51 protein-coding genes, 1 tRNA gene and 1 pseudogene (2 of these 53 cut by a window edge) are annotated in these 56913 nt (G+C 51.4%); 33 read left to right on the top strand and 20 right to left on the bottom strand.

Annotation, left to right across the window (positions count from 1 at the left end; translation table 11 throughout):
- Positions 1-375, top strand: the end of a protein-coding gene (locus ACO0LL_RS09120) for a propionate--CoA ligase (protein WP_422950536.1). It extends 1515 nt beyond the left edge of the window; the window shows 375 of its 1890 coding nt (coding positions 1516-1890); the start codon falls outside the window, past its left edge; the stop codon is at positions 373-375.
- Positions 376-489: 114 nt separating this feature from the next.
- Here ACO0LL_RS09120 and ACO0LL_RS09115 read toward each other — a convergent pair whose 3' ends face one another.
- On the bottom strand, positions 490-1374 hold the full coding sequence (locus tag ACO0LL_RS09115; protein ID WP_422950535.1) for an HDOD domain-containing protein: 885 nt from the start codon (positions 1372-1374) through the stop codon (positions 490-492).
- 228 nt (positions 1375-1602) lie between these two features.
- Entirely contained in the window at positions 1603-3465 is a 1863-nt protein-coding gene (locus ACO0LL_RS09110) for a DUF885 domain-containing protein (protein WP_422950534.1), read from the bottom strand.
- A gap of 420 nt (positions 3466-3885) precedes the next feature.
- Here ACO0LL_RS09110 and ACO0LL_RS09105 point away from each other — a divergent pair, with 420 nt between their 5' ends.
- Positions 3886-4995 carry a hypothetical protein gene (locus ACO0LL_RS09105; protein ID WP_422950533.1) on the top strand — a complete coding sequence of 370 codons (1110 nt, stop codon included), beginning with the start codon at positions 3886-3888 and terminating at the stop codon, positions 4993-4995.
- Between the two features lie 110 nt (positions 4996-5105).
- Here the strand turns inward: ACO0LL_RS09105 and ACO0LL_RS09100 are convergent, their stop codons facing one another.
- Complete coding sequence (locus tag ACO0LL_RS09100) at positions 5106-6830, bottom strand: methyl-accepting chemotaxis protein (protein WP_422950532.1); 1725 nt, start codon at positions 6828-6830, stop codon at positions 5106-5108.
- Between the two features lie 187 nt (positions 6831-7017).
- Between ACO0LL_RS09100 and ACO0LL_RS09095 the strand changes: the two genes are divergently transcribed.
- Together ACO0LL_RS09095 and ACO0LL_RS09090 are read left to right on the top strand one after the other, a co-directional pair.
- Entirely contained in the window at positions 7018-8004 is a 987-nt protein-coding gene (locus ACO0LL_RS09095; RefSeq protein WP_422950531.1) for a fumarylacetoacetate hydrolase family protein, read from the top strand.
- A gap of 81 nt (positions 8005-8085) precedes the next feature.
- Entirely contained in the window at positions 8086-9246 is a 1161-nt protein-coding gene (locus tag ACO0LL_RS09090) for an ABC transporter substrate-binding protein (protein WP_422950649.1), read from the top strand.
- Positions 9247-9251: 5 nt separating this feature from the next.
- Here the strand turns inward: ACO0LL_RS09090 and ACO0LL_RS09085 are convergent, their stop codons facing one another.
- On the bottom strand, positions 9252-11513 hold the full coding sequence (locus ACO0LL_RS09085; protein WP_422950530.1) for a patatin-like phospholipase family protein: 2262 nt from the start codon (positions 11511-11513) through the stop codon (positions 9252-9254).
- Positions 11514-11638: 125 nt separating this feature from the next.
- Here ACO0LL_RS09085 and ACO0LL_RS09080 point away from each other — a divergent pair, with 125 nt between their 5' ends.
- The 4 genes from ACO0LL_RS09080 to ACO0LL_RS09065 all read left to right on the top strand — a co-directional run bounded on the left by ACO0LL_RS09080 (position 11639) and on the right by ACO0LL_RS09065 (position 14418).
- A complete protein-coding gene (locus tag ACO0LL_RS09080) occupies positions 11639-12580 on the top strand; it encodes a CysB family HTH-type transcriptional regulator (protein ID WP_422950529.1) in 942 nt (313 codons plus the stop codon).
- Positions 12577-13380, top strand: coding sequence for an HAD family hydrolase (locus tag ACO0LL_RS09075; RefSeq protein WP_422950528.1), 804 nt, complete (start codon positions 12577-12579; stop codon positions 13378-13380). The genes ACO0LL_RS09080 and ACO0LL_RS09075 overlap by 4 nt, the downstream gene beginning before the upstream one ends.
- Positions 13373-14026: a class I SAM-dependent methyltransferase gene (locus tag ACO0LL_RS09070; RefSeq protein ID WP_422950527.1), complete on the top strand. Its 654-nt coding sequence runs from the start codon at positions 13373-13375 to the stop codon at positions 14024-14026. Before ACO0LL_RS09075 ends, ACO0LL_RS09070 begins: the two co-directional genes overlap by 8 nt.
- Positions 14027-14121: 95 nt before the next feature.
- The gene (locus tag ACO0LL_RS09065; protein ID WP_422950526.1) at positions 14122-14418 is read left to right on the top strand and encodes an SCP2 sterol-binding domain-containing protein; all 297 of its coding nucleotides are present in this window, start codon (positions 14122-14124) and stop codon (positions 14416-14418) included.
- Between the two features lie 111 nt (positions 14419-14529).
- Here ACO0LL_RS09065 and ACO0LL_RS09060 read toward each other — a convergent pair whose 3' ends face one another.
- Positions 14530-14868 carry a hypothetical protein gene (locus tag ACO0LL_RS09060; RefSeq protein ID WP_422950525.1) on the bottom strand — a complete coding sequence of 113 codons (339 nt, stop codon included), beginning with the start codon at positions 14866-14868 and terminating at the stop codon, positions 14530-14532.
- Between the two features lie 103 nt (positions 14869-14971).
- Here ACO0LL_RS09060 and ACO0LL_RS09055 point away from each other — a divergent pair, with 103 nt between their 5' ends.
- Entirely contained in the window at positions 14972-15283 is a 312-nt protein-coding gene (locus ACO0LL_RS09055) for a 2Fe-2S iron-sulfur cluster-binding protein (protein ID WP_422950524.1), read from the top strand.
- A gap of 15 nt (positions 15284-15298) precedes the next feature.
- Here ACO0LL_RS09055 and ACO0LL_RS09050 read toward each other — a convergent pair whose 3' ends face one another.
- The 4 genes from ACO0LL_RS09050 to ACO0LL_RS09035 all read right to left on the bottom strand — a co-directional run bounded on the left by ACO0LL_RS09050 (position 15299) and on the right by ACO0LL_RS09035 (position 20203).
- On the bottom strand, positions 15299-16291 hold the full coding sequence (locus tag ACO0LL_RS09050) for a CapA family protein (RefSeq protein WP_422950523.1): 993 nt from the start codon (positions 16289-16291) through the stop codon (positions 15299-15301).
- Complete coding sequence (locus ACO0LL_RS09045) at positions 16291-16650, bottom strand: hypothetical protein (protein WP_422950522.1); 360 nt, start codon at positions 16648-16650, stop codon at positions 16291-16293. The genes ACO0LL_RS09050 and ACO0LL_RS09045 overlap by 1 nt, the downstream gene beginning before the upstream one ends.
- Before the next feature lie 196 nt (positions 16651-16846).
- Positions 16847-18979, bottom strand: coding sequence for a 3-hydroxyacyl-CoA dehydrogenase NAD-binding domain-containing protein (locus ACO0LL_RS09040; RefSeq protein WP_422950521.1), 2133 nt, complete (start codon positions 18977-18979; stop codon positions 16847-16849).
- Between the two features lie 21 nt (positions 18980-19000).
- Complete coding sequence (locus ACO0LL_RS09035; protein ID WP_422950520.1) at positions 19001-20203, bottom strand: acetyl-CoA C-acetyltransferase; 1203 nt, start codon at positions 20201-20203, stop codon at positions 19001-19003.
- 155 nt (positions 20204-20358) lie between these two features.
- Between ACO0LL_RS09035 and ACO0LL_RS09030 the strand changes: the two genes are divergently transcribed.
- The 4 genes from ACO0LL_RS09030 (at position 20359) to ACO0LL_RS09015 (ending at position 24101) form a co-directional block, all read left to right on the top strand.
- Positions 20359-20838 (top strand): thioesterase family protein, encoded by a 480-nt coding sequence (locus ACO0LL_RS09030; RefSeq protein ID WP_422950519.1) that lies wholly within the window; start codon positions 20359-20361, stop codon positions 20836-20838.
- Between the two features lie 59 nt (positions 20839-20897).
- Entirely contained in the window at positions 20898-21683 is a 786-nt protein-coding gene (locus ACO0LL_RS09025; RefSeq protein ID WP_422950518.1) for an enoyl-CoA hydratase/isomerase family protein, read from the top strand.
- A gap of 255 nt (positions 21684-21938) precedes the next feature.
- Positions 21939-22142: a cold-shock protein gene (locus tag ACO0LL_RS09020; protein WP_007878889.1), complete on the top strand. Its 204-nt coding sequence runs from the start codon at positions 21939-21941 to the stop codon at positions 22140-22142.
- 234 nt (positions 22143-22376) lie between these two features.
- Positions 22377-24101 carry a methyl-accepting chemotaxis protein gene (locus ACO0LL_RS09015; RefSeq protein WP_422950517.1) on the top strand — a complete coding sequence of 575 codons (1725 nt, stop codon included), beginning with the start codon at positions 22377-22379 and terminating at the stop codon, positions 24099-24101.
- Positions 24102-24144: 43 nt separating this feature from the next.
- Here the strand turns inward: ACO0LL_RS09015 and ACO0LL_RS09010 are convergent, their stop codons facing one another.
- Entirely contained in the window at positions 24145-25050 is a 906-nt protein-coding gene (locus ACO0LL_RS09010) for a LysR family transcriptional regulator (protein WP_422950516.1), read from the bottom strand.
- A 164-nt stretch (positions 25051-25214) separates the two neighbouring features.
- On the opposite strand from ACO0LL_RS09010, the gene ACO0LL_RS09005 reads away from it, so the two are divergent.
- The 6 genes from ACO0LL_RS09005 (at position 25215) to ACO0LL_RS08980 (ending at position 31191) form a co-directional block, all read left to right on the top strand.
- A complete protein-coding gene (locus tag ACO0LL_RS09005) occupies positions 25215-25895 on the top strand; it encodes a haloacid dehalogenase type II (RefSeq protein WP_422950515.1) in 681 nt (226 codons plus the stop codon).
- Between the two features lie 30 nt (positions 25896-25925).
- Positions 25926-27512 (top strand): malate synthase A, encoded by a 1587-nt coding sequence (aceB, locus tag ACO0LL_RS09000; RefSeq protein WP_422950514.1) that lies wholly within the window; start codon positions 25926-25928, stop codon positions 27510-27512.
- Positions 27513-27885: 373 nt separating this feature from the next.
- Entirely contained in the window at positions 27886-28575 is a 690-nt protein-coding gene (aqpZ, locus tag ACO0LL_RS08995) for an aquaporin Z (protein WP_422950513.1), read from the top strand.
- Between the two features lie 142 nt (positions 28576-28717).
- Positions 28718-29284 (top strand): DUF1415 domain-containing protein, encoded by a 567-nt coding sequence (locus ACO0LL_RS08990; RefSeq protein ID WP_422950512.1) that lies wholly within the window; start codon positions 28718-28720, stop codon positions 29282-29284.
- A 471-nt stretch (positions 29285-29755) separates the two neighbouring features.
- A complete protein-coding gene (locus ACO0LL_RS08985; RefSeq protein ID WP_422950511.1) occupies positions 29756-31006 on the top strand; it encodes an aspartate kinase in 1251 nt (416 codons plus the stop codon).
- A gap of 93 nt (positions 31007-31099) precedes the next feature.
- Positions 31100-31191 (top strand) — tRNA-Ser (locus ACO0LL_RS08980).
- A gap of 198 nt (positions 31192-31389) precedes the next feature.
- Here ACO0LL_RS08980 and ACO0LL_RS08975 read toward each other — a convergent pair.
- The 4 genes and pseudogenes from ACO0LL_RS08975 to ACO0LL_RS08960 form a co-directional block, all read right to left on the bottom strand.
- Complete coding sequence (locus ACO0LL_RS08975) at positions 31390-31791, bottom strand: hypothetical protein (RefSeq protein ID WP_422950510.1); 402 nt, start codon at positions 31789-31791, stop codon at positions 31390-31392.
- 145 nt (positions 31792-31936) lie between these two features.
- A complete protein-coding gene (locus ACO0LL_RS08970) occupies positions 31937-32239 on the bottom strand; it encodes a hypothetical protein (RefSeq protein ID WP_422950509.1) in 303 nt (100 codons plus the stop codon).
- Between the two features lie 5 nt (positions 32240-32244).
- Positions 32245-32745, bottom strand: a pseudogene (locus tag ACO0LL_RS08965) (DUF1804 family protein).
- A 3-nt stretch (positions 32746-32748) separates the two neighbouring features.
- Positions 32749-32952, bottom strand: coding sequence for a hypothetical protein (locus ACO0LL_RS08960; protein ID WP_422950508.1), 204 nt, complete (start codon positions 32950-32952; stop codon positions 32749-32751).
- Positions 32953-33619: 667 nt separating this feature from the next.
- Between ACO0LL_RS08960 and ACO0LL_RS08955 the strand changes: the two genes are divergently transcribed.
- The 4 genes from ACO0LL_RS08955 to ACO0LL_RS08940 are packed head-to-tail and all read left to right on the top strand — an operon-like array spanning position 33620 to position 43295.
- Positions 33620-38962 carry a hypothetical protein gene (locus ACO0LL_RS08955; RefSeq protein ID WP_422950507.1) on the top strand — a complete coding sequence of 1781 codons (5343 nt, stop codon included), beginning with the start codon at positions 33620-33622 and terminating at the stop codon, positions 38960-38962.
- A complete protein-coding gene (locus ACO0LL_RS08950; protein WP_422950506.1) occupies positions 38962-40887 on the top strand; it encodes a YncE family protein in 1926 nt (641 codons plus the stop codon). Before ACO0LL_RS08955 ends, ACO0LL_RS08950 begins: the two co-directional genes overlap by 1 nt.
- Before the next feature lie 21 nt (positions 40888-40908).
- A complete protein-coding gene (locus ACO0LL_RS08945) occupies positions 40909-41982 on the top strand; it encodes an SCO family protein (RefSeq protein WP_422950505.1) in 1074 nt (357 codons plus the stop codon).
- A complete protein-coding gene (locus ACO0LL_RS08940) occupies positions 41979-43295 on the top strand; it encodes a hypothetical protein (protein WP_422950504.1) in 1317 nt (438 codons plus the stop codon). Before ACO0LL_RS08945 ends, ACO0LL_RS08940 begins: the two co-directional genes overlap by 4 nt.
- Positions 43296-43445: 150 nt before the next feature.
- Here ACO0LL_RS08940 and ACO0LL_RS08935 read toward each other — a convergent pair whose 3' ends face one another.
- The 3 genes from ACO0LL_RS08935 to ACO0LL_RS08925 all read right to left on the bottom strand — a co-directional run bounded on the left by ACO0LL_RS08935 (position 43446) and on the right by ACO0LL_RS08925 (position 45029).
- Complete coding sequence (locus ACO0LL_RS08935) at positions 43446-43910, bottom strand: MarR family winged helix-turn-helix transcriptional regulator (RefSeq protein WP_422950503.1); 465 nt, start codon at positions 43908-43910, stop codon at positions 43446-43448.
- Positions 43911-44010: 100 nt separating this feature from the next.
- Positions 44011-44424, bottom strand: coding sequence for an ester cyclase (locus tag ACO0LL_RS08930; RefSeq protein WP_422950502.1), 414 nt, complete (start codon positions 44422-44424; stop codon positions 44011-44013).
- A gap of 200 nt (positions 44425-44624) precedes the next feature.
- Positions 44625-45029 carry a DUF4260 domain-containing protein gene (locus ACO0LL_RS08925; RefSeq protein ID WP_422950501.1) on the bottom strand — a complete coding sequence of 135 codons (405 nt, stop codon included), beginning with the start codon at positions 45027-45029 and terminating at the stop codon, positions 44625-44627.
- A 279-nt stretch (positions 45030-45308) separates the two neighbouring features.
- Here ACO0LL_RS08925 and ACO0LL_RS08920 point away from each other — a divergent pair, with 279 nt between their 5' ends.
- From ACO0LL_RS08920 to ACO0LL_RS08905, 4 genes are all read left to right on the top strand, one after another.
- Entirely contained in the window at positions 45309-46523 is a 1215-nt protein-coding gene (locus ACO0LL_RS08920; protein ID WP_422950500.1) for an FAD-dependent monooxygenase, read from the top strand.
- Positions 46520-47263: a siderophore-interacting protein gene (locus ACO0LL_RS08915; RefSeq protein WP_422950499.1), complete on the top strand. Its 744-nt coding sequence runs from the start codon at positions 46520-46522 to the stop codon at positions 47261-47263. The genes ACO0LL_RS08920 and ACO0LL_RS08915 overlap by 4 nt, the downstream gene beginning before the upstream one ends.
- Positions 47264-47614: 351 nt before the next feature.
- Entirely contained in the window at positions 47615-47755 is a 141-nt protein-coding gene (locus ACO0LL_RS08910) for a hypothetical protein (protein WP_422950498.1), read from the top strand.
- A 167-nt stretch (positions 47756-47922) separates the two neighbouring features.
- On the top strand, positions 47923-48867 hold the full coding sequence (locus ACO0LL_RS08905; protein WP_422950497.1) for an exopolyphosphatase: 945 nt from the start codon (positions 47923-47925) through the stop codon (positions 48865-48867).
- A gap of 16 nt (positions 48868-48883) precedes the next feature.
- Here the strand turns inward: ACO0LL_RS08905 and ACO0LL_RS08900 are convergent, their stop codons facing one another.
- Entirely contained in the window at positions 48884-49561 is a 678-nt protein-coding gene (locus ACO0LL_RS08900; protein ID WP_422950496.1) for a GNAT family N-acetyltransferase, read from the bottom strand.
- A gap of 82 nt (positions 49562-49643) precedes the next feature.
- Positions 49644-50360: a hypothetical protein gene (locus tag ACO0LL_RS08895; RefSeq protein ID WP_422950495.1), complete on the bottom strand. Its 717-nt coding sequence runs from the start codon at positions 50358-50360 to the stop codon at positions 49644-49646.
- 249 nt (positions 50361-50609) lie between these two features.
- On the opposite strand from ACO0LL_RS08895, the gene ACO0LL_RS08890 reads away from it, so the two are divergent.
- From ACO0LL_RS08890 to ACO0LL_RS08870, 5 genes are all read left to right on the top strand, one after another.
- Positions 50610-51296, top strand: a complete 687-nt coding sequence (locus ACO0LL_RS08890; protein WP_304941433.1) for a response regulator transcription factor — start codon at positions 50610-50612, stop codon at positions 51294-51296.
- A gap of 3 nt (positions 51297-51299) precedes the next feature.
- Complete coding sequence (locus tag ACO0LL_RS08885; protein ID WP_422950494.1) at positions 51300-52658, top strand: ATP-binding protein; 1359 nt, start codon at positions 51300-51302, stop codon at positions 52656-52658.
- Between the two features lie 107 nt (positions 52659-52765).
- Positions 52766-53893, top strand: coding sequence for a glycosyltransferase family 4 protein (locus ACO0LL_RS08880; protein WP_422950493.1), 1128 nt, complete (start codon positions 52766-52768; stop codon positions 53891-53893).
- A 148-nt stretch (positions 53894-54041) separates the two neighbouring features.
- On the top strand, positions 54042-54881 hold the full coding sequence (locus ACO0LL_RS08875; RefSeq protein WP_422950492.1) for a MipA/OmpV family protein: 840 nt from the start codon (positions 54042-54044) through the stop codon (positions 54879-54881).
- 23 nt (positions 54882-54904) lie between these two features.
- Entirely contained in the window at positions 54905-55660 is a 756-nt protein-coding gene (locus ACO0LL_RS08870; protein WP_422950491.1) for a hypothetical protein, read from the top strand.
- Between the two features lie 35 nt (positions 55661-55695).
- Here ACO0LL_RS08870 and ACO0LL_RS08865 read toward each other — a convergent pair whose 3' ends face one another.
- Positions 55696-55893 carry a hypothetical protein gene (locus ACO0LL_RS08865; RefSeq protein WP_422950490.1) on the bottom strand — a complete coding sequence of 66 codons (198 nt, stop codon included), beginning with the start codon at positions 55891-55893 and terminating at the stop codon, positions 55696-55698.
- Between the two features lie 248 nt (positions 55894-56141).
- Between ACO0LL_RS08865 and ACO0LL_RS08860 the strand changes: the two genes are divergently transcribed.
- Positions 56142-56913 carry the beginning of a TonB-dependent receptor plug domain-containing protein gene (locus ACO0LL_RS08860; protein ID WP_422950489.1) on the top strand. It continues 1532 nt past the right edge of the window, so the window shows 772 of its 2304 coding nt (coding positions 1-772); the start codon lies at positions 56142-56144; its stop codon lies beyond the right edge, outside the window.

Raw genomic sequence — 56913 nt, 5'->3', positions numbered from 1 at the left:
CTGGGTACGCGCGAGATAGAAGAAAGCATTTCCAGTCACCCACAAATTTCTGAGGTGGCCGTGGTGGGTGTTGAAGACAAGCTCAAAGGTCAGGTGGCAGTCGCGTTTGCAATACTCAAAAACCCTGAACTGGTTGAAACGCCGGAGCAGAAGCGAACACTGGAAGGTGAGGTCATGGCCGTGGTGGATAAGCAATTGGGTGCAGTCGCCAGGCCTTCACGCGTGCATTTTGTCAGTATGTTGCCGAAAACCCGTTCCGGTAAATTGCTGCGCCGCTCCATACAGGCGATCTGTGAAGGGCGCGAGGCAGGGGATTTGACGACTATCGAAGACCCATCTTCCTTGCAGCAAATCCAGGCAGCTCTGAAGGCCTGAAAAGGCCTGAACGTTTGAAAGCCACGTATTGAGAACCGTGTTTTGAAACAACCAAGGGAGCATATGCTCCCTTGGTTTGTTGTACGCAGAATCTGTACGCAGTCTTGAGAAAATTCAGAGTTGCAGCGCAGCAGCCAGGGTTTGGACTTCTTCTTCTGACTCTTCCAGTATGCTGTTCAGCGTACCGTCGCCGACGACAAAGTCAATTTCTGAAGAATACTGTTCAGACACCTCGGCATAGGAATGGATATCCATGGGTGAATGCGTGGTTGCCAGTTCGTTCGCCAGTAACAGCGTATCTCCCAGGGTTTCTGGCGGCATGGCGCGCAGCCCGAACCACAGGGCTTCTACTGCTTCTACCACTTGCTGCGGCAGCATGAGGCTTTTGATCACGGCGGCACCTATCTGCGACTCGGATGATTCGCGGTCTATGATGGTGTCGAGGAAAGAGGGCAGGTCATCCGGGCTGGAATCAGGTGCAGGTTCATCCCGTTCTATGAGAGAAGGGTACTCATCGACACGGGACAGCAGGTAAAAATTTCCCACTTCATGCACGATACCGGCAAACATCGCTGTGTCCGGGTCCAGCTTGGTGATACGCCTGGCAATGACGCGTGACAGCGCTGCTACCTGGGCCGTATGCTCCCACAGCTTATTCGTCATGGCCTGCAATTGCTTGTTCTTGCTGGTGCCCGCCAGTTGGCGCACCACCAGCGAAGCAACCACCGCACGCAGGGTGCGAAAGCCCAGACGGCTGATGGCCGCCTTGACATTGGTGACATCATTGCCGCGGTTGTAGGCTGCAGAATTGGCTATGGCGACCATGCGGGCCGCCAGGAAGGGTTCGTTCAAGACCAGTTTGGTTGCCGTATCAATGCTGCAATCCGGGTCATCCAGGGTCTGTTGCAGTTTAATGGAAGCCGCCACATTCGTCGGGAAAACCAGCTCTCCCCGTTTGGCTTGTTCAGCTATGCTGTTGAGCGCATCGATTTTATTCATCGCTATGTCTTTTGCACAAGTTAAACAAACATATGACAGGTGCAAGCTACACCCGGCCGGTCAGCACCGGGCTTGTTTATTGATCAACAAGCCCGGTGCTGTATTCGATATATTGCTTATGCTTGAAAATAAGTTTGAAAATGGGTTTGCAGAATGAGTCTTATGTTTCATTCTGCTTCAGATAGTGTTGCAGGTCAATCAAGCGATAGAAAATAAATCCAAACTTGCTCAATTTGTCTTTTGGCTGTCTATCCACTTGTTGACTTTGGCTTCCAGCAGGGCCAGTGGCAGGGTGCCGTCGCTGAGTATCACGTCATGGAACTGGCGCAGATCAAAGCGCTTGCCCAGGGCAGCACTGGCTTTTTGCCTGAGTTCGACAATTTTAAGTGAACCTATCTTGTAGCCCAGCGCCTGGCCCGGCCAGGCCATGTAACGCTCGGTTGCCTGGCGTGAGGCAGCTTCGCTATAGCCCAGAGTCGTTTGCTGGTACTGAATGGCTTGCTCGCGTGTCCAGCCTTTTGAATGCAAGCCGGTATCGACGACCAGGCGGGTGGCGCGCAAGAGTTCATCTGTCAGGTGGCCTAGATAGGCACTTGGGTCATTTTCAAACAGGCCCATTTCCTTGCCCAGGGTTTCGGCATACAAGGCCCAGCCCTCGGTATAGGCATTATTGCCGCCGAATTTACGGAACTTGGGTATGTCCAGTTCCTGCGATGTTGCCAAATGGAAATGATGCCCTGGCTGGCCTTCATGCAGGTACAGGGTTTTCATGCCCGTCGTGCTGTAGTCAGCGGGGTTGTTGATGACCGCCCAGAATACACCGGGGCGTGAGCCATCAAAGGCTGGCTGGGTGTAATGGTCAGACGCGGTCTGACGGCTGATTTCTGGCTCGGCTCGGATATCCAGCGCTGCCTTGGGCATTTTGTTGAACAGTTCTGGCAGTTTGGCCTTGACCATTTTTTCTATCTGGCGATAGCCATCGAGCACCTCGGCTTCTGTTTTATATGGGCGATACTGGTTTTGCGTATCTATCCAGGCTGGCAGGCCCACCGGGTCGCCGCTATAACCCAGTTTTGGGCCGAGGGCGACAAATTCGCTTTGTATGCGCGCAACTTCCTTCAAACCTATCGCATGTATGGTTTCCGGGTCCAGGGTAGTCGTGGTCTGGTCGCGTACCAGAGCGCGATACCAGGCGTCACCACCTGGCAATGCGCCAAAACCACTGCTGCTGCGGCTGGCGGCCAGATAATCCTGTGACAGGAATTGATTGAACTGGCGCAAGGCGGGCAAGACTTTTGCAGTTAATACCTGCTTGTATTCTTTGCTCAGGCGTTGCTTGTCTGCTTCACTAAAGCCTTCGGGGAAGTTTTTGACAGGGGCAAAGTAGGCATGATCTTCGGCCTTGTCGGTCACCAGTTGGGCAAACTGGGGCAGGGCAGAATTAACCAGGGCCTTGGGCAGGACGATGCCGCGTTTCATGCCTTCGCGCATGTTCGCGGTGGCCTGGTTGATCCATACCGGCAATTGCGCCAGACGACGCAAGAAGATTTCGTATTGTTTGACTGTCTTCAGGGGTTGTGCGCTCTGGCCGGAGGCGAAGTGGGCCAGGGTCACGGGCAGGCTGTCCATCTGATTGACGGGGAGCAGATGCCCGTCAAATTTGGACATTTCCAGGCTGGCCTTGAGTTCATAATCCAGGCAGTCATAAGTAACGGCATCGCTTGCTGATAATTGTTCACGTTGTATGCGTGCCAGTCTGCTGGAAACTTCCTTCAACATGGCAATCTGCCTGGCCCTGACAGGTGCCGACAGTGTCATTGGCAGTCTGTCGTCATAGCGGGTGTCGCCATTATAAGTGGCACCTATGGGGTCAAAGGCAGTTTGTTTTTCATAGTATTCGTCAGCCAGCTTGTTCAGTTGCTGCCCTTGTTGCTGTCCGGCTTGCGCGACTACCGCCTGCTTGCCAGTTGCGCTGCCTTTGTCATTTTTGTCATTTTTGTCATTTGCAGCCAGCGCGCTGGCGCAACTGAGGACACCGGCAGAAATAAGGACACTGGATAGTAAACGCAACTTGAAACGCAACTTGAGCATAAGAATTTCCCGGAGAAGATTAAAATAGTTTGCAAGCATACCACTGTGTGTATGCAAGTTTGTCATGTGCTTGTTCTGGCCTTGCCATAGCCTTGTTCAGGCCTTGCTAAGACCCAGTTTGATATTGGCAGTTCCCTGGCCGCTAAAGCTGGCTGAAAAAAAACGGTCTTGTCTGCCTCTTAGTCATAAAGCTTTTTAAACTTTGACCGTTACCTGTTTAGATCACGCATATTCCATTTGACGAATGAGCAATACTGAAGTGCGTGCGGATGGAAGGTATATCGGGCTGACAAGCTTCGCGTGGTCGTGTCCTGTGTGTTGAGCGCAGGACGGCGAGGGGAGCTGTTGTATGTAAAAAATATAAGCCCCCGGTATGTGTTCCAGGTTTACTTCATCATCAGCTCATGGCTGGAGCACATCATGAAAATTGCGTCCTCAGATATTTCCTTTTCTTCACAACATACTGCCACTACAACGCTGGAAACGCAGGAAAAACTGCGCGCCTGGATAGGCAAGGAACGCCCTGATTTTGAAGGCAGGAATGCCAGTCTCCCGGCGAACTTGAGAAACGCGTCAAGCAATGTGCAAATTTCAGACGCTGCCAGAGCCGCCCAGCTTGCGCCAGCGATACCTGCCGACAATGCGGCTGCACAGACTGACGCTGTGCAGAAAGCCAGCGATGAGGCTGACAATGACCCGCGCATACGCCTGATCAAATACATCATAGAACTCATGACGGGTAAACAGATCAACACCCTGAGCAGTGCAGATATACAGGCAGATACCAGTGCGCCAGCAGCACCGTCAGCACCAGCATCCCAGGCACCTGCTGACGCAGCACAAAATGCCCAGCCAGCGCAGAAAGGCTGGGGAGTGGAAGTAGATACGCATCAATCCTATACCGAGACTGAACAGACTTCTTTCCATTCGACCGGCAAAATAGTGACTGCAGATAATAAGGAAATCAGCTTTGATCTGTCGTTTGAATTAAACCGCAGCTATCATGAAGAAAGTAGCAGCAGTGTGCGCCTTGGCGATGCCAAAAAAGTCGATCCTCTGGTAATTAATTTCTCTGGTAATTCTACCCAACTGACATCGCAAAAATTTGCTTTTGATCTGGATGCCGATGGCAAGAAAGATAATATCTCTTTCGTTCAGGGCGCCGGTTTTCTGGCGCTGGATAAAAACAATGATGGCAAGATCAATAATGGTAGTGAATTGTTTGGTCCGGGTACCGGAAATGGTTTTTCTGAACTGGCAGCTTATGACAGTGATGGTAATCACTGGATAGATGAAAACGATGCGATTTACCAAAAACTCAAAGTATGGACCAAGGATGGTGCCGGGCATGATCAATTGCAAACCCTGAAACAGGCGAATGTCGGCGCACTGTATCTTGGCAATGCCAGCACTGAGTTTGATTTGAAGAATGCGCAAAATCAGTCTAACGGACAGTTACGTTCTTCCGGCATATGGTTAAGTGAAGACGGTAAGGCGCATAGTTTGCAGCAAGTGGATTTGTCGGTATAAATTGCCTGGCCTGCTTTTCTGACCTGCGCATACAAAAACAGCTCCTTACACAATGAGCTGTTTTTGTATGCGCGTTGATAATCTTTATTCAATCACTACTCAATCACCATTTAAAATTCTTCCCAGTCGTCATTTGTCGCAGCGGTCGGTTTTTCCATGCTGGATGTTTTCATCGCTGGTTTCGTTGCCGCTTTTGCCGATGCCTTGCTTATTTTTAAAGTAGTCGTTGCAACGCGTGGTGCTTTATTTGGCGCCTTGCTCAATGCAGGTGCAGGCGGTTTTTTCACTACCGCATCCAGTTTGAAAACGCTGACAGCCTGGGCCAGTGCGCCAGCCTGTTCTTGCATGCTCTCGGCGGCCGCTGCAGCCTGTTCGACCAGGGCAGAGTTTTGCTGCGTCATTTCATCCATCTGCGTAATCGCCAGATTGACTTGCTCTATACCTGCGCTTTGTTCCTGGCTGGCGGCAGTGATCTCACTCATGATGTCAGCCACATGCTTGATGGAAGTGACGATTTCATCCATGGTCAGGCCAGCTTCATCGACAAGCTTGTTACCGAGATTGACTTTCTCTACGGAGTCATCGATGAGGGTCTTGATTTCTTTGGCGGCGCTGGCGCTGCGTTGCGCGAGGTTCCTGACTTCGGCGGCTACCACGGCAAAACCCCGGCCTTGTTCGCCAGCACGGGCGGCTTCGACTGCGGCATTCAAAGCCAGGATATTGGTCTGAAAGGCAATACCATCAATGACGCCGATGATATCAACGATCTTGCCAGAGCTGTCCTTGATGGAGCCCATGGTATTAACAACCTGACCAACGATATTGCCGCCCTTGGTAGCAACTTCAGTCGCCGAGATTGCCAGTTGATTGGCCTGGCGGGCATTATCAGCATTTTGCTTGACGGTGGATGTCAGTTCTTCCATGGAAGACGCGGTTTCTTCGAGGGAGCTCGCCTGCGACTCTGTCCTGCTTGAAAGGTCGGCATTACCAGAGGCGATTTCACTGGATGCCGTTGAGATCATCTCCGTGCTGCTATGCACCTGGCTGATGGTCATGACCAGACTGTTATTCATATCTGCCAGCGCACTCAGCAACTGACCGGTTTCATCCCTTGAGCGTACTTCTATGCGACCGGTCAGGTCGCCATTGGCGACCTTGGTGGCGACCTGGACGGCTTCATCGAGTGGGATGGTAATCGAGCGAGAAATCCAGGTGGCAATGACAGCACTGATGATGAAGGCAATAATACCCAGTACTATCATGAGGTTACGTGAAAACATGATGATGCTTTTGATCGCCTCACCATTGGTTTCCATATCATTTCTTTGTATGGCGCTCAGACTCTCTATGTCAATCAGGGATTGTTTCAACGCAGGGAAGGTGGATTTTCCCATCATGGCGGTGGCTTCATCCTTTTGATCCAGCTCTATGAGGTCGCCGGTCTTGCTGAAAGCCGCGACGAATGCGGCATTGGAGGCAATGAGTTTTTCAACTGCGTCTTTTTCCTTCTGAGGTATCGCCAGTTTTTTGGAAATCTCAAGCAGGGCGTTGATTTTTTTCTTGTTTGCATCAATGGAGGCATACTGCGCCGTGCGGGCTTTCTGATCTGGTGTAATGAACAACTCCAGTGTACGGCTACCGTTTTCCTGTATCAGCGCAGAAATTTCCAGGGCGCTGATGACGCCGACTGCATCATCTTCGAGTATTTCCTTGTTCCGGTCTGCAATCTCATTGAGCCTCACCACGCTGATGACGACCATGAGCAGCATGGTCAACAAGGTCAGGCCGAAGCCAAAGCTGAGACGTACCCTGATTTTTAAATTACTGAAGTTCATGGTAATTATTCCTGTGCAGATCAGTTTTGAGGGGGCAGGCAACGGCAGTTTGAGGTTTTAGCATACCTAAAATTGCGCTGTTCTGCTAAGTAAATTGGTCATTAGTCGCGGCACCTGTCAGTTTCCTGACAATTTCATTAAACCCTTCGGGTAAAATCGCAGAATACTTGATCAAAACAGAGGAATTATGAAGCTTGCAACACTGAAGGATGGTTCCCGGGACGGGCAATTACTGGTTGTTTCCCGTGACTTGAAGACAGCAGCCATTGCTGACGGCATCGCCCCGACCTTGCAACGTGCCCTGGACGACTGGAATTTCATCCAGCCCCAGCTCGAAGAGCTGTATAACCGCCTGAATTCTGGCAGGGCAGCCTATAGTTTTGAGTTTGAAGCAAAAAACTGCATGTCACCTCTGCCACGCGCATTTCAATGGGCGGACGGTTCATCTTATGTCAATCACGTAGAGCTTGTACGCAAAGCCAGGAGCGCCGAGATGCCAGACAGCTTCTGGCATGACCCTTTGATGTATCAGGGCGGCAGCGATGACTTCATTGGCCCTTGCGATGACATCGTCATGACGTCGGAAGAATGGGGCATAGACTTTGAAAGTGAAATCGCCGTCGTGACCGGCGATGTGCCCATGGGTGTCAAGGTGCAGCACGCACGCGACCACATACTATTGCTCGTGCTGGTGAATGATGTGTCCCTGCGTAACCTGATCCCGGCTGAGCTGGCAAAAGGCTTTGGTTTCTTCCAGTCCAAACCCGCATCGAGTTTTTCACCAGTGGCGGTCACGCCAGATGAACTAGGGGAATTCTGGAAGGATGGCAAAGTTCATCTGCCCCTGCGCTCCAGCATGAACGGCATGCTGGTAGGGCAACCGAATGCGGGTGTCGATATGGTGTTCTCTTTCCCGCAACTGATCACGCATCTGTGCAAGACCAGAAATGCCAAGGCGGGCACTATCATTGGCTCTGGCACGGTATCAAACAAGGATGCCAGCAAGGGTTATAGCTGCATAGCTGAGAAACGCGCACTGGAAATGATAGCCCTGGGTGAACCAGTCACACCGTATATGAAATTTGGTGACAGCATCAAGATAGAAATGCTGGATAAAAACGGCAAGTCCATTTTTGGGGCAATTGATCAAAGCGTGGTTGAGTCGCATCTTTAAGTTGCTATTTTTTGCCTGATTTTGTTGTCAAATTTTATCAGCTGGTTTCATCGTCTATTTTTTGGGAGTCACCGCATGTCCATGATCTTTTCTTCTTCCCTGCGTGGCGCAGTCGTCGCAGCTTTGAGCTTGGGTAGTGTCGTGGCGCAGGCGCAGATCAGGGTGGGTATCAATTTATCTACCACCGGGCCGGCAGCGGCCATCGGTGCCTCATCCAAAAATGCCATCATGCTGTGGCCCAAAGAAATTGCAGGCAAAAAAATCGAGTATATCTTGCTTGACGATGCCAGCGACCCAGGCAATGCCGTCAAGAATGCGCGCAAACTGATCACCGAAGAAAAGGTCGATGTCATCGTCGGCCCGAATACCACGCCGAGCGCGCTGGCAATGCTGGAAACCGTGGCAGAGAATGAAACGCCGATGATCACCCTGGCCGCATCTGCCAGCATCGTTGAACCCATGGACGCCAAGCGTGCCTGGGCTTTCAAGATGCCGCAGAATGATACCCATATGACCACCATATTGACACAGCACATGGCTGATCACGGCGTGAAGACCGTGGCCTTTATTGGTTTTGCTGACGCTTATGGCGAAGGCTGGTGGCGTGAGTTTTCAAAGCTGGCTGAACTGCGCCATATCAAGATCGTTGCGAATGAACGTTTTGCCCGCACCGATACCAGCGTTACGGGGCAGGTCTTGAAAATGATGTCGGCAAAACCTGATGCCGTATTGATTGCAGGTTCTGGCACACCTGCAGTCTTGCCGCAAAAAACCTTGATAGAACGTGGTTACAAGGCGCAGATTTACCAGACCCATGGTATCGCCAGCCAGGAGTTTTTAAAGCTAGGCGGCAAGGATGTGGAAGGCACCTTGTTTCCTACCGGCCCGGCAGTGGTGGCATTGCAATTGCCGGAAAAGCATGCAGTCAAAAAAGTCTCTACCGAATTTGTGCGCAAGTATGAAGCTGCTTATGGCGCAGGCACGACAACGCAGTTTGCTGGTGACGCCTGGGGAGCGTATATGCTGCTCGCGAATGCGATTCCTGCCGCCCTCAAAACCAGCCATCCTGGCAGCAAGGCTTTCCGGCAAGCCTTGCGCACTGCGCTGGAAAACACCAGGGATCTGGTCGTCCCTCAAGGTGTCATCAACATGAATGCTGGCGACCATGTGGGCCTGGACCAGCGTTCACGCGTTATGGGCAAAATTCAGGATGGCAAATTTGTGTATGCCTACGGTGGCTAAAAAATTTATTGCCTGCCCAACTGGAAGAAAACATTTTTTGCGCCACTTTGCCCCACCGCAAAACCCAGGTAAATAGGACCGATAAAACTATTGAAACCGGCGAAAAGACTGGCACTCTTGCGCAATGACTTGAATGACATGTCTTCACCCCTGTTCCAGACACTGCCTGCTTCCAGTGACGTGCCGAGGAACAGGCTTTGTCCCGCCAGATCAAACTTCACCGCCCGCAGCAAATAAGTCATGCTGCCATAGACCATAAAGTCACCCGTGAACTGGTCAGGCTGGTACGCGGATAATTGCTGGAAACCGCCGAGGGTATACCCTATACCGCGTACATCAGTGCCTTTCTGAAACAGACCTGCCGCATTCAGTTTCAGATTGATGCTATGGTTTTCTATGCTATTTGCCCAGGTCGTATTGATCGCCACTTCCTGGAAATTTTTGCGGGTATCGCTGGTGCCCAGAAAGGCGCTGGCATCTATCTTGTAGCCATAGCGCGGGAAGCTGGCATCGCTGAGCTGGTCGAAGACGATTGCCGACTTCAGGCCAAACTGTTGCAAGTCTGCGCTCGGCAGGGATTCGACTTTCGTGCTGCCATCTTCATTCAAGAGCAGGAAGCCACCTATCTTCGGGCGCACGCGGTAGTGATTGAAATTCAGGCCCAACTTGGCTTCACCGAGTGTGCTTTGTTCACCTATGCGAAAGCCCAGATCCAGCCCCAGTTTGTCGCTGCGGAAATTGTATTCAGCAATACGGGTATTGCCGCTATACAGGTTGCGGGTGTTCTGGCCTATCTCTGCAAATGGTGCGAGATACATGCCTTCACGTTCAAACAGTGGCTGGCGCAATTCAGTGTGATATTTGATGCTGTTACCAAATTCCAGGTCATTGCGCCATTCCAGCCCGCCATCAGTCAGCCAGGGCCGGCGGTGACCAACTTGCAGCTTGAAGCCGCCAGCACCTTCAAAACCGCTGGACAGGGCCAGGCCAAAACGCAGGAAATGCGGGCCCCAGTTGCGGCCATGGGCATTTACCCGTATGCCATATTCGCCATCCCGCTCTACCAGTTCATGGTTGACGCTGTCAAACTCGCGCGCGTTATTCAGTATGGCCAGCTTGCGGTTGATTTCTTCCGCCTTGTATTCTGTACCCGGGCGTATATTCAACTGACGGCGTATATCACTCTCAGGCACGGCACCGTCGGTGCTGATATCGACAAACTGAATTTTGATCGGCGGTAATTGCGGGTTCAGGCGTATCTCATGCTTGACGGTATACATGTCTGGCGGCAGGCTCAGAGTCAGCAAGCGGGCGTCTAGTTCATGCGTGGCTTTTTCACCTATCTTCACCGCTTCCTTGGATCTGGCGAAATCCATAAAAGTGATATTGCCCAGGCCTGGTTCTATCAAAATATCTTTTGAACCCAACAGAGCTTTTTGTGCTTCCACATTTTGCTCAGTCAGAATATTCACCATCTGCTGGCTGACATTGAACAGGGTGAGTAACTGGTCGCGTGGCATCAGCGGTGTACCTATGTTAACCGCGATAATTATATCGGCACCCATTTGCCGGGCGATATCGACGGGAAGGTTCCTGACCAGGCCGCCATCAGACAATAATTTGCCATCAATTTCTACTGGCGCAAACACGCCGGGTGCTGCCATGCTGGCGCGTATGGCTTTATGCAAGGGGCCCTTCGTGAAAAGTACCATCTTGCCGGTTTCCATATCGGTCGCGACGGTACGAAAAGGGATGGGCAGGCGATCAAAATCGATGTCTGGTTGCAGGTGCGCAGTCCAGTTCTGCAAAATTTCCAGAAACTGGCTGGCCTGTACGACACCTGCGGGCAGGCGCACGCCATTGGCGCTCAGGCCCAGAGTGGCACCAAGAGGGTATTGCTCATCTTCTTCCCTGACGCTTTGCGGCAGATAGCGTCTTTCCACTCTGTCTAATGCGATATCGTTGAGCTTCAAGGCATCCAGGCGCTTTTCAATTTCGCTGGCAGAAAAACCCGCCGCATACAAGCCACCGACCACTGCACCCATGCTGGTGCCGGCAATGCAATCGATAGGGACATGCAATTCTTCCAGTACCTTCAGCACACCAACATGCGCAAAGCCACGCGCACCGCCGCCAGACAAGGCCAGGCAAATCTTGGGTCTTTTAAGTTCTGGCCTCGGGACGGTAATACTTTCTGCCAGGGCAAGAGATGCTGTCGTTAAATAAACGAAAAGGCTGAAAACTGTTACTAATAATGATTTGTGCATGTTGTAATTGGTGGAAACATGGAATTCTTGGCTCAGGGTCTATATACTAGCGCATGCATATAAAACGATGCTAACCTAGGTCTAATTGCATAAGAGATTATCCTCGCCTTTACAAAAAACTACCCATGAACCTACATCAATTGCGTTTTGTACGCGAAGCTGTAAGACAGAATTTTAATCTGACTGAGGCTGCCAAGGCCTTATTTACATCGCAACCAGGTGTTTCCAAGGCAATTATTGAGCTTGAAGAGGAGTTGGGCGTCGATATTTTCACCCGTCATGGCAAGCGCATACGCGGCCTGACCGAGCCGGGCAGGGCGGTGTTGAAGTCAGTTGAGCTCATCATGCAGGAAATTGATGGACTCAAACGCATAGGCAAAGAGTTTGCGGCACAGGACAGCGGCAGTTTCACCATTGCCACTACCCACACTCAGGCACGCTATGCTTTGCCCAAGGTAGTGCAGGCTTTCATGCAAAAATACCCCAAGGTAAGATTGTCTTTATTGCAGGGCAACCCCAAGCAAATTGCCGAGATGGTCATGCGTGACCAGGCAGATATTGCGATAGCGACAGAAGCCATCGCCGGCTTTGATGGCTTGATATCCCTGCCATGTTATCAATGGGAGCATGTGGTCGTGGTGCCGGTGGATCATCCGCTGCTAAAATTAAAGAACATCAGCCTGGAAGAAATTGCCAATTACTCATTGATCACCTACGATGCCGCTTTTGCAGGCCGTAGCAAGATAGACCATGCTTTCCAGATACGCAGCCTTAAGCCCGATATCCTGCTGGAAGCCATTGATGCAGACGTCATCAAGACTTATGTAGAACTGGGTATGGGCGTTGGCATTATTGCCGGCATGGCCTTTGATGCCGAGCGCGACAAGAATTTGCGCGCCATCCCCGTAGGCCAATTGTTTGGCATGAATATTTCGCGGGTCGCCATCAAGCAGGGTGCTTATTTGCGCAGTTATATTTACACCTTTATAGAATTACTGAATCCTACCCTGAACCGTAAAATGATAGACAATGTCATGCAAGGTAATAAGGATACTTACGATTTATGAGCATGCAGGCACTGAGTAGCTGGCCTGCCGGACAACGCAGGCAAGTGCGCGGTATACTGATGGACATTGATGACACCTTCAGCAGCCATGGCAAGCTGACCGTGGCTGCGCTTGCCGCACTTGAGCGGGCAAAAAACGCAGGTTTGCGTCGTATAGCTGTGACGGGGCGGCCAACTTACTGGACCTTGCCGTTATTAAGGCTTTGTGATTTTGATGCAGTCATTGCCGAGAATGGCGCGAGTGCTTTCTGGCTGGATGAGAATGGCAGGCAGCAGGCGATGTATTACGCCGATGCACAAACCCGTCTGCAACACAGGCAGCGCCTGCTGGATTTTGCTGACATCATGCGCCAGCATTTCCCGGATGTATTGCCTGCTGCAGATGCTGCGCAACGAATAGGTGACCTGGCATTTGATATTGCTGAAAATATTCCTGCGATACCGCTGACGCAATTGAATGAAGTCGTCGCCCTGATCCGTGAACATGGCTTTCATGCGACTACCAGCAGCATCCACGCCCATGCCTCGGTTGCGCCGTTTAGCAAACAAAGCATGAGCCAGCGCGTGTTGCATGAAGTGTTTGGTGTCAGCGATGAAGCTGCAAAAAAGACTTATGTATTTATTGGTGATTCTGCCAATGATGCCAGCATGTTTGCCCATTACCCATACTCCGTTGGAGTGGCAAACGTCTGCAAATACCTGGACAGGTTTGAGGCCCACCCGGCCTATGTCTGTCATGCCGAATACGGCGAGGGATTTGTTGAGCTGGTGGATTTTCTGTTGAAAGATAAAAATGAGTGAAAACAAAATGCGCGAATACTATGCGCAACGTGCCCAGACCCTGGAAAAGGTTTACCAAAAACCTGAGCGCCAGCAAGACTTGCGTGAAATCCAGGGCAAAGTCCTGGACGTATTGAAAGACCAGCGCGTGCTGGAAGTGGCCTGTGGCACAGGCTACTGGACTGAGCGTTTTGCCCCCGTAGCGGCAAGCGTCGTGGCGACTGATTATAACCAGCCCATGCTGGATGTGGCCCAGGCCAAAGCTTACCCTGAAGGCAAAGTGCAATTTGCATTGGCTGATTTGCATGAATTGCCTGCCGCGACAGCAAACCAATACACCACTTGCTTCGCCGGTTTTTTCTGGTCGCATGTTATGCGTGATGATCAGACCAGCCTGTTGGGCCATCTGAGCAAGGTGACAGGTAAAGGCACGACACTGATGTTGATCGACAATAACTATGTCGAAGGCAGCAGCACAGTCATTGCCCGCACTGATCTTGAAGGTAATACCTTCCAGTTACGCAAGCAGGAAGATGGCAGCAGGGTAGAGATACTCAAGAACTTCCCTACTGATAGTGCACTGCGCAAAAAATTTGGTCCTGCGGTACGCGACATCCGTATTTTCAGAAACACTTACTACTGGATGCTGACTTGCACATTGAAGTAAGCATTGGCGATTGAGTTCCATACTCTTCTAGTATTGTCCCTCGAAAGCCTGCCGTGATACATTGCAAGTCGTTTACATTTTTTCTGGAGTAATTCATGGATATGCAAGCTTGCACAGAAGCGATACGCGCTAAAGTTGGTGATGATAGTGGTTTGAACGCTACCCTGAAATTTGATTGCGGTGATGACGGCGTGGTATTTGTTGATGCATTGGTGACACCAAATACAGTCAGCAATGAAAACAAGGAAGCTGGCTGCACCATCACAATTTCACTGGAAAACCTGGCAGCCTTGCTGACCGGTCAATTGAACCCTATGAACGGTTTCATGATGGGCAAACTTAAAGTGTCCGGCGACATGGGCGTGGCCATGCGCTTGCAGACTGTGGTGTAAAACCAGTCTTACAGACAAGCTTTTACAGAGCGGCATTTCCTTGGCGATAGCGAGGAAATGCCGTTTTATTTTGGACTTGCAATATTGCAGACCTTGCCGATATTACTGTTGTCAGACCAGTGACATGGCACTCAATGCCAGTGCCGACGTACCATCTGGATACAAGGCGTCATAGCAGCGTGTGCAACTGCAGCAAAAAAGGTGGGAGCGCTTGACGAATTTATAGCGCAGTATGAGTTGCAATTGCACTCCACTGCAATGGGGGCAATGCTCACGCATATGGCCTGCCGAGGGCGCATCCTCGGATTGAAAACCTTCTTCTAACATTACTCCTTCTATGACATCACGGGGATCAAGCTGCATCAGTATAAAATCTGGTGCGCGGGCATTGCGCCTTTCTGAATAAGTATCTTGCTGTTGGGAAAGTAGATGTGCACTGGCTGTCATCATGTTGAGCTCCTGAAAAGACTTCTGCCTCTGCTGAGTCATCAGGAGGGCAGGCTTTCAATCTAGTAAAATTCAAGCCTGAAGACAAGGTTGATAGCGAGAAAAAATGAATACGCCGGAAGTATTAGGGAATAAGGTATGGACTGTGACCATACAACCCCAGGGCTGGACTTGCGAAACTCATGATGAGCTCAGCCTGCTGGAAGCTGCCTTGCTGGAAGGTGTACGTATCCCCAATTCATGCCGTAATGGCACCTGCCGCACCTGCATGTGCCAGATGCTGGCCGGGGAAATAAGCTACCAGATAGACTGGCCGGGCCTGAGCCTGGAAGAAAAGCAGGAGGGCTGGATATTGCCCTGTGTCGCCCAGGCCTGTTCGGATGTGGTGCTGGATGTGCCAGCCGCAGTCAAAGTATAGCGGCTGGCATCATTATTATTCAGCGTTGCTGCATTGCCTGAGCTGCCCGTCCTTGCGATTCCAGCACGCAGTGCTGGCCTCAGGTACAGGGTGAGGCACGCCATCCTGATCTATTTTGGCCAAACGGGTATCCCAGGCTTTGACACCCTTTTTATCGAGTTGCAGGCGTATGACCCAGCCACGGGTTTGCGGTTCATTGTCGAGCTCATCCATGACGAAATTACCGAGGCTGTATATGATGGGCCTGCCCTTGTAATGCTCTACATCCTGTATCACATGGGGGTGGCCGCCTATGATGGCGTCGGCGCCTGCATCTATCATCAGTCTCGCTAACTGGCGCTGTCTTTCGACAGCGAGTTTGTCATTTTCCCAGCCCCAGTGCATGAAGGGTATGACCAGATCGGCATGGTATTGCTGGCGTGCCTTACGTATGTCAAGTACGACTTGTTCATCTTCGCTCCATGCCACACCTGCTGCCTGTGCTTCCGCTTCAAAGCTGCGCGGCATGTATTCGTTATAGCCCAGCAGGGCAATTCGCAAGCCTTTCTTTTCTATGATCAGTGGTGTATGCGCTTCACGCAGATTATTGCCGCCGCCAAAGCGCTTGATCTGCTGCTGATCGAGCAAACCCAGCATTTCCTGGAAAGCCGCACGGCCAAAATCACCGGAATGATTATTCGCAATCGACACAGCATCAACATGCTGCTTCAGCGTAGCCAGGGTGCGGGGATGCGCGCGGAAGGTGAAATTCTTGTCGGCAGCATCACCCGTTGTGGCAACCACGCATTCGAGGTTGACGACGCGTATGTCAGTACTTTTGAATAATGTGGCAAAGGCAAAAAATGGGTCTTTGCCGTCGGCGATCATTTTGCCGGGTTTGCCATCAAGGACTACATCGCCGGCAAACAATATGCTGACGTTGTCGTCTTGCGCCATGGCTGTATGTGTGAACATGCCTGTCAGCGCAATAGCTACGAGCATATGACTTACGCATTTGAGCTTCATCATCATTGCACCTCCTGCAAGGTGCAGCGATACTGCAGCTCACGTTCTATGTCACCCGCATACACGGAGTTTTGTGGTGTCAGTGGGTTCTCTTTAGTGCTGACTTTGAAGGGAGGGCGGTAAGTCGCCTGATGGACGGGGACATCGCTGCGACGCGTCTGGAAATAAGCATACAGCTTGATGTAGTCTATCTGCTGCGCCTTGCCTACCATGACGGCTTTGAAAGTGAAGCGCTCGCCTATATCGGTGCTCTTCACATCATACGGGTCAGTGACTAACTGACTTTCTATGGTTTGCATGCTGCCAGCATAACTGACATAGCAGCGCAAGAGCGGCTTGGCTGCGCATGGCATGGTCATCATTAAAAGACTGCTGAATACAAAACAACTGCTTGCCAACCATCTTTCAACTGACCACATAGCTGCACCGCCCTTAATTAGTCGAGCGCTGATTATCACAGGATTTATGCGTGCAGGGAAGCCGCTTTGTTTTGTTTTTTACATGGTCGCAGCGGCATCCATATATTTAATGCTGCTGCGACGATGCTCACTACTATTACTAATACTGCTTGCTGTCGGCAGCAAATGCCCAGTAACTCGCTGGCAAGGCAAAGCGCTCTCCATAGCTGGCCTGCAATTCTGCGGCACGCTCAGCAAAGCGCGCCGTGCCGACATGATTGACGAATTGCACCGCACCGCCAGTCCAGGCAGGGAAACCTATGCCAAAAATCGAACCTATATTGGCATCGCGTGCCGATTCCAGTACGCCTTCATCAAGGCAGCGCAGGGCTTCTATCGCCTGCATGTACAAAAACCTGTCTTGCAAATCGACATAGGGCAGGCTGTGCCCGGCCTTGCCAAACAAGTTATTCAATTCCGGCCATAGATACTTCTTGCCGCCATCTACGGGATATTCATAAAAGCCCGCGCCTGCTGCTTTGCCTGCACGCTGATGCTGATCAATCATGGTATTGATGATCGCGGCAGATGCTGGTGCTTGCCAGCTTTGGCCTTCGGCTTCCAGATCGGCCCTGGTTTGCGCCGTGACATGGCGTGACAGACTCAGTGATACTTCATCCTGCACGGCCAGCGGCCCCACCGGCATGCCGACTGAGAGCGCAGCATTTTCTATAAGTGCTGCTGGCAAACCTTCTGCCAGCATGCTCAGGCCCTCGTTGACAAAACTGGCAAACACCCGGCTGGTGAAAAAGCCGCGGGAGTCATTGACGACGATGGGTGTCTTGCCTATTTGCAGTACATAGTCATAAGCGCGTGCCAGCGTCGCCTCACTGGTTTGTTTGCCCTTGATGATTTCCACCAGCTGCATTTTATCGACAGGCGAAAAGAAGTGTATGCCTATGAATCGTTCAGGATTCTTGACGGCTTTTGCCAGGCCGCTGATCGGCAGGGTAGAGGTATTACTGGCCATGATGCCATCTGCAGCCAGCATGCTTTCCGCCTCGCTGCTGACGCTGGCTTTCAGTTCACGGTTTTCAAACACGGCTTCGATGATGAGCTCGCATCCCTCAAAATCGCTGGCAGTGGCTGAAGGCAGTATCAGTGTCAACTGACCAGCCGCTTTTTCTGCGGACAGGCGTCCCTGCTCGATTTTTTTCTGCAGGCTATTGGCAATATTGGCCTTGCCCTGCACAGCTTTTTCCAGTGATTGCTCTTTCATCACCGTGACGATGCCGCGCGCCGCACTCACAGATGCGATGCCAGCGCCCATCATGCCCGCACCGATCACACCCAGCCTGCTGATTTTTGATTTCGGGATATCCCGTGGTCTGCTTTTGCCAGAGCTGACCTCCTGCATCTGGAAAAACAGGGTGCCTATCATGTTCTTGGCCACCTGGCTTGTTGCCAGATGCGTGAAATAGCGACCCTCGATTTTGAGGGCATTATCAAAATCGACTTGTGCACCTTCTACCATCGCGGCCAGTGCGGCTTCTGGTGCAGGATAATTCCCACGGGTTCTTTCGCGCAGCATGGCAGGAGCTGCCATGATCATGGGCAGCAATTTGGCAGAGCTGGCTACGCCGCCCGGCAATTTATAGTTGGCATCATCCCAGGCTTGTTGTGTTTGAGGATGGGCCAGTATCCAGGCGCGGGCTTGTTGCAGCATGTCGTCATGGCTGCTAGCCAGCGCGTGCACCAGGCCTGCCTTGACGGCTTTAGCGGGAGCAAGTTGCTTGCTTTCAACCAGATATGGCATGGCTTCCTGCAAGCCCAGCATGCGTACCATACGCGCTACGCCACCTGCACCTGGCAACAAACCCAGTGACACTTCAGGAAAACCGATTTTGGCTTTAGGATGATCGAGGGCTACGCGGTAATGGCAGGCCAGCGCCAATTCCAGTCCGCCACCAAGAGCACTGCCATTGATGGCTGCAACGACTGGTTTTCCGAGTTTTTCGAGTCGGCGCAGCACGGCCTTGTTTTTCTCTACCATTTCCAGGCAGGTTTTTGCATCTTCTATGTTGACAAGTTCACGCAAATCGCCGCCAGCAAAAAAACTGTCTTTACCAGACGTCAGGATGACGCCGCTGAGTTGTTCTTTTTCTTCTTCCAATCTGTTGACCGCAGATGCCAGGGCCGCGCGGAATACCGCATTCATGGTATTCACCGACAAACCAGGCATATCGATGCTGAGGGTGACTATCTGATGTTGGTCTTTGCTGTAATTGATCATGATGTCTGTTTCCCCAATTTTCTATACGCGCTCTATGATGGTGGCGATGCCCATGCCACCACCCACACACAAGGTGATGAGGCCGCGCCTTAACTGGCGCGCTTCCAGCTCATCGATCAGATTGCCAAGCAGCATGCAACCTGTGGCACCGAGTGGGTGACCCAGCGCAATTGAGCCGCCATTCACATTGACTTTTTCTTCCGGCACCTTGAGGTCTTTCATGAATTTCATGACTACCGCAGAAAATGCCTCATTGATTTCAAACAGGTCTATGTCTTCAATGCTCAAACCTGCTTTATTCAAGGCTTTCAGCGTCGCAGGGCCAGGGCCGGTCAGCATGATGGTGGGATCAGTTCCTGTCACGGCAGACGCTACGATACGGGCACGTGGGTTCAGGCCCAGGCGTATGCCCATGGCGGCGCTGCCTATCAGTGCAAGCGCTGCACCATCGACAATGCCGGACGAGTTGCCAGCAGTATGCACATGCTTGATACGTTCAATGTGGGGGTACTTGCGTATCGCGACGCTATCAAAGCCCATCTTGCCTGGCATCTCAAATGAAGCCTTGAGAGTAGCCAGCGCTGCCATGCTGGATTGTGGTTTGATGAATTCATCTTCAGCCAGTATCACCAGGCCATTCATGTCGCGCACAGGGCGCAGGGATTTGAAACGGCCCGCTGCCCGTGCTGCCGTGGCTTTTTGCTGCGAGCGCAGGGCAAAGGCATCGACATCTTCGCGGCTGAAGCCTTCCAGCGTCGCAATCAGGTCTGCGCCTATGCCTTGCGGTAAAAAGTCAGTCTGCATGCTGGTTTGCGGGTCGGCTGCCCAGGCGCCACCATCTGATCCCATGGCCACGCGTGACATCGATTCAACCCCACCTGCTACCACCAGGTCCTCCCAGCCCGAGCGCACTTTTTGCGCGGCCAGGTTAACTGCTTCGAGGCCGGATGCGCAAAAGCGGTTCAGTTGTACACCTGCGACCTGCCAGTCCCAGCCTGCTGCCAGAGCCGCTGTCTTGGCGATGTCTGCCCCTTGATCGCCTATGGGGGTAACGCAACCCAGCACGACATCATCAATCAGTGCAGTGTCCAGCGACAGGCGTTGCTGCATATCCTGCATCAGGCCAGACAATAAAGAGATGGGCTTGACGCTATGCAGCGAACCATCTTTCTTGCCTTTGCCACGCGGTGTGCGTGGCGCATCAAAAAGATAGGCTTCAGTCATATGTGTTCTCCTGTCTGGTTGGATCCTGGGTTGTTGCTGTAAGGTATCAAGTGAGTCAATTTGTGGCGCAAGTGTATGATGATACAATTAATAAAGCAAATGCTTGATTAATTACTTTATTACCATTTTACTCACAGGATAGTAGGAAAAAGGCAATGACACAAAACATGATTAATAATTCAGAGTTTCAGAGCATGCTTAAAGTGGTGATTGAGGAAAAAATCCCCTTCTGCCAATTGCTGGGGATGAAGCTCGACAGTTTTGACCCGGATGCTCCACGCCTGTCCATAGGCATGCGTGACGAATTGCTCGGCAACTTTGCCCATGGCATGCTGCATGGTGGCGTCATCGCGTCTGTGCTTGATAGCGTAGCGGGATTCGCCATCCTGCTAAAAATGGCGCAACACAATCCACAGGACGATGTCATTTCACAGATCAAGGAATTCGGCAAGATGAGTACCATAGACTTGCGCATCGACTATCTGCAACCTGGGCGCGGCAAGCATTTTGTCGCGGCTGCCGGAGTCACCCGGCTGGGCAAGCGTGTCGCCAATGTCTTGATGGACTTGCGTAATGAGAAGGGGGACAGGATTGCGACTGGGGCCGCCGCCTTCATGTTGCATGGCCGCGCCTGATTGCCTTTCTGCCCGCTTGTACTAGGATGTAGATACAAACTACAACAAGGGGAGGCAGCATGAGCATACGTCTGGAAAAAGCCAATGGACTGGCTACCATCATTTTTGATAATCCCGATTGCATGAACGTCATGGGCGCAGCAGAGATTCGTGCCCTGAACCAGTTAACCGAATTGCTGGCAGAAGACCAAAGCATACGCGTCGTTATTATCCGTGCTGAGGGCAAGGTGTTTGGTGCGGGTGGTGACATCGCCAGCTTCAAGCCCGGTGACCCGGCATCCCCCGAAGCCATACGTGAAATTGGTGCCGAGCTGAACCAGGCGATATTGCGCCTGCATAAGCTGCCAGCCATCGTGATTGCCTCTGTGCACGGCGCAGTTGCCGGTGGCAGCATGGGTACCATGAATGCGGCTGATCTGGTGGTGGCGGCCAAAGGCACGCGCTTCAATATGGCTTATGCCAAGATAGGTGCCAGCCCGGATGTGGGCAATACCTGGTTCCTGCCGCGTCTCGTTGGCAACCGTAAGGCATTGGAATGGCTATTGTTTTCAGAAAATTTTGATGCTGAAGAAGCCCTGGCCTTTGGCCTGATCAACCTTGTTGTGCCGCCTGAGCAATTGAAGGACGTCACAGAAAAGCTGGCAATGAGGTTACTGCGTGGCCCGCAAGAAAGTTATGCCAGGATGAAGCGCCTGGTTTATCAGTCAGATGCGACCTCACTGGAGCAGCAGGTCAATGATGAAATCGAGGCTTTTGCCTCAGTCACGATGACATCGGACTTTGCCGAAGGTGTATCGGCCTTTCTGGACAAGCGCACCGCTCATTTTGGCTGCAAGCTTAATTAAGCGCGATTTTTTGGCAATTACGGGGATATATGACAGTTTTGTGACAGATTTTGTGTCTAAAAACCGGTTTTCTCCTCTGAAACTGCAAGATAAATCGAGAGTGTAGTGTTTTATTTTACTTTTCCCTGAAATTCTGCGTATAATCGTTCAGTCGTTGAGATTCAAAGTGGTAGTGCAGTATCAGTCTGTCATTTCTTACTTGGTTGAAACGATCTATCGGGCATATGCCCACATTAACTGAAATAGGAAATTGTAATGGCAACAGGTATTGTTAAATGGTTCAATGATTCAAAAGGTTTCGGCTTCATCACTCCAGATGAAGGCGGTGAAGATCTGTTTGCTCATTTCTCCGCTATCCAATCTAACGGCTTCAAATCTTTGAAAGAAAACCAACGCGTTTCTTTCGAAGTAACTACAGGCCCTAAAGGCAAGCAAGCTTCTAACATCCAAGCAATCTAATTGCTGATTTGTTAGTCTGCTGATGTCTGGTGTCACGCCAGATTTGCTCAAAAAATCCCCGGTTCTCCGGGGATTTTTTTTGCAAAAGCACAAAATTTTCTTTCACGAAAATTTGCAATTTTATTTATACTTGAGCTGTATTAGCCGTGTTAATGTTGTCTCTGATCAATACTCTTAATAAGAATTTTTTGTATTCTGGTTCCAAATCGGAACATAAAAAAGGGGGAAGTGAAGATGTTCAATCTGACAATCAGACTAAGACTGATAGGTGCAATGGCTTTCATGGCAATCATGCTGATCATTGGCGGATTGATGGGAGTGTACGGCGTTCACAACAGCAATGCGGTCATCAAGGAGATTTTTTCCAATCAATTGCCGTCGGTAGAAGCAATGGGGCAATCCCGTGTTTTTCTCCTGCGAGCCCGCACTGCGGTCGACAGGGCAATTGCCCATCCCGAATTCCCGGATACAGCTGAAACCCTCAAGCGTTCAGAGGATTTTTTTAACCAGTCTGAAGCTTACTGGAAAAAATACCTGGCCTTGCCGCAAGATGCCGACGAAAAGAAGTTGTCTGATGAGGTTGCCGTCTTGCGTGACAATTACATCAAGACTGCGCACATGCCCATGTTCAACGCCATCAAGGCAGGCAACAAGGAAGAGGCCGACAACATCAATATGAAGCTTGTACCGCCAGCCTTCACTGCTTACTCCGACAAAATGGCCAAGCTCAGTGAATATCAATTTACCGGTGCCGCCAATTCTTTAAAAGACAGCGAGACTGCATTCACTACCTTTTTATGGGTTGATATCCTGGGTGTGATTGGTGGTCTGGTTGCCGTATGTATCTCGGCTTATTATTTGCTGGCTGCTATTTCCAGCCCCTTGAAGCTGGCAATTGATCAGTTTGAAGCGATAGGCAATGGTGACCTGACCCAGCAACTTAAACCAACATCCCGTGATGAAATGGGGCAACTGGTTTCTGCGCTGGAAAACATGCGTCAGAGCCTCATGCAAACTGTCACCATGGTGCGGCAATCAAGCGGCTCTATTGCCGTCTCTTCAGAAGAAATCGCGACTGGTAACATGGACTTGTCCAGCCGCACTGAGCAGCAGGCTGCCAGCCTTGAAGAAACTGCTTCCTCCATGGAAGAGCTGACTTCGACCGTGCAGCAGAACGCCGATAATGCACGCCAGGCCAGCACCCTCGCATCGAGTGCTTCGGATGTTGCCAGCAAAGGTGGTCAGGTGGTCGGTGACGTGGTGCACACCATGTCTTCGATCAAGGACAGTTCTAAAAAGATCGTCGATATTATCGGTGTCATTGATGGCATTGCCTTCCAGACCAATATTCTGGCCTTGAATGCTGCGGTAGAGGCCGCACGTGCGGGTGAGCAGGGCCGTGGGTTTGCCGTGGTAGCGACTGAAGTGCGTAACCTCGCGCAGCGATCGGCCAACGCCGCCAAGGAAATCAAGGCGCTCATCAGTGATTCTGTTGATAAGGTCGAAGTTGGCTCGCGCCTGGTCGATGATGCGGGCAAGACCATGGACGAGATTGTGGTCTCTATCAAAAACGTCGCCGATATCATGGCAGAAATCACTTCTGCCAGTGCCGAACAAAGAGATGGTATCAACCAGGTCAGCCTGGCAATAAGCAAGATGGATGAGGCTACCCAGCAAAATGCTGCGCTGGTAGAGCAAGCCGCTGCCGCAGCCAGCAGCATGCGTGACCAGGCAAATAACCTGAACAATGCCGTGAGTATCTTCAAGATTGATGCAAATGATGCGGGCGGCAATAGCAGCAGGCCTGCAGTGGTTAGCCCTGCAAGAGCTGTCATCAGGGATAATCCTGTGACTAAGCGCTCTGCAGTCAAATCACTGCCTGCGGCAACTGCGGCTACGCCGAAAAAGACAGCCAAACCGGCAGCTTCTGCAGCGCAGGATGATTGGGAAGAGTTTTAATTCTCCACACTCATGGTTCAAACCTGAATGGCAAAAATCATGTTCAGGATTTTTGCCAGTAATCCGGCTGGCTATAGGCGTGACGTAAAAAATCAATGAAGGCACGTATGCGCAAGGGCAAGTGACGGCGTTGGGCAAAGATCGCATAGATATCATTGCCCGGCGCATTGAATTCATCGAGCACCGTCACCAGTTTGCCTGATTCAATTTCTGCTCCCACCTCCCACATGGAGCGCCAGGCCAGGCCTTTGCCTGACAGCGCCCAGTCATGCAAGACTTCTCCATCGTTGCAGACCATATTGCCTTCCACCTTCAGAGTCACATTTTTACCGTTCTGCCGAAAGGTCCAGCCACGCTGGCTGCCATCAGCGCTGAAAGCCAGGCAATTGTGCTTGCTGAGTTCATCCAGGGTTTGCGGTGTGCCATGGCGTTTGATGTAGGCGGGTGAGGCGACTACCACACGCTTGTTGTCCGCCAGCTTCACACCTATGAGGTTGGAGTCCGTCAACGCGGCGATGCGTATCGCCACGTCTATGCCTTCACCGATCAAATCCACTACCCGGTCATTCAGGCTCAGCGTCAGCTTCACGTCACGGTGTTCACTCAAAAACGAGGGCATCAGTGGTGCCACATGCTGGCGGCCAAAACCGGCAGGGGCTGAAATCGTCAGCGTACCGCTGGCACGGGCGCTGCGTTCAGATACTGCGCCTTCTGCATCTTGCAGATCAGCCAGTATGCGCTGGCAATCCTCCAGGAAGGCTTCACCCTCATTGGTCAATGCCAGCTTGCGGGTAGTGCGCTGCAAGAGTTTGACACCCAGGCGTTCTTCGAGAGCATCAAGACGGCGGCCTATCATTGCCGGGGCCACGCCTTCAGCACGGGCGGCTGCAGACAGGCTGCCTCTGGTTGCGACTTCTGCAAAAGTGGAGATTTGTTTGAACTGATCCATGGCAGCCTGGCTGGTTAACTCTTCATTTGCAACTAAAATGAAAAGATGTAGTGATGAAATTCAATGATTATAGTATTTTATATTGAATATACTGCTTTCATGATGTTTGCTATTTAATTTTTCACATCCAGGCCAGCCTCACATTCAGCGCAATCAATAAAACCATGACCATTTCCGCCATTGCCTTTGATGCCTACGGTACCCTGTTCGATGTGTATTCCATCAGCGAACTGGCAGACAAGCTTTTTCCTGGTAAGGGCAGGGCACTGGCAGAGTTGTGGCGCGACAAACAGATTGAATACACCCGCCTGCGTACCATGTGCAGCATGTACAAGCCATTCTGGGAAGTCACTCAGGACGCGTTAATATTTTGCTGCCAGAAGCTGGATCTTGATTTGACGCTGGATGCACAAAACAGCCTGATGGGTCAGTATGCACGGCTGAAAGCTTTTCCTGAAAACCTGCCTGTCCTGCAAGCCTTGCAGGCACAAGACATTAAAATGTCGATTTTATCGAACGGTAATCTGCACATGCTACAGTCGGCTGTCGATGCTGCTGGCATGCAGGGCATATTCAACCATTTGCTGTCGGTCGAAGTCGTCAAAAAATTCAAGACTGCACCTGAAGCCTATCAAATGGCACCTGATGTATTTGGTGTGCCAGCAAAAAATATTTTGTTTGTATCCAGCAATTGCTGGGATGCCTGTTGTGCTACCTGGTTTGGTTACACCACTTTCTGGGTCAACCGGCAAAACGCACCGCTGGAACAACTGGGTGTGACGCCACACGGTGTAGGGCACACGCTGCAAGACCTGATTCCCTTTATCGCAAAACACCGCAACTGATTTCGTTTTAATTCATTTTTGGAGACTACAATGACACAACTGACTTTACCTGAAGGCATGCAAATCAGCGGCGAAATCAAGCCAGGCTTTGCCGAGATTTTGACACCGGAAGCCCTGGCTTTGGTTGCCAAACTGAGCCGCGCTTTCGAGCCACGCCGTCAGGAATTGCTGGCTGCCCGCGTAGAGCGTGCGAAACGCCTGGATGCCGGTGAAACACCAGACTTCTTGCCAGAGACTCTGCATATCCGCGAAGGTGACTGGAAGATTGCACCTATTCCTAAAGCACTGGAATGCCGCCGCGTAGAAATCACCGGCCCGGTAGAACGCAAAATGGTCATCAACGCTTTCAACTCTGGCGCTGACAGCTACATGACAGACTTTGAAGATTCCAATACGCCAAACTGGGATAACCAGATCACAGGCCAGATCAATATGCGCGACGCCGTGCGCCGCACTATCAGCCTGGAACAAAATGGCAAGTCCTACAAACTGAACGACAAGATAGCCACTCTGGTCGTGCGCCCACGTGGCTGGCATCTCGATGAAAAGCATGTGCTCGTCGATGGCAAGCGCATCTCTGGCGGCATTTTTGATTTTGCCCTGTTCCTGTTCCATAACGCCAAAGAACAACTGGCACGCGGCGCTGGCCCTTACTTCTATCTGCCCAAGATGGAATCCCATCTGGAAGCACGCCTGTGGAACGATATCTTCGTCATGGCACAAAATGAAATTGGCCTGGCACAAGGCACCATCAAGGCCACAGTACTGATCGAAACCATCGTTGCCGCATTCGAAATGGATGAGATTTTGTATGAGCTGCGCGAGCATAGCTCAGGCCTGAACGCTGGTCGCTGGGATTACATCTTCTCTTGCATCAAGAAATTCAAGAACGACAAAGACTTCTGCCTGGCAGACCGCGCCAAGGTCACGATGACAGCACCTTTCATGCGTTCGTATGCGCTGCTGTTGCTGAAAACCTGCCACAAGCGTAATGCACCAGCTATTGGTGGTATGGCAGCGCTGATCCCTATCAAGAATGATCCTGAGAAAAACGATATCGCGATGGGTGGCGTGCGCACTGACAAAGCCCGCGATGCCACAGATGGTTACGATGGCGGCTGGGTAGCGCATCCAGGCCTGGTAGAACTGGCGATGACAGAGTTCAAGAAAGTATTGGGCGACGCACCTAACCAGATTTCCAAACAGCGCCCTGATATCGAAGTCAGTGCCAAAGACTTGCTGAACTTTCAGCCAGAAACACCGATCACTGAGGCGGGCTTGCGTTACAACATCAACGTCGGCATCCATTACCTCGGCGCATGGCTGGCTGGCAATGGCTGCGTCCCTATCCATAACCTCATGGAAGATGCTGCAACTGCAGAAATCAGCCGTTCACAAGTCTGGCAATGGATACGTTCTGCCAAAGGCAACCTGGAAGATGGCCGCAAAGTCACTGCCGACATGGTACGCGCGATGATCCCGGAAGAGTTGACCAAGGTCAAAGAAGTGGCTGGTACGGGTGCTACTTATGACCGCGCGGCGCAAATCTTTGAAGAGATGTCTACTTCTGAAGATTTTGCAGAATTCCTGACTTTGCCTTTGTACGAAGAAATTTAATGTTGCAGGCAAGCATTGGCTGGCACGCGGTGGCTTGTCAGCTTACGCATTAAAGCCAAACTTTAAGTCATCTATGAATTTTGACTTGAACAGGTAGTAGGCCTTTGTAAATGCCATAGAAGTGAAAAAGCGAGCTCGAATTTAGCTCGCTTTTTTTTCGTCTTTTTTTGGGGTTTTTTTCAGACATATTTCAATGTTTGAAAAACATGTTTAATTAATCAGTTGATTTCTCGAAAAATTAATAATTCATCATAAATATTTAACAATATGGCAATGTAAGTTTGTTATATTGTTCCTCACTATGCGGGCAAGATTTTTAATCCTGCCGCATGGAAAACCGGGCAACCCATACCTTAGAAAAGTGAGTGAAAAAATGAAACAATATGGTGCTGAATTTTTGGGAACATTCTGGCTGGTACTTGGCGGCTGCGGCAGTGCGGTGCTGGCAGCGGCTTTCCCTGGTGTGGGCATAGGCTTGCACGGCGTGTCGCTGGCTTTTGGTTTGACTGTGCTGACCATGGCTTTTGCTATAGGCCATATCTCTGGCTGTCATCTTAATCCCGCAGTCTCTATCGGCTTGTGGGCAGGTGGCCGTTTTCCTGCCAACAAATTGCTGCCTTACATCGTCGCCCAGGTATTGGGCGGTATCGTTGCCGGTGGTGTCTTGTACCTGATTGCCAGTGGCAAAGCAGGTTTTGACGTGTCTGGTGGTTTTGCGTCCAACGGTTTTGCTGAACACTCGCCTGGCGGTTATTCCATGGTGGCTGCTCTGGTGACTGAGGTTGTCATGACGATGATGTTTCTGGTCATCATCCTTGGCGCGACCGACAGCCGCGCACCACAAGGTTTTGCACCTATCGCTATTGGCCTGGGTTTGACGCTGATACATCTGATCAGCATTCCTGTCACCAATACCTCGGTCAATCCTGCACGTAGTACAGGCGTGGCCATCTATGTTGGCGGCTGGGCTTTGCAGCAATTGTGGCTGTTCTGGCTTGCACCTATCGTTGGTGCTGTGCTGGGTGCTGTCAGCTATAAGGCGATTGCTGGTGAGGCGAGATAAACAGATTGCAGGGCAGGGTAGTACCGCGCAAGGTAATGCATAAGCACTGAAGGCTCGTAAATACGATGCAAAATTGACGGATGTCACGCACCTGAAAATCTGGCATGGTATCCTCGGGCCTTCCCTGTCTTTTATGCATATCATGCCCAGTCACCTCATCAATTCCGACGACGTTATTTCCGCGACCGCAGCCTGGCTGGACAAAGCCGTCATCGGTTTGAATCTCTGTCCTTTTGCCAAGGCTGTGCAGGTCAAGCAGCAGGTGCGCTATGTCGTCAGTGAAGCGAAGACGCCAGAAGCCTTGCTGGAAGACCTGGAGCGTGAACTCGAATTACTGGCCGAAGCCAATCCCGAGAAAATAGAAACCACCTTGCTGATCCACCCACTGGCATTGAACGATTTTCTGGACTTCAATGATTTTCTGGATGTCGCCGATGGCATGCTGGAAGAAATGGAACTCGACGGCATCCTGCAGGTTGCCAGCTTTCACCCTGACTATCAGTTTGCCGATACCGAGCAGGACGATATAGAAAACTATACCAATCGCTCGCCATACCCAACGCTGCATCTGTTGCGCGAAGAAAGCATAGACAAGGCGGTAGAAGCCTTCCCAGAAGCCGAGCAAATCTATGAAAAGAATATGGAAACCATGCGTGAGCTTGGTCATGAAGGCTGGCGTCGCCTGTTTTCCAATTATGCTAAAAAGTAAGTAAAGAAAGTGAGCAACTTAAGCCCGGTTGACGAATGCAGATCAATCGAATTCTTATATCGATATGTGAATAAGTAATTTGCGATCTGCATAAGGCTGACAATTGCTCGGCATACTATAAAATCAATATACTGGCAGGGGTATGTTGGCGTAAGTGATTGATTCAAAATAGAAAAATTGGAATATTTTATATAATTATTTCTATTGTCCCTGCCGCCTCCAAAAAACAGCCGCAAATTCCAGGGCCAGCTTAAGCCTGGCAGATCCCATTTCCTTGCAAATCCCATGCCTTAATAACCACGCTTCTGTAGAAAATTTGCTTTTGGCAATTGCTGAGCAAGTGTTTCTTCTGATTTTCTGCTGACAAGTGCCTTGTTATTTTGCAGAGCAACATGTACAGTAAGAGGCTGATTTTCCGCATTTTTCACCCTTTGGTCTTCTATCTCAGTTTCTATCTCAGTTTCTATATCTATGGCTTTAATCGTCCACAAATACGGCGGTACTTCGATGGGTTCGACAGAACGCATCAAGAACGTCGCCAAGCGCGTCGCCAAATGGCATGATGCCGGTCACCAGATAGTCGTGGTGCCTTCAGCAATGTCTGGTGAAACAAATCGTATCATCGGCCTGGCAAAAGAAATTTCTGCCCAGCCTGATCCCCGTGAACTTGACATGATTGCCTCTACCGGCGAACAAGTCTCAGTCGGTTTGCTGGCCATTGCCCTGCAGGCGATAGGCAAACAAGCCGTGTCCTATGCAGGCTGGCAAGTTGCCATCAAGACCGATTCTGCCCATACCAAGGCCAGGATCGCCTCGATTGATGAAGCCAAGGTCAAGGCTGATCTCGATGCCGGCAAGATCGTCATCATCACCGGCTTCCAGGGTGTCGATGAACTGGGCAATATCACGACCCTGGGTCGTGGCGGCTCTGATACGTCTGCCGTGGCTGTTGCCGCAGCACTCAAGGCGCAAGAATGCCTGATTTATACTGACGTCGATGGTGTCTATACGACCGATCCGCGCGTGGTATCTGATGCGCGTCGCCTGAATACCGTTACCTTTGAAGAAATGCTGGAAATGGCATCGCTGGGTTCCAAAGTCCTGCAAATCCGCTCCGTCGAATTTGCCGGTAACTACCGCATGCCTACCCGCGTTCTCTCATCATTGACCGACCCATTAATACCGCTGGAAGAAGAAGCGAATTCCGGCACTCTGATTTCGTTTGAGGAAGATACACACATGGAACAAGCTACCATCACCGGCATCGCGTTTAACCGTGATGAAGCAAAAATCACCGTCCTGGGTGTACCAGACAGACCAGGCATCGCCTATCAAATCCTGGGCCCGGTTGCTGATGCCAATATCGAAGTCGATATGATCATCCAGAACCAGTCTGTCGAAGGCAAGACCGACTTTACCTTCACCGTACCACGCGGCGAATACACCAAGGCCATGGACGTGCTGGAAAACAGCGTCAAGGCCCATATCGGCGCTGGCAGCATTGTCGGTGACTCCAAGGTCTCCAAGGTCTCGGTCGTTGGCGTAGGCATGCGCAGCCACGTTGGTATCGCTTCCCAGATGTTCCGCACCTTGTCAGAAGAGAGCATCAATATCCAGATGATCTCCACTTCAGAAATCAAGATATCGGTCCTGATTGATGAAAAATACATGGAACTGGCGGTCCGCTCCCTGCATAAAGCATTCGGTCTGGAAAGCGCTTAAAATTTTTTCTGGCCTGACTGTTGACCAAAGTCATACAAGCAGCTATTATCACGGTCTCAATTACAGCTGAGTTTCTAGCGGCTGCAATAGTGTGGAGATGTGGCCGAGTGGCCGAAGGCACTTCCCTGCTAAGGAAGCATTTGGGGTAACCTGAATCGTGAGTTCGAATCTCACCATCTCCGCCAGTAACACGTAAGAAGGGGTTAAATCAAATATGATTTAACCCCTTTTTCCTTTTGTAATCAATGAATTTGTAAGGCCGCGCAAGACTTTGAATAAGTTTGCACATGATTTTGAATATTTGAAATTTGGGTATAGTTCAAAATCAATACCCGTGTAGCCCATTAAAAAAACCGCCTCGCGGCGGCCCGTTTTCATTACAGTTATTTGTTGTCAATGTAATGCCGAAATACCAATTTCCCGCTACATCTATGGCACTTCAAACTCTTCTCAAGTCGATCTCCATCCCCTTGTTGCAAAATAGACTTGATTTTTTGTAGAAAGCAATTACAACAAAGTTTTTCTATTGGCCTTAAGAGCGTTAAGCCCTGAGCCATGACCTGGCGTAAGTCTTCCAGTGGCAATCCACCGATCTGGTTATCCACGACCTCCTGGAAACGGTCAAAAAGGTATTCATGCACCGTCGCCGGGGAATGTTTAACGTAGTGCGGGAAATAGGTCTGCGCAAAAAAACGAAAAGACCCAAGGGCTTGGAAACGCCGTTCTTGTATCTTTTCTGGCTCAGGGTTGAAACCATCGCACTCTGATTCAATGGCTAGCCGCATGCCTGCGGCTAGCTCGGCGACCTGACTTAGGAATTCTTTTTTGGTTAGTTTGCTCCATCTATTATGCTTTTGGTAAGGCGAGGATGACAATTAGGTACAATGCAAGTTCCCCAACTCTCATTGACATAAAAGGCACCCTCTATGACTACAAGTAACGACGAATTGCTTGCACGAATCGAACGCTTAGAAGGCCAGCACGCTTCATACCACTCGCTTTTAACGAAACTAACGAATCGGGAATGGGTTTTGCGCTGCGCAGTAATGGCGTTGATTTATCATGCTCCTCCTGGTGTGCTGTCGGAAGATTTCTCAATGTTCTTAAACCAAGTCGCTTCATCAATTCCGCCGGATATGCAGTGCCCAGATGTTTGGGAGGATATTGTTTCCGCAGTCGAAGATTCCCGGAAGCCTCATCCAGCAGTTTGATGTCTTGAAATTTGTAGTCCATGGTTTCTAACCGTATTCCTTGACCAAAACATCACCGAATGGCTCTAGCAATTCCGTGAAAGCACTGGCATGCTGCGGGTAGCGCTGGCGGATGAACGCGGCCAACTTCTGTACAACTTCCATTGCCGTGGCCAGCTCCGAAGTTTCTGGCATGATCCGTTTCGATGCGGCGATGGTCTTGTTAAAGGCATCAGTCAGGCTCGCCAGTAGCTGTACTTTGGTCGCCGGGGCAATATCACTGTTATTTTGCAACTCGACCATACTGGCCTGGTACTGGGTCACCAGTCCGGCCAGCATCTGGCGGCCTATGTCTTCAATGTTGCCACCTGCCATCAGTTGCGCGGCCTGCGCCCGTTCCCAGTCGTCGCCAGCTTCTGCGGCCTGTGTTTTCCAGCGGCTGGCTGTACCTTAGCTGACACCACATTTCATTGCTGCTACTTCCAGGGACAGGCGGTCAAATACATAGGCGCGGCGGACTTTATCGCGGGTTTCTGGGGGATGAGCCATCAGTTACAGTCCTAACTTGATCTTAGAGGCCATGATGCCGGATGCCACGATTGCGCCGGAAAGGCCACCTGCAGCCGCACCATAAATGATGGCCTGCTTGCGCATGCCCGCCATCTGGCGGTCTATGCCATCAACTTTTTTGTCAATCTTGCGCAGCAGTGCGAGTTCTTCGCTGACGCTTTTATCTTGTGTATTGTTGTCGCTCATGTCTTGTCAACTTTCTTGTCGAGTTTGTCAAATAGGCCATCTACTTTGGAGGCCACTTTGTGGATGGCTTCCATCATTTCAGCGCGGCCATTAGCTATGATTTACAAGGTCTCTGTATTCCACCATCTCTGCCAGCAATACTGAAAAAGCCTCTGGGTAACCAGGGACTTTTTCTTTTTTTGCTTGCTCCACATGCTATCCAATGCGCCATTTCCGTTTGAATCCGAATGGCTTCGAAGGGAATGAAATCACGCCGGGTATTTTCCCTGCAGCATGGGATACACATCATCGATTTGTTCATAAGTTTGTTTCGTTTTGCCAGATGATTTATATCCATGGCGACTCTTGTTTAGCGCTCAGTCCTGCGTCGCTTGATGAGTAAGGCCAGAACTTGCTGAAGTGGTTTTACTAGATGGTATTCAGGGCTGGCACATTTGTGACCAGTTTTCAGGCAAGTTTGACATCTCGCGCTGATGGATTTGTGTTAAAAACACAACGACAATCCGGTCGCAATTAAAATATTTCCACTGATTGTTAAAAACCTAAGAAATTAGAGTATAGTGAAGTTGAAATTGTAAAAAAAACAATCAAAAATATAAACAGCTGGCGGCTCTGCCAGACTGCTTCCAGGTTTATCGCACCCCAACTTTCTTGAAATGGAACCGAGATGAAATTCCTTTCTATGATAGGCGGTAGTCTCGCCCCCATATTACTCATGCTCGCCGCTCAGGCTCAAGCCCAGACTGCGCCGGATATTCTGGCTGCTGGGCGTTGTGAACGCGTCGTCACGGCGGATGTGGTGGCGATAGACCAGGCCATGATGATTAACCGTCTGGGTACGTCGCAACCGGGCGGCATGGTGTTTGCGCTGCGGGGGGATGTGGTTGCTGTCAGCGGTAGCGTAGCGGGGCCGGGCAATGCGCAATTGCGGCCAGGCAAGCGGCCGCGGCCCATGGTTTTGCGGGCAAATGTGGGTGACTGCCTGGTGGTCAATTTCCAGAACTGGCTTAAACCCGCCAATGTTAATCCCAATCCGGTGACAAAAAACGCGTCTGTCCATGTGGCGGGCATGGAGGCTGTCTCATCCATCAAGGATGATGGCAGCTTTGTTGGCAATAACGCGGTTTCGCCCTCAGGCAATGACAGTGGCATCATCGCCCCTGGCAGGGCCATGATCTATCGTTTGTATGCGGCGCAAGAGGGCAGCTTTTTGCTGTACAGCATGGCAGGGCAAGAGCAACTGACGTATGGCTTGTTTGGTTCTGTCAATGTGCAGCCACGCGGCTCGGAATGGTATCGCAGCCAGGTCACGCAGGCCGAGATGCAGCAGGCATCGGGTACCAGTGCGACTGGCTACCCTGTGATCAATTATGATGCCTTGATACCTGGTAGCGGCAAGCCAGTGTTGAAGATGCTGGATGCCAGGAATAATATCGTCCACAGCGATTTGACGGCTATCATCACCGGGCCCAATCATGGCCCCTTCACGTTCAGCGGCACGCGTAATCCATCTTATCCGAATCCAGAATCACCTTACCGCGAAGTGACGGTGATGTACCACGAGTCGTTCACGCTGGTGCAGGCATTTCCACAACTGGCCGATCAAACTAATGTACTCAGTGGTGCCAGTGATGCGTTTTCCATCAACTATGGTTCGGCAGGTATTTCTGCAGAAATTCTCGCGAACAGGCTCAAGGTCGGGCCGACTGCTGATTGCCCTGAGTGTAAATTTGAAGAATTTTTCCTGAGCTCCTGGGCTGGTGGTGACCCTGCCATGGTGGTGGATAATCCTGCCAACCTGACCTGCTCGCCCCAGCCTTGCACACCGCCCAAGGCGACCAAGGCTTTCTATCCGGATGACCCGTCAAATGTGTATCACACCTACCAGGGTGACCGTGCGCGCTTCCGTGTCTTGCATGCGGGGCAGGGCATCTTCCATGTGCATCACCACCATGCGCATCAGTGGTTGTATTCACCGGACAGTGATACCAGCAGTTATCTTGATAGCCAGACCATAGGGCCGGGATCGTCCTATACCATGGACCTGGTCTATGAGGGCAGCGGCAACCGCAATCTGACGCCGGGTGATTCTATCTTCCATTGCCATTTCTATCCGCATTTTGCCAGCGGCATGTGGGCGCTGTTCCGTGTGCATGATGTGCTGGAGCTGGGCACGCCGCTAGGTAGCGATGGCAAGCCCAGGGTTGGTTCACGGGCGTTGCCGGACGCCGAGATACTGGCTGGTACACCCATCCCTGGCCTGGTGCCCTTGCCAACCCGTGCCATGGCACCATTGCCGGCGGCAGTGCATATTGATAAAGGCCAAGTTAAAGTGACTGGCGCGGGCAACCCTGGTTATCCCTTCTTTGTCCCAGGTGTCGCGGGGCACCGTGCACCGCATCCACCAAATGATTTTGCGGTGGAAAATGGGGTGGCCCTGAATGGCGGCTTGCCACGCCATCTGATTACCGGCGGCACGATTTCTATTGATAAATACACGCAGACTGACTTTACCAAAGAAATGGGACGCATCAACGCGATAGAATTGCCAGAGCAGGGCACTGCCACCGAACAGGCGGCGATGAGCATGCATGAACAAAAATCCGTCGCTACCAGGTTGCCAGATGGCAGCCCCGCGCAGTTCGCCATGAATGGTTTGCAGCGCGCGCCTGGTGCGCCGTTTGCCAACCCTGCCAGAGGTGCCAGCGTCACGCCGCCGGTGCGCATCTACAAGGGTGCTGCGATGCAGACTGACGTTGTGCTCAACAAAAAAGGCTGGCACTTCCCGCAGCAACGCATACTGGCCTTGTGGCAGGATGTGAAACCGATATTGAATGGCGACAAACCGCCAGAACCCCTGTTCTTCCGCGCCAACAGCAATGATGTGGTTGAGTACTGGCACACCAATCTTGTGCCCAGTTATTATGAGCTTGATGATTTCCAGGTGCGCACACCGACTGACATCATAGGTCAGCATATCCACCTCGTGAAGTTTGATGTGCTTGCCTCTGACGGCGCAGCCAACGGTTTCAATTATGAAGACGGCACCTTCAGCCCGGACGAAGTTCGCGCCCGCATCAATGGCATTAACCAGGCTGGCGGTATTGCGGTGAATGGCAGGCAAGTCAGGCTGACCCCCAAAGCCATCGCCACCTTTGGCAATGGCCCTACACCCGGCAGCATGCAGTGGGTGGGCGCGCAGGCCACGGTGCAGCGCTGGTGGGTAGATCCGGTGATGGATAAACAAAAAGCTGACCGCACCCTGCTGACCGTTTTCACGCATGACCATTTTGGCCCTTCCACCCATCAGATGGTGGGCTTGTACGCAGGGCTGGTGGTAGAACCGACAGACTCGCGCTGGACTTCGGCAGATGGCAAAACCTTTTTTGGCAACCGCAGCGATGGCGGCCCTACCAGCTATGCGGCAAACATCTTGCCGCGCCAGGGCAAGGCCTACCGTGAATTTGGTCTGGCGGTGGCTGACTCCCAATTTGCCTACCTGCCAGCCAGCCGCACCAGCTTTGATTGCTATCCGGGTCAAGACCCGATATATAGCGGTTGCAAGCGCAGTGTGAATGGTACTTACACTGGCTGGGCAGATCCGCTCAATGGCATCAACTGCGTTGGCTGCTTGCCAGTTGCACTCAGCAATCCAACCAATCCACCAATTCCACCATCGACCACGCCCAGTATCATTGGTGGTTTTGGTGTCGGTGTATCGGTACTCAATTACCGTAATGAATCGCTGGCTTTGCGGGTGGCATCCGCTAATAGTGCCGTTAATTCCGGCACTGACCTGGCGCGCGCTTATTCATCGACACTGCGTAATGATGCACAACTGAACGTGCAGCCTGCGGGCGGTAGCAACATCAATCCGCGTTGCGTAAAAACTGCTACGAATAATTGCTTTAGCTTCCCAAGGCAGCCTCTCAGTGCGCAGATGGGTGGCACTGATCCTTTCACGCCTATCTTGCATGTCTATGAAAATGACCCCGTGCAATTGCGTCTCATTGATGGTGCGCTGGTAGGTAACCATACCGTCACCGTGAATGGCAATAAATGGCTGTTCGAACCCTTCAACACCAACTCTGGCTATCGCGGCAGCCAGACCATGGGCTTGTCCGAGCATTTTGAAAGCCTGTTCACCATCCCGCAAACCGGCAAGGCGCAATCGCTGGATTATCTGGTCAACGCCAGCAATGCCTATGATGGCAATGTCAGCGGTGCCTGGAGCCTGATGCGCAGTTATAACAACCAGGTGTCATGGCTCTCACCTTTGCCTGGCAATTCCAGTATCAGACCGGTGGCTACCACCATGCCCAATCTGCCCACTGATTGCACGGCGCGTGGCCCTTGCGTGCGCCAGTTCAAGGTATCGGCAACGACCATACAACAACTGCTGGGTACCAATAGCCCGCTGCTCTACAACAGCCGCGGTGCCAGGCTGACGCATGGCAGATTCTCCAGTGACACCCTGAACGACCCCAATGCCATCATCTATGTACAAGACCAGGACCTGAACTCGAATGGCACTTTGAAAGCCGGGCTCAATATCGAACCGCTGGCCCTGCGTGCTGCTGCTGGTGATGTCATACGGCTGCAACTGACCAACCGGGTCAATGCCAGGGCCGCAGTATTTACCACGCCTGAATCTGCTTCAAGGCCAACGCTGGGCTTTACTGATGCCTATGCCAACATCAAGCTGCTGCCTTCGACCCAGGCAGGCTTGCACCCGCAATTGCTGGCGATGGATGTCAGCAATGCAGATGGCATGAACGTCGGCATCAATCCGGTACAAACCGTGGCCGCCTGCAACCCTGCGCCTTGCACAGGCACGCCGCCATCCATCATCTACACCTGGTATGCCGGCACCCTGCAAAACGACAATGGCGTCACCCGCGCCACACCGGTAGAATTTGGTGCGCTCAACCTGGCACCGGCTGACCCGCTGATGCAGGCTTACCATGGCCTGTTTGGTGGCATGATCATCGAGCCGCTGGGCGCGAAATGGCAAGATGATCCAGGCACGCATGTTTCCAGCACGGTGTCGCCTGCGGTGGGCAAGCCTTTCCGCGATTTTGCGGTCTTCATGCAAACTGATATCGCCATGCAATATAAGGGCAATTCACTGTATCAGCTTAAATCGCCGTTGATGGCGGTCAACTACCGTACCGAGCCTTTCTTTTATCGCTATGGTACCGAGGTCAACCCCAATCTTTCTGCCATCGACACCACGGCTGAGGTATCGAATACCCAAGTCAATGGTGATCCGCAAACACCGGTCTTCCGCGCCAATGCAGGCACGCCAGTGCGCTTCCGCCTGTTTGGCCCGCTGGGGCTGGCGGATAACCAGAATGTGTTTGAGTTGACCGGGCATCAATGGCAGTTTGAACCTTATGCCGATAACTCGACGAGGATAGCCAGTAACCCGGCATCCTTAGCTACGGGAACGCAGTCAGGCTATGGTACGACATCACATTTTGATGTGGTCGTCGATAAAGCCGGTGGTGCATTTGCAGTGCCTGGCGATTACCTGTACCGCAGTTGGCCTGCTGGCCAATATAGCACCGGTGGCTGGGGTGTTTTTCGCGTCAGTCCTGCTGTAGCTGGTGCAACTGCAAAGGCAGTAACGGCAGTGCAGGAAGTGTTTGCCGATGTCGTCGTCATTGACCAGGCTGTGTCCGTCGAGGGGATTTTGGAGGTGACAGGCAGTGTCACCGTGCGCCCCGGCAGTGTGCAATGGGAGCAGGCTGACTCTGTAACCATCGTGGCGGACGGCAAAGAACTGGGCAAGGCCGTAGTTGATCAGTCAGGCCGCTGGCAATTCAAGACCAATGCCAATGCAGTAGCGCCGACCCTGCTGGAAGTGCGTTCTTCTTTTGGTGGACTGGCACAACACAGATCGGCAGCAGCTACCCTGACAGCGAGCAATAATGCGATAGAGTCGATAGACAAACAAGCCGTACCACCTGCAATACCGCTGCAAAAATTTGAACGACGGAAGCGTTGATGGCGTACGCGATATTTGACAAGCCTGTCTGTGCACGCAATCGCTGGCATCAAGCCCTTCTTGGGCTGGTGCTGGCGACTACGCTGGCGAGCACGCATGTAGTTGTTTTTGCAGGTAGTACCATTGCCGCACCGGTACCAGAAATTATCGCCACACCAAATCAGGTAATCAAGGATGGCGTCTCCTTGCAACTGGACATGTCGCAGTCCATGCAGGAAGGTGTAGAAGCCCGTTTTACGCTGAGCCTGCGCGATGCCGCGAGTGCCAATCCCATCCGTAATGCACGGCCTATTGCCTGGGTCGATGCGCAAAACAAGGCAGACGAAAACAGCGAGCAAGCCTGCCGCCGCAAGGTCGCCACCTTTATCGGTGGCGATTTGCTGCATGCGCCCGCACTGAGTTTGAATGCTTATTATGTGCTGGCACTGAATGAAGATAATTCCATCTCCGTCATTAATCCGCAAACCGGCTTTGGTGGTTCCAAACTGCTGACCATGGTGATACTGAAAGGCGTAGGGCAGGATTGGTTGCTGACGCCTGAGCAAAATCTCTGGGTCAGCCAGCCACAGGTGCATGAAGTGGCGCTGGTCGATACCCGCAACTGGCAAGTCAGAACCCATGTGCCCGTGCCCGGTCATCCCGGCCAGATGGCTTTGCGCCCCGGTGCGCAGCAAGTGTGGGTATTAACGGATGATGGTGTGACGGTATTGTCCGCCTCAAGTGGGCAACTGCTGGCAAACATCAAGACAGGGCAGGGCAGTCACGCCATCGCCTTCAGTGACGATGGCAAGAGTGCATTCGTCAGCAATGCCGCAGACAACAACATCAGCCTCATTGATGCAGGCAGCCTTAAAAAAACTACTGATATCGCCAGCGGCAGCAAACCTGTCGCCATGGCATGGTCATCCAAGGCGCAACTGCTGTATGTCGTACATGAAGCTGATGGCCAGGTGATTGCCCTTGATACGACAGGCAGGCAGATAGCCAGCATCAAGGCTTTGCCGGGTATCTCGACTATCCGTTTTACGCCTGATGGCCGCTATGGCTTTATCCTCAATCCGCAAAAAAACAAACTCGATTTGCTCGATACTGCCACCAACCAGATCGTGCAGGGTGCAGACATTGCGCACGGGCCAGACCAGGTCACGTTTTCTGATCGCATGGCCTATATAAGGCGACGTCACAGCGAAATCATGCAACTGGTACCGCTGGATGCGATTGCGCATAATATACAGGCCGGGCAGCCACTGGCGCTGGCATCTGTCAGCTATGGTCAAAAAGCCCCGGACCTGGGGCGCAGCACAGGTAGTCTGGCAGACACCACGGTCATGGTGCCAAATGGCGCAGCTGCTTTGCTGGCCAACCCGGCTGACCGTACCATCTATTACTATCAGGAAGGCATGAGTGCACCCGCAGGCAGCTTCCGCAATTACGGACATGAACCACGTGCCGTGCTGGTGCTGGACCACAGCTTGCAAGAACGCCAGCCCGGTCTGTACCAGGCCAGCGCCCGTTTGCCCAAGGCTGGCAATTACCAGGTCGTGTTTTATCTTGACTCACCCAGGATGCTGCATTGTTTTCCGATCACGGTGCAGGCTGATCCGTCCAAACCACCTGCAACGCGTTATGCCGTGACACTGGCTGGCACCACGCCCACCTTGAGCAAAGGTGAAAACCAGAATTTGCAATTCGCTATCCGCGATGCAATCAGCGGCCAGACCCAGACAGGCATTCCTGATTTGCAGGTACTGCTTTTCAATACGACGGGAACACAACTGCAAGTCGACGCGCATGAACAAAAAAACGGTGACTATGCCATTAGCTTTGCGCCGCCCGTCAGCGGACATTACTATGTCTATTTTCAGGCAGCGTCGCTGGGCATGAGCTGGAATCAGTCGGCACGACTGGTGCTGACGGTGAAATAAAGACTTACTGTGGGATTTAATATGAAGCAAGTCATCAAACAGGTGTTGAAGATGTTGAAGTTGTCGAAGATGTCAAACAAAGCGCTGCTATTCATGATGTGCCTGTTCGTGGCAATGCCATCTGCGCAAGCCGCCATGCGTCCCATACCTGAAGCCCAACTGGTAAATCAGGATGGCAAGAACGTCGCCTTCTATCGTGACCTGGTGCAAGGCAAGACAGCGGTCGTCAATTTTATCTTTACTTCCTGCACCATGATCTGCCCCACCCAGACCGCCACCTTGCGCCAGGTGCAGCGTGACCTGGGCACGCGGGTAGGGCGCGATGTGGTTTTCATCTCCATCAGCATAGACCCGAATACCGACCAGCCGCCACGTCTGAAAGCCTTTGCCAGACAATTTGAGGCCGGCCCTGGCTGGCAGTTTTTGACGGGTAATAAATCCGTCGTCGATAAATTATTACGCTCCCTTAATGCCGGTGTTGGCGACATCAGCAATCACAGTGGCCTGGTGTTGGTCATCAATGAAAAAAAACAGGCCTGGCAACAACTCGCCAGCATGCCCGAGGCCAAACTGATCCAGACTACGATAGAACAGGTAGCCGGGCCTGACCCTGCCATGCAGTCAGCCAATAGCCGCTACTTCCCCAATTTGCCCCTGCAAACGCAAGATGGCAAAACCGTGCACTTTTTTGATGATGTCATGAAAGACAAGGTCGTACTCATCAATTTCATCTTCACGACCTGCCCAGGCATCTGTTCACCCATGACCGCCAATCTGGCAAAGGTACAGCCCTTGCTGGACCCACGCGTGCAAATGGTCAGCATCACCGTCGATCCTGACACGGATACCCCACAGGTATTGAAGGATTTTGCCAGCAAATTCAAAGTGCGCCCCGGTTGGTTATTCTTGACCGGCAGCGCAGAGAATATCAGCGCGGTCGCTAAAAAACTCGGTGGCAGTGGCGAAGACAAAGATGCCCACAGCGGCATTTTATTGGCTGGCAATGTACAGACCGGTGACTGGAAAAAAATCTATGCGACTGCCAGGCCAGAAGATATTGCCCTAGCCGTAGGAAAGCTGTTGCCTGTACGATGATGGCAAGGTCTTGCGCTGCGCTTGGTGTTTTGCTGTGGATGTTCTGTGCTGGCATTGCCAACGCCGCTGACGATCAGGCCTGGCAACGCGGCCAGGTCATGTACCACAAGGGCTGGAACGGTCAGGCCGCTTGCGTGCGCTGTCACGGCAACCTGGGCCAGGGCAAAGAAGAGGGCGGCTTGCAAGCCCCACCTCTGGCAGGCAAGCCAGACCGCCAGCATCTGCAACGCGCCTTGCTTGAAGGAGTGGGTGGCAATGGCCAGCTCTTGCATCCACTCATGCCCCGTTATCACATCGATGCCGCAGGCCTCGATGATATGCTCGCGTACCTGAGTGTCATCGGCAAGGACACGCCCGGCCTTACTGATACCGCACTGCGTGTTGGTATCTCTTTGCCTGATAATGTCTATGGTGCTGCCATACAAGCAGGTTTGACCAAGGCTTTTGATCAGGTCCCTAATGGCGTATATGGGCGCAAACTGGAACTGTTTGTCAATCCAGCACCTGACCAGGTATTTGTCGAGGTCGCCAGCTTGCAAAGCGGCGTGCAGGCCGCGTCCAGTTCCACGATTGAAGTGAACAGGCTGGCAGTCATCGGCTCCTTGCCTGTACCAGGTCTTGCCAGTTTTTCTGACACGCTTGCACAAGACAGCTTCCATCTCTTGCCATCAATGCGTGAACAAGTCAGCGCTTTGCTGGCACAGGCTGCACTGTATGCTCGTGGCGTAGCCAGCAGCAATAGAGCGACACAACAGCTAACCCTGATCTATGATCAGGGCAATGATCCCGCCTTGCATGTATTGCTCAAAGAGTTGCGACAGCAAGCGCGGGTAAATCACCAGTCACTGCGTGAACAAATATGGTCTGCCAAGGTTCGCCAGCCCGGCGAAGCAGTGATTTATATGGGTAGCGCCGCCAACTTGCGTGAAGTACTTGCCGCCACTGGTGAAGGTTTGGTATATGCGAGCGCCATTCACATAGGTCCCGCCAGCCTGCAACTACCACCCGTACAAGCAGCCCGCCTGCGTCTGCTGTTACCATGGCGTACCAGCAGCCCGGTGTTTGATCTGCCCACTGCCTATAGCGATGCGGCCTGCGCAGCAGGTATGGTATTGATAGAGACACTTAAACGCAGTGGTCGCCAGCTTGGTCACGCAGAACTGCTGCAACAACTGAACCAGCTTAGAGATTTTACTGTTCCTGGATTTGGTGCAATAAGTTTTCACTCGGGCCAACACTACGGCAGCAGTGGCGGGCAATTACTCGCTGTGGATGTGGAACATGGCATATTCAAAGTGCTGCGTCGCTGGTAAGCATCAATGTATGTCGATATTTGCAATCGTTGATCCAACAGACTGATGCAAAATCTGTTGATGTCGATTGCAGGGCGCATGGAAAGTTTGAGTATCACCAGTAAAGATTGAACATCAAAACCGTCCCGGCGCAGGCAATGGAAATAGAGCTTAATCGAGTTTCGTGATCTTTTGCAATATGGGCAGTGCTTCGCCCAGAAGCGCCCGTTCACGGGCACTCATGCGTGTAGATAATACCTCGCTTAGCCAGAGTGTGCGGGCCTTGCGGGCAGCGGCATTTTCTGCCTTGCCTTTTCTGGTCAGGGTGATGAGTTGGCTGCGGCCATCTTTGGGATCTGGAGTCTGAGTAATCAGGCTGTTTTCTTCGAGCTTGGCAATGACCAGGCGCATGCTTTGATGTTTTACACCCCGGTTCTCTGCCAGGGTGGCAATGCTGGCAGGCCCATTGCGCTCCAGGAAGGCCAGTGTTTCTCCCTGGGCAGTAGTCGGCGTTCCCGTCTGGCTGCGGACGGCGCGGACGAATTTGCCTATGGTGTCGCGCAAATTTTCTGCCAGGGCTTGCACGCTTTCATGATCGTTCTCATGGTTGCTGTCAGTGACGATTGTTCTTTTCAAAGCTGGTTTCCTCCTGGTGCGATGATGGCGCATATTGCTGGTTTCGCCAAGTTTCACAGGGTGCGAACAAGCGGCATCATTGCTGCTCATGTAGGGTTGATTAGTCTGCGCGTAACTGTGCGAGTACTGCGCTCAGTGTATTGATGCCCCAGTGCTCAAGGTAGCGGCCATCTTGGATATGGACGATGTCGATGACGTCTATGGAAATGGATTTGCCAGTGGCAGCAATACCCAGCAGGGTTCCAGTGTGTTTTCCAGTAATGCTTTTTCTTGTGGTGACTTTTTCACCCTCGCACAATTGGTCATGTATCTGCACCTGCAAGTCGCTCAGTGCTGGCCTGAGTATGTGCTGGAATGTGTTCCACATGCCCTCGGCGTCATTTGCAGTGCCGGGTGGGGCTGAATGATTGATGAAGCGGGTATCCATGAGCGCTTCGAAAGACGCACGGTTTCCTTCTTCTATGATTTCCTTGTTGAAGCGTTTTACGACTTCCTTACTGGCATGATTATCCATGTGATCTGATGGTAAATAGTTGATGTTTATATTTTGTGTGTGGGGCGGTGAGATATTGCTGGCGGCGACCGCCTTACCCGTCAGTAAGCAATTTGGGACAACAAGAAAAGTCGTGAAGTGCCCCATGAATGCACGTCTTTGCATTATTTACTCTTGCATGAAATACGTCTGAAAAAAACCGTTTGCCACTGTCAGCAATCTCATTTCGTCTTTATCTGAGAGTTGTCCGGGTCTCGTCCAATGACTCCCAGATGGGTAAAGCGGAAACCGATTGAATACTTCAAGCCGTAACCCAGGGCCCGGTCAAAACCTATATGCGATATCCATATCAAGCCGGCAGTGATTGCCAGCGGCGCAGAAAAGAAAATCCCGGACGCCAGTATCAACGTGGCGCCAGCGTATGAGTGTGCAGTGTTGTATATCAGTGCGCCTGCTCTGGGGCCAGCCAGGTAAGCAAGTAGCGATAAGTCGGGTGCCAGGAAGAACAGGGCAAACACACCCCAGCCTGCACCGAATTCTGAGTAAGCAATCAGACTGCTCAAAAGTACGCATACGCCTTCCAGGCGAAGGACAGTGCGTACACCGCCGGATACTGTGCCTGTCATAAATTCTCCTGTTACAGGTGATGGGGTTAAAAAATTATATACAGTCTGACTGTATAAATCAAGATCGATTTCGCCAGCTTGTATCAAGACGCCGCGAGCCTTGGATGTGATTAGGCTGCTGGAAAGGGCTGCCTCTTTGCTCAGAAGCTGATTTTTCTTTTGGCAGTCTTTCACAATATTTGGTTTTGTCATCCGTCAATAGCAATATGCCTTGCATATGTAATTACAGGGCTTGACCGGCAGATTTCAATACAGCGGATTTAAGAAAGCGCAATACCCATGGTGAACAATGACAAAGAAATTCATATTCTCATTTCCGGCGCCAGCGTGGCCGGGCTCTGCACTGCTTACTGGCTTGCACGTTATGGCTTCAAGCTGACTGTGGTGGAGCGTGCTCCTTATTTGCGTCCGGGCGGCCAGGCACTTGATGTACGCGGGCCGGCACTGGAAGTTGCCGATCGCATGGGGATACTGGAAGCCCTGCAGGAACACCGTACCAGACTGACCGGGATGTCGTCGGTAGATGCGGCGGGACAGGAAATTTACCGCAACACTGAACGCACGCTCACAGGTGGCAGTTTTGACAGCCCTGATATTGAAATCCTGCGTGATGACCTGTGCAAAATATTGTATGAAGCGGTGGATGAAAAGGTCGAATTTTTGTTTGATGACAGGATCACCTCCATTACCCAGGATGAGAGTGGGGTCGATGTTGCCTTCGCCAATGTTGCGCCACGCCGTTTTGATTTGCTGATCGGTGCAGATGGCTTGCATTCAGGGGTAAGGAAACTCGCATTTGGCCCTGAAGAAGATTTCATGCATCGCCTTGGTGACTGGTATGTCGCGACATTTGGCATGCCCAATTTTCCGGGACTTGAGCATTGGGAAGTATTTTTTAACGATGAGGCTGCTGGTGTCGGTGCCATGCTAATGGGTTTGCGCAAGGATGCTGATGTAAGAGCATATGTGGGCTTCAGTTCTGCCGAGCCGCTTGATTATGATTACCGTGACATCGCGACACAAAAGCAAATAGTGGCTGAGCGTGTTGCTCGTGCCGGATGGGTACTGCCCCAGATTGTGGACCATATGATGCGCGCAGAAGATTTTCACTTTGATTCCACCAGCCAGATTTGCATGGACAGCTGGTCAAACGGGCGTGTCGTATTGGTTGGCGATGCAGCTTATAGCATTGCCCTGGCTTCGGGGCAAGGCACGACGGTGGCGATGGTGGGTGCCTATGTGCTCGCTGGTGAGCTTGCCGCGCATAAAGATGCACTGATTGCGGGTCTGGCAGCCTATGAACAGCAATTGCGCGATTATGTGTTGCGCAATCAGGAGGTGGCGCGTGAAACCAATATTGAGATGGATTCGATATCTGGCGAATCTGTGGAGCCAGGCGAAACAGACGAAGCTGGAATTTCCAGCGCTCCACCAGACTTTGGGCAATTGGTGCAGCCCTTCAATCTCAATGACTATGCAGGGTTTGTAAAATGAGTGACACGACTATATCTACAACAAAAAAATCTGCAGGCATGTTTGAGTCGATGATGCTCAAGATGTTCACGCACAGGGCAAAGATCGTTGAGATAGAAGAACTTGGTCCGGCCTTTCGCATCATTACTCTTGCTGGCGATGCCTTGCTCGATCTTGCCTGGACGCCCGGTGACAAGATACAGATACAGTTTGGTGGATGGGTGCAGCGCACCTATACGCCCATGGACTGGGATGCCAAGTCTGGCCGCACCCGCATCCTGGTCTATCTGCATTCTGACAGCCCAGGTGTGCAATGGGCGCGTGCCGCACGCCCGGGTGATGAATGCGTTTTCTTTGGACCACGCAAGTCGGTCAGGTTGGCGCATCCACAAGCAGGTGTCCTGTTTTTTGGGGATGAAACATCATTGGGATTGGCGGTGGCATTATCCAGCCAAGTCTCTGCTCCGGCCATGCAAATGCTGTTCGAAGTGTCTGTACCCGCTGATGCGATGGCCGTTATTGATCGGCTAAACATGGGTGGAGCCCAACTGGTCGCCCGTCTTGGCAGCGATGCGCATTTCACCACACTGGAAGAGCACATGGCAGCCTTGCTGCAAGAACACCCAGGTGCTGACATTGTGCTGACAGGCAAAGCTGCTACTATCCAGTGCATGCAGCGCTTGTTAAAGCACCACGGTGTAGCTGCTTCACGGCGGCAGTCCAAGGCTTATTGGGCTACTGGCAAGACCGGGCTGGATTGAATCAGCCTGTTGCTGCACATGTCAGAAAGCAGAAGGGGCCAGTGTCGGGCCGCAGAGGGGAATAGTGTCTCTTTTTTATGTATTTCTTCCAAAGTCACAGATATTTGTTAGTATTCATGGCGACTATCATTGTTTTGAGTACAAGATATCTGTAAGGCGTGTCGCCTGACATTACCAGGTTTACTCTTGAAATAGCGTATGCAGCAATCGGTGTCAGCGTGAGTTTTGTCAGCTGGCCAGCCTTGCGGGCAGCGCTTTGCTGAGCGCTGATGAGGTGATCAGGTGATCAGAGACGCTATCCTGGCTAACCAGTTTCATGAATCTGATTTTCGTTCGCATGAGGTGTATAGCATGCAGGTCTATCATTATCTGCACAAAAACAATGCCGAACTTATTCCTGCCCTGACTGCACAGTTACACCGTCTCAAAGCCAATCAGGCTACCGTACTGGATGGCATGCGTGCTGGCAGGTGGAAGGACTTTCCTCGGTAGTGAAGCCAGTATTCATTTCATGGACAAGTGCGGTGAAAGTGATTACATTAAACAATGGCGAGGGTAGGGTAGTCGTGTTCAAATCTTCGGGATAGCGGCTTGTTGTGCTTGCCGTTTTTGATGTATCAGGAATAAACCACTTATAAACCATTTATGGGGGAGTATTCATGTCTGCAGATAGCAAAAAATTTCGTTTGATTACGCGCAGCGACTTTGATGGCCTGGTTTGCGCTGTCTTGCTCAAGCATCTTGATCTGATTGATGACATCTTGTTTGTGCATCCCAAAGACATGCAGGACGGCAAGATAGCTGTCAGTGATGCTGACATCAGCACCAATCTGCCCTATGTCGAAGGCATACATATGGCTTTCGACCATCATTTGTCAGAAACCCTGCGTAATGCAGATGGTGGCGGCAGAAAAAATCATGTGATTGCACCTGAGGCACCTTCCGCAGCCAGGGTTGTGTATGACTATTATGGCGGCCTCAAGGTGTTCCCGGCATCCTGGGACAGCATGATGGCAGCTGTCGATAAGGGAGATTCGGCACAATTCAATCGCCAGGAAGTCTTGCATCCGCAAGACTGGGATTTGCTCAATTTCCTCATGGATGCCCGTACTGGCCTCGGGCGTTTTCGTGACTTCAGGATATCGAACTACAATCTGATGATGAAGCTGATAGACCTGTGCAAAACCCAGGGTATCGCTGACATCATGCAAGACCCGGATGTGAAGGAAAGGGTGGATCTGTATTTCGAGCATGAAGAGAAATGCAAGGAGCAGATACTGCGTTGCGCAACCGTGCATAAAAACCTGGTGGTACTGGATTTGCGCAATGAAGAAACCATCTTCGCGGGTAACCGCTTCCTGATCTATGCCTTGTTCCCTGAGACCAATATTTCCATCCATGTGCTCTGGGGTTTGAAAAACCAGAATACCGTGTTTGCCACCGGCAAGTCCATCCTGAACCGTAGTTCCAAAACCAATATAGGCCCGTTGATGCTGGAATTTGGTGGCGGTGGTCATGAAAATGCGGGTACCTGCCAGGTCGCCAATGAACAGGCTGAACAGGTGTTGGCGACCCTGACCAGCCGTATCAATCAGGATGGTTGAGAGTAGTACTTTTGCTTCAGAACGCTATCTGTATTCCCGCGGGCAGGAATTTGGCATACCTGCTCAGGGAATTGCTGATATCGCTGGCCGCAATGCGGTAATAAAAATCCTCAGTGCTTTCGCCTGTCTTGATTGCACCAAAGCGTTCATGGAATTTCCAGACTGACTCATTGCCTTTTCTGACATCAAAATGCGCGCTCTGGAAACCCAGTGCCAGTCCATAGTGATATACCATCAGGGCAGATTCTATCGAGCTGCTGCTGGCAGCGCCCGCTTGTATGATCCAGGAACCCCAGCAAAATGAATCTGCCTGCTGATCATACAGGCGCACAGTACCTATATTCTCACCCTGCATGTTTTGTATGATGAAGTAGATCTGCCTGTCATCGAGCGCATATTTTTCCAGCCATTGCTCTTGCGGTTTGATATCGGCTGAGGTGCTGGAGATAAAACGTGACTTTTGTTCATCCGTACGCAAGGCGACGATGTAGCTGGCGTCTGCCACTGTGGCATTACGCATGATCAGTTTATGGCCGGTGATTTTTTGCGGTTTTAAAAAAGCGGGCCCGCCTGCCAGTCCGAGGTCGGCAAGGCGCTGGGCAATACCTGCCTGTTGGGCGCATGCCTGTATCTGGGTAGATATACCGGACAATGAGGAAGTCGAGGGAGTAGATGCTGGTGAAGCTGGTGACATGGCTGATTCATCTGAGGTTTTCACGAGAGATGATTTTACTGTGCCGTTTGCCCTGCGTACAGGCAAACGGCAAGTTTGCCGTTTATTTTGAGACTGGCGTAGCATTCACGACGATGCTCTTGTAATAGATATGGCTGGTCGATTCAAAGCCGGAATCGAGGCCGAACAAGATCCACAGGCTGCCATCGGCTTCTGTCTTGACGTTCAAGGGTGTCATGTTGCTTAATTTTTTTTCCATATACGGCGCTTTGCCACAATCGGTGCTGGCATTGCCTATGGTACCCAGCACCTGGGCAAATTTGCCTGAACCCGACTGGCCGCCACGGTCTATGTTCATGACGAACTCATCGCCCTTTTGTACTGTCAAAGGCTCTGTCGGTGATGCGCCGCCAAAAAACCAGACGCTGTCACCTGGCGAGCCGCCTACGCCAAAGCAGCCTGTGGCTACATTGCTGACGATGGTGGCCTGAAAGCTCAGGGCGTATTCTGTATTCGGGGCAAAGCCGGAATATTTTTTCTTGATGTAGATGAACAGGTCATCACTGCGGTTGGTACCAAAGGTATACAAGCCCTTGCCGCTGAAAGGCAGGGGCAGGGTGCGGTATTCAGTGACGACGTCGGTTGGTTTTGTTTCACTGCTGAAGTCAGAGGTGCCAAAGGCCCAGCCGGGTGGCTCGCTGCTGAAATCGGTATTGATCTGGACTGGCACTGGCTTGGGAATATAATTGGTAGTGCCGCCACAGGCAGCCAGCAGGGTAGTGATGACAGTCGCTGCGAAAAAATGCGTGAATGTTTTCATAATCAAGATTAAAAGAGAGTTGCCTGTTGGGGATGGTATGGTGACAGAGAATAACGGGCGGCAGAGATAAAGTCGTTCTTGAAAATGTCAGATAATTGTCTTTAATTTGTAAATCTTGACTGGCTTGAAATTGTCTGAAAATTGTAAGTGGCGTCGCAAGCATGGGCAATTTGCGTAGAATCGCGCGCTGCCCGCACTACAATGCGGCAAATGCAGCAAATGAGGGCAATGCAAAAAGGAGAGAAGAATATGTTTCGTGTAATGCTGGTGGAAGATGACGCCAAGCTGGCAGCGCTGGTTGCCGAGTACCTCAGAGAATACGAATTTACGATAGACATCGTCAGCCGTGGCGATGCTGCGCTCAGCCATTTTCAACAAACATCGCCGGATATTGTGGTGCTTGACCTGATGTTGCCTGGCCTCGATGGCATGGTGGTTTGTCGTCAATTGCGTGCCATCAGTGCCGTGCCTATCCTGATTTTGACAGCGCGTGAAGATGCCTTTGATGAAGTCTCGGGTTTGGAGCAGGGGGCTGACGACTATGTCAACAAACCTGTGCAGCCAAGAATATTGCTGGCCCGCCTGCGCGCCTTGCTGAGGCGTGTCAAGGATGAGCCTGAAGATGAAAACGCTGACCTGGTTTTTGGTGCCTTTCGTGTCTGCCGCAGTGACCGCACGGTATTCTGGCGCGACGAAACTGTCACGCTTAATAGCGCAGAATATAAATTATTGCTGGTGCTGGCCGAGGCTGCAGGCAAGGTTTTGTCACGCAACGATATTCTGATACAGATGCGCGGCATAGAGTTTGATGGCCTGGATCGCAGTATCGATAATAAAATTTCCCGTCTGCGGCGCAAGTTCGATGACCCGCATGCCGACAAGATCAAGACAGTCTGGGGAGAGGGCTATCTGTTCAGCCCGTCTGCCTGGGACTAGCAGATGAATCGCCTGTTCCTGCGTTTTTTTGCTTTGGTGATGCTGTCCATCAGCGTCGCTACGATTGCCATCTATGTGTCCATCACCATTTTCTTTGGTGATCCGCTGGAAGAAGTCGCACAGCAGCAGGCATCAGGACAGATTTTATTATTAACGGAGTACGTCGATCAGGCAGGTCAGAATGAATGGCTGACACGCCTCAACAAGATCAGGGAAATCACCCGCGCGCGTATGGATTTGATACCCATGCAGCCAGTACTGGCCAAGCTGAACCAGACCAGGCGGGCGCAACTGATGCGCGGTGAGGTGGTCATCGATGTTGCCAGTAAATCCTTTTACCGCCGTGTTGATCTGAAAGGCGAACGCTACGTCGGCAGTGATGAAGAAGTCATCCATGCGCAGAATTTACCGATTGATGTTGCGCCCGTTCTCAAGACCGAGGCGCTGCGCTACATCATCGTGGCACTCTGCCTGCTGATCCCGATTGCGGTCTGGTCCAGCTCGCACTGGCGTGGCTTGCAGGCGCTGGAAAAAGTGGCCGATGAATTTGGTGCCGGTCATTTGAAAGTCAGGGCGTACACCAAAGAGCGCGACAGCATACATCCGCTGGCACAGCGCATGAACCAGATGGCAGCCCGTATAGAGAGCCTGCTGGATGCGCAAAAAAATCTCTTGCATTCAGTCTCGCATGAATTGCGCACACCCATCGCCAGGCTGGAATTTGCACTGGAGCTCTTGAGAAACGCCGCCAAAAACCCCCAGCTTGAGCCACGTATGCAAGCCATGGAAGCCGATATCAGTGAACTCAATGCGCTGGTCAGTGAGTTGCTGGACCTGGGCAAACTGGATCAGGATGCCAGCCTGAACGGGAGTGAATTCGACATTGCCGATAGTCTTTCCAGTTGCGTCGCCAGCTTGCAGCATGTGCTGGATGTTCATGCGGTCAAGACAGATTTCTCTGTCGATCTGGGGGCTTATTGCGGAGATCAGCGTTTGCTGAAACGGGCAATTAGCAATCTCTTGCGTAATGCTGCCAAATACGCCACTGCACGTATCTGGCTGCGTGCCAGCAGGAATGCAGATGGCAGCCTTGAAATCATGCTTGAAGATGATGGTCCCGGCATACCTGCGGAGGAAAGGGAGCGTATTTTTGAAGCCTTTTTCAGGCTGGACCGCAGCCGTGACCGTAACACTGGTGGTTTTGGCCTGGGGCTGGCCATTGCCAAAAAAGCCATTGCTGCCCATGGTGGGCAAATAGTGGTGCAAGAAGGTCAATATGGTGGAGCCAGATTTGTTATTTCCTTACCTGTTTTACAGCATCTTGCACCAGTAAATTCATCAAATTCCGTGCTTACAAATTGATGACATTTGCCAGACAAGTTGGGGAAGACTTGCACCTTGCCGCTCTCTATCATTGCTCAATGTCGCAGTGTTGTTTGCGTTCTGTTTTGCCCTGACCAAGGCCCGCCATGAAAGTATTGCATTTTTACCGCACTTATCACCCCGATACGTTTGGGGGAATAGAGCAAGTAATACGGCAACTGGCGGTGGGAACAGCCCGCCTCGGTGTGGATGCTGAGGTGCTGACGCTGACACGCAAACAAGGCGATCTGGAACTGGAGCTGGAAGGGCATAAAGTACACAGGGTAATACAGAGTTTTGAAATTGCATCCACTGGGTTTTCCTGGCGGGCACTTTCGCGATTCAGGGAACTGGCGAATAGTGCGGACATTATTCACTATCACTTCCCCTGGCCTTTTATGGATTTGATGCATCTGTTTTGCGGAATCAGAAAGCCAACTATCGTGACCTATCATTCAGATATTGTGAGACAAAAATTCCTGGAAAAAGTGTATCAGCCTTTGCGCCACTGGTTTTTGAATGATGTGGACAGGATCGTTGCCACTTCGCCCAATTACCTGTCCAGTAGCCCGGTGCTGAACCGCTACCGCGACAAGACTGAGGTGATTACTTATGGACTGGACAAGGATATCTATCCGCAACCATCGCCAGAATTGATAGCCAAATGGCAGCAGCGTTTTGCTGGCCGCTTCTTCCTGTTCGTAGGCATGCTGCGCTATTACAAGGGCTTGCATATTTTGCTGGAGGCAGTTGCCGATACCGATATGCCTGTGCTGATTGTTGGTAACGGGCCTGAACAAGCTGCGTTGAAGCAGCAAGCCAGAGATTTAAAATTAGACAATGTGTATTTCCTGGGCGCCTTGCCAGAAGAAGATAAAGTCGCTTTGCTCAGTCTCTGCTATGGCGTGGTGTTTCCTTCCCACTTGCGTTCAGAAGCCTTTGGCATTTCGCTGCTGGAAGGGGCAATGTATGCCAAGCCCATGATATCAAGCGAGATAGGAACAGGCACCAGCTATGTCAATATTGCAGGTGAGACTGGTGTGGTAGTGCCGCCTGAAGATGCGCTGGCCTTAAGGGTCGCCATGACCGATTTATGGAACAAGCCGGCCCTGGCAGCACAGATGGGGCAATTGGCGCAAAAGCGCTACCAGACCATATTCACTTCTGAGATGATGGCAAGAAACTATGTACGTCTGTATGTGGATGTCATATCAGGAAACACGAGAGAACCTTGAGCATGGGCGTTGATGTTGCGAAATTGGAAAGAGGTGTCTATGATGCGGATTTCTTCCGCCCTTATGCCCGTAATGCCGCTTCGCTATTTTGATGATATTGAAGATATTGGCGATAAACCGGGTATACACACGACTACAATTGATCAGCATGAAATCTATACTATTTGCCTCCCTTTTTTGCATCGCCAATCTTGCTTGTGCCCAGACCCCGGCAGCTAGCATGTTGCCAGACGGTAGTTCGGATATGTATGTCGGCCTGGGGGTAGTTTCAGAGCCGAGTTGTGAGGTAGGTGGTGAACAGACCACACGCATCATGCCGAATGTACAAATGCAATGGAGTAATGGCGTGTTCTTGCGTAACACCAATCTCGGCATGCATTTGAGCCGCTCCAGTGGCTATGAGTATGGCCCTTTGCTGTCATATCAAAGAGGTTGCAGTGCCTCAGCTGCGCGCAAGCTGGCTGGGTTTGGTGATGTGGATGGCAGTTTTCAGGTTGGCGGTTTTTTTAACTTCCGTCCTATGACCAACTTGCGTCTGGGGTCCAAATTATTATTCGGCACCGGCGCAGGCAAGAAGACTACTTACCTGAATGTAGAAGCACGCACTTATTACAAAATAGCATCCCATCATGGGCTGGCTTTCTCTTCTGGCCTGGCCTGGAGCAGGCGCTATTTTGATGGCGCCAACTCAAGGTTTGACCCTAATTTTGCAGATGGCTACCCTGTCTATGTTAACAGTGACGGAAACAATTTTGTCGGTACGGGCGGCCAGATATTGATTGCAAAATCAGGCAAGGACATCGTGCACACCAATGCCAATGTCAGGAATTTTTATCTGGGTGCGAATTGGAACTGGGAGCTGAGTTCATCCTGGATAATCACTTCGCATGTGACCGGAGTACATCAGTTTGATATCGACAGTGACAGTTTGTGGCTAGGCAAGAAGAATTACGTCACCGTGTATTCTGGCCTTGCATATCGATTTTAATTCGATTTTAATTTTACTAAAGCATGATCAATAAGTACTCCTCCATTTTTGTCCTGATGCAGTTAGCTTCAGTACAGGCTTTTGCGCAAACCAATAGCGCGACACCTGTTACGAAGCCTGCGGCTGCACAGGTAGCAGAAAGCCAGGCCGAGACTGAATGGATCAGCTATCGCAGCGCTTACCGCCTGATGATACAGTTTGAGAAGTATGGCAAACCCAAGAACCTGATCCAGAGCCATTTCCAGGTTAGTGCAAAAAATGGTAATCCTTTGCCAGACACCTTGCAATTGCATCTGGTCAGTAAAAACATGCGCTTGAACTTGCCACTGGATGCAGTTGGCCGCGCCAGTTTTCCTTTGTTGAAGTCTGCCTATGATGAAAATGCAGAACTGGTATTGAACCAGGCTTCCGGGCAGGTCAGTTTTCAAAGCCGGATATCAATTATTGCCAGGGCTGATGGTATTTATGAAGTTGCCGAATTACGTCTCGCGTGCGAGCAGGCACTGACTTATCTGAAAAATATGGGTGATGCCAAAACCGCGAGCAAATCCTGTGTCGGCGTGAGATTTTCTTATTTGAAGAATACCGCTCAGGCAAGCATCAAGCTCAGGGGGGCCGACATGTCTGTGCATGCAATGACATGGCAAGAGAATAGCGCATTCCCTGACGAAAACAACAAGGCCTATAAAACCGTGACCTTACGCTTTGCCGACGCGCCAGAAAAAGGGCAGTTACTGGCGCAACAGCCACCTGTGGCAATTGCACCAGTCTTTGAATGAGTTCTACTAATTAATGCATTAATACAGCTTGCGTCCTACCAGCGACGCCAGTGCCTGCCGCCACCGCCACCCCAGTAAGGGCCGCTCTGTATTACAACGGGCGGAGGGCTGACATAGACCCGTGGCCCATAACCATATCCATACCCATAGTTTTGAGCCGGGGCTACGACACAGCCAGACAAACCCAGCACGCCAGTAAGTATGATAGCCATTCCAATAATGTTTCTTCGCATGATGTACTCCTGTTAGGTTAGTACTCCAGTAGTAATGCTTGACAGGGCGTTTGCGTTGACAATTCAAGTGTAAGACTCTGTTGCTGATGTTTCAAAAAATAATTTGTAAGAATTGATAGGAGTATTGCTTATTTAAAAACTTCAATGAGCAATAACTTGAGCAAACATTTGTTGCGTCGCGGAACTTGACGCCGTGTGGTATGGTCTTAGGTTTGTTCTCTAACGACTATTGCCACAATAACATCTATATGCAAACCCACAGTTTAGCCCTACGCCCAACTATTTTGTCCCTGGCCATCATGGCGGCTTTCAGCCAGTCTTCCTATGCGCAAACTACTGCGCCGGCGACGCCTGCTAAAACCGAAACTGCTGAAAAAGCAGATTCCAAGGCCCTTGAACCCAAGATACAAAAAGTAGAAGTACAGGGTAACCGCGTCTATGACGAACGCCGTCAGGACACTGCCACCAAGATCGTTGTCACTCAGGAAGAGATCCTGCGCTATGGCGATACCAATGTCAGCGAAGTACTCAAGCGCCTGCCAGGCGTGACTGTCGGCGGTGTTCAGGGTCGCGGTGGCGATATCCGCATGCGTGGCCTCGGCGCAGGTTATACCCAGATCATGCTCAATGGCGAACCCAGCCCACCTGGCTTTTCGCTGGATTCTCTCTCACCTGACCTGATAGAGCGCATAGAAGTCATACGCGCAGCGACAGCTGATCTAAGCACCGCATCAATTGCGGGCTCGATCAATATCGTCTTGAAAAAGTCTGTACAGACAGCACAAAAAGAACTCAAGCTGGGTTTGTTTGAAGATGGCGGCAAGTTTGGTGAAAACATCAATTACCAGGTCTCCGACAAGGCTGGCCGCATGTCATATTCCATCTCCGGTAATCTGAATCATGGTCAATACGAGCGTCCTTCGTATTCGGATGAGGTACGCGCGGATGCGAATGGCAGACCTTATGCAACAACGCACACCAGCACTCTCGGATGGGGGACTTTCAATAACCTGGGGTTCT

Origin of the sequence: Undibacterium sp. TC4M20W (assembly GCF_049340245.1) — a bacterium.
In the GTDB taxonomy this organism is placed as follows: domain Bacteria; phylum Pseudomonadota; class Gammaproteobacteria; order Burkholderiales; family Burkholderiaceae_D; genus Undibacterium.
Note: the sequence above shows the minus strand (reverse complement) of the source record. Positions and strands in the feature narration are given on the sequence as shown.

What these genes read in the sequence shown, in the direction of transcription:
- ACO0LL_RS09115 (WP_422950535.1), bottom strand. Translation starts at nt 1,374, where the DNA reads ATGAATAAAATCGATGCGCTCAACAGCATAGCTGAACAAGCCAAACGG.
- ACO0LL_RS09110 (WP_422950534.1), bottom strand. Translation starts at nt 3,465, where the DNA reads ATGCTCAAGTTGCGTTTCAAGTTGCGTTTACTATCCAGTGTCCTTATT.
- ACO0LL_RS09105 (WP_422950533.1), top strand. Translation starts at nt 3,886, where the DNA reads ATGAAAATTGCGTCCTCAGATATTTCCTTTTCTTCACAACATACTGCC.
- ACO0LL_RS09100 (WP_422950532.1), bottom strand. Translation starts at nt 6,830, where the DNA reads ATGAACTTCAGTAATTTAAAAATCAGGGTACGTCTCAGCTTTGGCTTC.
- ACO0LL_RS09095 (WP_422950531.1), top strand. Translation starts at nt 7,018, where the DNA reads ATGAAGCTTGCAACACTGAAGGATGGTTCCCGGGACGGGCAATTACTG.
- ACO0LL_RS09090 (WP_422950649.1), top strand. Translation starts at nt 8,086, where the DNA reads ATGATCTTTTCTTCTTCCCTGCGTGGCGCAGTCGTCGCAGCTTTGAGC.
- ACO0LL_RS09085 (WP_422950530.1), bottom strand. Translation starts at nt 11,513, where the DNA reads ATGCACAAATCATTATTAGTAACAGTTTTCAGCCTTTTCGTTTATTTA.
- ACO0LL_RS09080 (WP_422950529.1), top strand. Translation starts at nt 11,639, where the DNA reads ATGAACCTACATCAATTGCGTTTTGTACGCGAAGCTGTAAGACAGAAT.
- ACO0LL_RS09075 (WP_422950528.1), top strand. Translation starts at nt 12,577, where the DNA reads ATGAGCATGCAGGCACTGAGTAGCTGGCCTGCCGGACAACGCAGGCAA.
- ACO0LL_RS09070 (WP_422950527.1), top strand. Translation starts at nt 13,373, where the DNA reads ATGAGTGAAAACAAAATGCGCGAATACTATGCGCAACGTGCCCAGACC.
- ACO0LL_RS09065 (WP_422950526.1), top strand. Translation starts at nt 14,122, where the DNA reads ATGGATATGCAAGCTTGCACAGAAGCGATACGCGCTAAAGTTGGTGAT.
- ACO0LL_RS09060 (WP_422950525.1), bottom strand. Translation starts at nt 14,868, where the DNA reads ATGATGACAGCCAGTGCACATCTACTTTCCCAACAGCAAGATACTTAT.
- ACO0LL_RS09055 (WP_422950524.1), top strand. Translation starts at nt 14,972, where the DNA reads ATGAATACGCCGGAAGTATTAGGGAATAAGGTATGGACTGTGACCATA.
- ACO0LL_RS09050 (WP_422950523.1), bottom strand. Translation starts at nt 16,291, where the DNA reads ATGATGAAGCTCAAATGCGTAAGTCATATGCTCGTAGCTATTGCGCTG.
- ACO0LL_RS09045 (WP_422950522.1), bottom strand. Translation starts at nt 16,650, where the DNA reads ATGATGACCATGCCATGCGCAGCCAAGCCGCTCTTGCGCTGCTATGTC.
- ACO0LL_RS09040 (WP_422950521.1), bottom strand. Translation starts at nt 18,979, where the DNA reads ATGATCAATTACAGCAAAGACCAACATCAGATAGTCACCCTCAGCATC.
- ACO0LL_RS09035 (WP_422950520.1), bottom strand. Translation starts at nt 20,203, where the DNA reads ATGACTGAAGCCTATCTTTTTGATGCGCCACGCACACCGCGTGGCAAA.
- ACO0LL_RS09030 (WP_422950519.1), top strand. Translation starts at nt 20,359, where the DNA reads ATGACACAAAACATGATTAATAATTCAGAGTTTCAGAGCATGCTTAAA.
- ACO0LL_RS09025 (WP_422950518.1), top strand. Translation starts at nt 20,898, where the DNA reads ATGAGCATACGTCTGGAAAAAGCCAATGGACTGGCTACCATCATTTTT.
- ACO0LL_RS09020 (WP_007878889.1), top strand. Translation starts at nt 21,939, where the DNA reads ATGGCAACAGGTATTGTTAAATGGTTCAATGATTCAAAAGGTTTCGGC.
- ACO0LL_RS09015 (WP_422950517.1), top strand. Translation starts at nt 22,377, where the DNA reads ATGTTCAATCTGACAATCAGACTAAGACTGATAGGTGCAATGGCTTTC.
- ACO0LL_RS09010 (WP_422950516.1), bottom strand. Translation starts at nt 25,050, where the DNA reads ATGGATCAGTTCAAACAAATCTCCACTTTTGCAGAAGTCGCAACCAGA.
- ACO0LL_RS09005 (WP_422950515.1), top strand. Translation starts at nt 25,215, where the DNA reads ATGACCATTTCCGCCATTGCCTTTGATGCCTACGGTACCCTGTTCGAT.
- aceB (WP_422950514.1), top strand. Translation starts at nt 25,926, where the DNA reads ATGACACAACTGACTTTACCTGAAGGCATGCAAATCAGCGGCGAAATC.
- aqpZ (WP_422950513.1), top strand. Translation starts at nt 27,886, where the DNA reads ATGAAACAATATGGTGCTGAATTTTTGGGAACATTCTGGCTGGTACTT.
- ACO0LL_RS08990 (WP_422950512.1), top strand. Translation starts at nt 28,718, where the DNA reads ATGCCCAGTCACCTCATCAATTCCGACGACGTTATTTCCGCGACCGCA.
- ACO0LL_RS08985 (WP_422950511.1), top strand. Translation starts at nt 29,756, where the DNA reads ATGGCTTTAATCGTCCACAAATACGGCGGTACTTCGATGGGTTCGACA.
- ACO0LL_RS08975 (WP_422950510.1), bottom strand. Translation starts at nt 31,791, where the DNA reads ATGCGGCTAGCCATTGAATCAGAGTGCGATGGTTTCAACCCTGAGCCA.
- ACO0LL_RS08970 (WP_422950509.1), bottom strand. Translation starts at nt 32,239, where the DNA reads ATGGACTACAAATTTCAAGACATCAAACTGCTGGATGAGGCTTCCGGG.
- ACO0LL_RS08960 (WP_422950508.1), bottom strand. Translation starts at nt 32,952, where the DNA reads ATGAGCGACAACAATACACAAGATAAAAGCGTCAGCGAAGAACTCGCA.
- ACO0LL_RS08955 (WP_422950507.1), top strand. Translation starts at nt 33,620, where the DNA reads ATGAAATTCCTTTCTATGATAGGCGGTAGTCTCGCCCCCATATTACTC.
- ACO0LL_RS08950 (WP_422950506.1), top strand. Translation starts at nt 38,962, where the DNA reads ATGGCGTACGCGATATTTGACAAGCCTGTCTGTGCACGCAATCGCTGG.
- ACO0LL_RS08945 (WP_422950505.1), top strand. Translation starts at nt 40,909, where the DNA reads ATGAAGCAAGTCATCAAACAGGTGTTGAAGATGTTGAAGTTGTCGAAG.
- ACO0LL_RS08940 (WP_422950504.1), top strand. Translation starts at nt 41,979, where the DNA reads ATGATGGCAAGGTCTTGCGCTGCGCTTGGTGTTTTGCTGTGGATGTTC.
- ACO0LL_RS08930 (WP_422950502.1), bottom strand. Translation starts at nt 44,424, where the DNA reads ATGGATAATCATGCCAGTAAGGAAGTCGTAAAACGCTTCAACAAGGAA.
- ACO0LL_RS08925 (WP_422950501.1), bottom strand. Translation starts at nt 45,029, where the DNA reads ATGACAGGCACAGTATCCGGCGGTGTACGCACTGTCCTTCGCCTGGAA.
- ACO0LL_RS08920 (WP_422950500.1), top strand. Translation starts at nt 45,309, where the DNA reads ATGGTGAACAATGACAAAGAAATTCATATTCTCATTTCCGGCGCCAGC.
- ACO0LL_RS08915 (WP_422950499.1), top strand. Translation starts at nt 46,520, where the DNA reads ATGAGTGACACGACTATATCTACAACAAAAAAATCTGCAGGCATGTTT.
- ACO0LL_RS08910 (WP_422950498.1), top strand. Translation starts at nt 47,615, where the DNA reads ATGCAGGTCTATCATTATCTGCACAAAAACAATGCCGAACTTATTCCT.
- ACO0LL_RS08905 (WP_422950497.1), top strand. Translation starts at nt 47,923, where the DNA reads ATGTCTGCAGATAGCAAAAAATTTCGTTTGATTACGCGCAGCGACTTT.
- ACO0LL_RS08900 (WP_422950496.1), bottom strand. Translation starts at nt 49,561, where the DNA reads ATGTCACCAGCTTCACCAGCATCTACTCCCTCGACTTCCTCATTGTCC.
- ACO0LL_RS08895 (WP_422950495.1), bottom strand. Translation starts at nt 50,360, where the DNA reads ATGAAAACATTCACGCATTTTTTCGCAGCGACTGTCATCACTACCCTG.
- ACO0LL_RS08890 (WP_304941433.1), top strand. Translation starts at nt 50,610, where the DNA reads ATGTTTCGTGTAATGCTGGTGGAAGATGACGCCAAGCTGGCAGCGCTG.
- ACO0LL_RS08885 (WP_422950494.1), top strand. Translation starts at nt 51,300, where the DNA reads ATGAATCGCCTGTTCCTGCGTTTTTTTGCTTTGGTGATGCTGTCCATC.
- ACO0LL_RS08880 (WP_422950493.1), top strand. Translation starts at nt 52,766, where the DNA reads ATGAAAGTATTGCATTTTTACCGCACTTATCACCCCGATACGTTTGGG.
- ACO0LL_RS08875 (WP_422950492.1), top strand. Translation starts at nt 54,042, where the DNA reads ATGAAATCTATACTATTTGCCTCCCTTTTTTGCATCGCCAATCTTGCT.
- ACO0LL_RS08870 (WP_422950491.1), top strand. Translation starts at nt 54,905, where the DNA reads ATGATCAATAAGTACTCCTCCATTTTTGTCCTGATGCAGTTAGCTTCA.
- ACO0LL_RS08865 (WP_422950490.1), bottom strand. Translation starts at nt 55,893, where the DNA reads ATGCGAAGAAACATTATTGGAATGGCTATCATACTTACTGGCGTGCTG.